This window comes from Streptomyces sp. NPDC006476 (genome assembly GCF_040612015.1).
Lineage (GTDB): Bacteria > Actinomycetota > Actinomycetes > Streptomycetales > Streptomycetaceae > Streptomyces > Streptomyces griseorubiginosus_B.
In genome coordinates this window covers 227,247-283,620 of the sequence record NZ_JBEXPK010000004.1, presented here as the reverse complement: position 1 = coordinate 283,620, position 56,374 = coordinate 227,247, and the positions used below count along the sequence as shown (strand labels likewise).

At 71.2% G+C, this 56,374-nt stretch carries 52 protein-coding genes (1 of these 52 running past the window's edge); 25 read left to right on the top strand and 27 right to left on the bottom strand.

Annotated elements, in window-relative coordinates; all coding sequences use genetic code 11:
* From ABZZ74_RS07055 to ABZZ74_RS07045, 3 genes are all read right to left on the bottom strand, one after another.
* Positions 1-787, bottom strand: partial view of a purine-nucleoside phosphorylase gene (locus ABZZ74_RS07055; RefSeq protein ID WP_133049985.1) — the 5' portion only. 38 nt of this gene lie to the left of the window's left edge; the window shows 787 of its 825 coding nt (coding positions 1-787); the start codon lies at positions 785-787; the stop codon falls past the left edge of the window.
* A 159-nt stretch (positions 788-946) separates the two neighbouring features.
* Positions 947-1,093 carry a hypothetical protein gene (locus tag ABZZ74_RS07050; protein ID WP_356762280.1) on the bottom strand — a complete coding sequence of 49 codons (147 nt, stop codon included), beginning with the start codon at positions 1,091-1,093 and terminating at the stop codon, positions 947-949.
* 49 nt (positions 1,094-1,142) lie between these two features.
* Positions 1,143-1,580: a gamma-glutamylcyclotransferase gene (locus ABZZ74_RS07045; RefSeq protein ID WP_356762279.1), complete on the bottom strand. Its 438-nt coding sequence runs from the start codon at positions 1,578-1,580 to the stop codon at positions 1,143-1,145.
* Between the two features lie 107 nt (positions 1,581-1,687).
* Between ABZZ74_RS07045 and ABZZ74_RS07040 the strand changes: the two genes are divergently transcribed.
* Positions 1,688-3,136: an NAD(P)H-quinone dehydrogenase gene (locus ABZZ74_RS07040; RefSeq protein WP_356762278.1), complete on the top strand. Its 1,449-nt coding sequence runs from the start codon at positions 1,688-1,690 to the stop codon at positions 3,134-3,136.
* Positions 3,137-3,326: 190 nt separating this feature from the next.
* A complete protein-coding gene (locus tag ABZZ74_RS07035; protein ID WP_356762313.1) occupies positions 3,327-4,247 on the top strand; it encodes a DeoR/GlpR family DNA-binding transcription regulator in 921 nt (306 codons plus the stop codon).
* Between the two features lie 26 nt (positions 4,248-4,273).
* Here the strand turns inward: ABZZ74_RS07035 and ABZZ74_RS07030 are convergent, their stop codons facing one another.
* Both ABZZ74_RS07030 and ABZZ74_RS07025 read right to left on the bottom strand, forming a co-directional pair.
* Positions 4,274-4,822, bottom strand: coding sequence for a TetR/AcrR family transcriptional regulator (locus tag ABZZ74_RS07030; protein WP_133049992.1), 549 nt, complete (start codon positions 4,820-4,822; stop codon positions 4,274-4,276).
* A gap of 740 nt (positions 4,823-5,562) precedes the next feature.
* Positions 5,563-7,335, bottom strand: coding sequence for a biotin carboxylase N-terminal domain-containing protein (locus tag ABZZ74_RS07025; protein ID WP_356762276.1), 1,773 nt, complete (start codon positions 7,333-7,335; stop codon positions 5,563-5,565).
* Positions 7,336-7,643: 308 nt separating this feature from the next.
* Here ABZZ74_RS07025 and ABZZ74_RS07020 point away from each other — a divergent pair, with 308 nt between their 5' ends.
* The gene (locus tag ABZZ74_RS07020) at positions 7,644-8,195 is read left to right on the top strand and encodes a hypothetical protein (protein WP_356762275.1); all 552 of its coding nucleotides are present in this window, start codon (positions 7,644-7,646) and stop codon (positions 8,193-8,195) included.
* On the opposite strand, the gene ABZZ74_RS07015 is transcribed toward ABZZ74_RS07020, so the two are convergent.
* The 4 genes from ABZZ74_RS07015 to ABZZ74_RS07000 form a co-directional block, all read right to left on the bottom strand.
* A complete protein-coding gene (locus tag ABZZ74_RS07015) occupies positions 8,164-8,784 on the bottom strand; it encodes a nucleoside triphosphate pyrophosphatase (RefSeq protein ID WP_356762274.1) in 621 nt (206 codons plus the stop codon). The two genes, ABZZ74_RS07020 and ABZZ74_RS07015, sit on opposite strands and share 32 nt — an antisense overlap.
* 54 nt (positions 8,785-8,838) lie before the next feature.
* Positions 8,839-8,967, bottom strand: a complete 129-nt coding sequence (locus ABZZ74_RS07010; protein ID WP_133048920.1) for a hypothetical protein — start codon at positions 8,965-8,967, stop codon at positions 8,839-8,841.
* Positions 8,968-9,101: 134 nt separating this feature from the next.
* Positions 9,102-9,311 carry an acyl-CoA carboxylase subunit epsilon gene (locus tag ABZZ74_RS07005; RefSeq protein WP_356762273.1) on the bottom strand — a complete coding sequence of 70 codons (210 nt, stop codon included), beginning with the start codon at positions 9,309-9,311 and terminating at the stop codon, positions 9,102-9,104.
* 9 nt (positions 9,312-9,320) lie between these two features.
* Complete coding sequence (locus tag ABZZ74_RS07000) at positions 9,321-10,913, bottom strand: acyl-CoA carboxylase subunit beta (protein WP_356762272.1); 1,593 nt, start codon at positions 10,911-10,913, stop codon at positions 9,321-9,323.
* A gap of 111 nt (positions 10,914-11,024) precedes the next feature.
* Here ABZZ74_RS07000 and ABZZ74_RS06995 point away from each other — a divergent pair, with 111 nt between their 5' ends.
* Positions 11,025-11,885: a biotin--[acetyl-CoA-carboxylase] ligase gene (locus ABZZ74_RS06995; protein ID WP_356762271.1), complete on the top strand. Its 861-nt coding sequence runs from the start codon at positions 11,025-11,027 to the stop codon at positions 11,883-11,885.
* 168 nt (positions 11,886-12,053) lie between these two features.
* Positions 12,054-13,178, top strand: a complete 1,125-nt coding sequence (locus ABZZ74_RS06990; RefSeq protein ID WP_356762270.1) for an adenylate/guanylate cyclase domain-containing protein — start codon at positions 12,054-12,056, stop codon at positions 13,176-13,178.
* A 47-nt stretch (positions 13,179-13,225) separates the two neighbouring features.
* Here ABZZ74_RS06990 and ABZZ74_RS06985 read toward each other — a convergent pair whose 3' ends face one another.
* On the bottom strand, positions 13,226-13,741 hold the full coding sequence (locus tag ABZZ74_RS06985) for a hypothetical protein (RefSeq protein WP_356762269.1): 516 nt from the start codon (positions 13,739-13,741) through the stop codon (positions 13,226-13,228).
* Between the two features lie 278 nt (positions 13,742-14,019).
* On the opposite strand from ABZZ74_RS06985, the gene ABZZ74_RS06980 reads away from it, so the two are divergent.
* From ABZZ74_RS06980 to hutH, 4 genes are all read left to right on the top strand, one after another.
* On the top strand, positions 14,020-14,520 hold the full coding sequence (locus ABZZ74_RS06980; RefSeq protein WP_356762268.1) for a hypothetical protein: 501 nt from the start codon (positions 14,020-14,022) through the stop codon (positions 14,518-14,520).
* A gap of 488 nt (positions 14,521-15,008) precedes the next feature.
* Positions 15,009-15,812, top strand: a complete 804-nt coding sequence (locus ABZZ74_RS06975) for an enoyl-CoA hydratase-related protein (protein WP_356762267.1) — start codon at positions 15,009-15,011, stop codon at positions 15,810-15,812.
* Between the two features lie 121 nt (positions 15,813-15,933).
* Positions 15,934-17,085, top strand: a complete 1,152-nt coding sequence (locus ABZZ74_RS06970; protein WP_356762266.1) for a GGDEF domain-containing protein — start codon at positions 15,934-15,936, stop codon at positions 17,083-17,085.
* Positions 17,086-17,149: 64 nt separating this feature from the next.
* A complete protein-coding gene (gene hutH, locus ABZZ74_RS06965; RefSeq protein WP_356762312.1) occupies positions 17,150-18,688 on the top strand; it encodes a histidine ammonia-lyase in 1,539 nt (512 codons plus the stop codon).
* 72 nt (positions 18,689-18,760) lie between these two features.
* On the opposite strand, the gene ABZZ74_RS06960 is transcribed toward hutH, so the two are convergent.
* A complete protein-coding gene (locus ABZZ74_RS06960) occupies positions 18,761-19,093 on the bottom strand; it encodes an LPXTG cell wall anchor domain-containing protein (RefSeq protein WP_356762265.1) in 333 nt (110 codons plus the stop codon).
* Positions 19,094-19,202: 109 nt separating this feature from the next.
* On the opposite strand from ABZZ74_RS06960, the gene ABZZ74_RS06955 reads away from it, so the two are divergent.
* From ABZZ74_RS06955 to ABZZ74_RS06930, 6 genes are all read left to right on the top strand, one after another.
* Complete coding sequence (locus ABZZ74_RS06955; RefSeq protein ID WP_356762264.1) at positions 19,203-19,547, top strand: hypothetical protein; 345 nt, start codon at positions 19,203-19,205, stop codon at positions 19,545-19,547.
* A 265-nt stretch (positions 19,548-19,812) separates the two neighbouring features.
* Entirely contained in the window at positions 19,813-21,084 is a 1,272-nt protein-coding gene (locus tag ABZZ74_RS06950) for an Ig-like domain-containing protein (protein ID WP_356762263.1), read from the top strand.
* A 147-nt stretch (positions 21,085-21,231) separates the two neighbouring features.
* Entirely contained in the window at positions 21,232-22,686 is a 1,455-nt protein-coding gene (locus ABZZ74_RS06945; protein WP_356762262.1) for an ABC transporter permease, read from the top strand.
* A 48-nt stretch (positions 22,687-22,734) separates the two neighbouring features.
* A complete protein-coding gene (locus tag ABZZ74_RS06940; RefSeq protein WP_133048930.1) occupies positions 22,735-23,418 on the top strand; it encodes an ABC transporter ATP-binding protein in 684 nt (227 codons plus the stop codon).
* A 208-nt stretch (positions 23,419-23,626) separates the two neighbouring features.
* Entirely contained in the window at positions 23,627-26,923 is a 3,297-nt protein-coding gene (locus ABZZ74_RS06935; protein ID WP_356762261.1) for a S8 family peptidase, read from the top strand.
* 104 nt (positions 26,924-27,027) lie between these two features.
* Positions 27,028-27,798, top strand: a complete 771-nt coding sequence (locus ABZZ74_RS06930) for an antibiotic biosynthesis monooxygenase (protein ID WP_356762260.1) — start codon at positions 27,028-27,030, stop codon at positions 27,796-27,798.
* Here the strand turns inward: ABZZ74_RS06930 and ABZZ74_RS06925 are convergent.
* Positions 27,776-28,693: a helix-turn-helix transcriptional regulator gene (locus ABZZ74_RS06925; RefSeq protein WP_356762259.1), complete on the bottom strand. Its 918-nt coding sequence runs from the start codon at positions 28,691-28,693 to the stop codon at positions 27,776-27,778. The two genes, ABZZ74_RS06930 and ABZZ74_RS06925, sit on opposite strands and share 23 nt — an antisense overlap.
* 178 nt (positions 28,694-28,871) lie before the next feature.
* Here ABZZ74_RS06925 and ABZZ74_RS06920 point away from each other — a divergent pair, with 178 nt between their 5' ends.
* Complete coding sequence (locus ABZZ74_RS06920) at positions 28,872-29,912, top strand: NAD(P)-dependent alcohol dehydrogenase (protein WP_356762258.1); 1,041 nt, start codon at positions 28,872-28,874, stop codon at positions 29,910-29,912.
* 781 nt (positions 29,913-30,693) lie between these two features.
* Here the strand turns inward: ABZZ74_RS06920 and ABZZ74_RS06915 are convergent.
* Positions 30,694-31,506, bottom strand: coding sequence for a helix-turn-helix transcriptional regulator (locus tag ABZZ74_RS06915; RefSeq protein ID WP_356762257.1), 813 nt, complete (start codon positions 31,504-31,506; stop codon positions 30,694-30,696).
* A 92-nt stretch (positions 31,507-31,598) separates the two neighbouring features.
* Between ABZZ74_RS06915 and ABZZ74_RS06910 the strand changes: the two genes are divergently transcribed.
* Complete coding sequence (locus tag ABZZ74_RS06910) at positions 31,599-32,315, top strand: SDR family oxidoreductase (RefSeq protein ID WP_356762256.1); 717 nt, start codon at positions 31,599-31,601, stop codon at positions 32,313-32,315.
* 24 nt (positions 32,316-32,339) lie between these two features.
* On the opposite strand, the gene ABZZ74_RS06905 is transcribed toward ABZZ74_RS06910, so the two are convergent.
* Complete coding sequence (locus ABZZ74_RS06905; RefSeq protein ID WP_356762255.1) at positions 32,340-33,446, bottom strand: serine hydrolase domain-containing protein; 1,107 nt, start codon at positions 33,444-33,446, stop codon at positions 32,340-32,342.
* Positions 33,447-33,625: 179 nt separating this feature from the next.
* Between ABZZ74_RS06905 and ABZZ74_RS06900 the strand changes: the two genes are divergently transcribed.
* Positions 33,626-35,143 carry a lysyl oxidase family protein gene (locus tag ABZZ74_RS06900; RefSeq protein ID WP_356762254.1) on the top strand — a complete coding sequence of 506 codons (1,518 nt, stop codon included), beginning with the start codon at positions 33,626-33,628 and terminating at the stop codon, positions 35,141-35,143.
* A gap of 84 nt (positions 35,144-35,227) precedes the next feature.
* Here ABZZ74_RS06900 and ABZZ74_RS06895 read toward each other — a convergent pair whose 3' ends face one another.
* The 3 genes from ABZZ74_RS06895 to ABZZ74_RS06885 all read right to left on the bottom strand — a co-directional run bounded on the left by ABZZ74_RS06895 (position 35,228) and on the right by ABZZ74_RS06885 (position 37,750).
* Positions 35,228-35,839, bottom strand: a complete 612-nt coding sequence (locus ABZZ74_RS06895) for a hypothetical protein (protein ID WP_356762253.1) — start codon at positions 35,837-35,839, stop codon at positions 35,228-35,230.
* Positions 35,840-35,924: 85 nt separating this feature from the next.
* Positions 35,925-36,518 (bottom strand): DUF4291 domain-containing protein, encoded by a 594-nt coding sequence (locus tag ABZZ74_RS06890; RefSeq protein WP_356762311.1) that lies wholly within the window; start codon positions 36,516-36,518, stop codon positions 35,925-35,927.
* Positions 36,519-36,631: 113 nt separating this feature from the next.
* Positions 36,632-37,750: a hypothetical protein gene (locus ABZZ74_RS06885; RefSeq protein ID WP_208782444.1), complete on the bottom strand. Its 1,119-nt coding sequence runs from the start codon at positions 37,748-37,750 to the stop codon at positions 36,632-36,634.
* Positions 37,751-37,924: 174 nt separating this feature from the next.
* On the opposite strand from ABZZ74_RS06885, the gene ABZZ74_RS06880 reads away from it, so the two are divergent.
* Positions 37,925-39,079, top strand: coding sequence for a cystathionine gamma-synthase (locus ABZZ74_RS06880; protein ID WP_356762252.1), 1,155 nt, complete (start codon positions 37,925-37,927; stop codon positions 39,077-39,079).
* 13 nt (positions 39,080-39,092) lie between these two features.
* On the opposite strand, the gene ABZZ74_RS06875 is transcribed toward ABZZ74_RS06880, so the two are convergent.
* From ABZZ74_RS06875 to ABZZ74_RS06865, 3 genes are all read right to left on the bottom strand, one after another.
* Entirely contained in the window at positions 39,093-39,341 is a 249-nt protein-coding gene (locus ABZZ74_RS06875) for a hypothetical protein (RefSeq protein ID WP_356762251.1), read from the bottom strand.
* A gap of 103 nt (positions 39,342-39,444) precedes the next feature.
* Positions 39,445-39,948: a sigma factor-like helix-turn-helix DNA-binding protein gene (locus ABZZ74_RS06870; RefSeq protein ID WP_356762250.1), complete on the bottom strand. Its 504-nt coding sequence runs from the start codon at positions 39,946-39,948 to the stop codon at positions 39,445-39,447.
* Positions 39,949-40,707: 759 nt separating this feature from the next.
* The gene (locus tag ABZZ74_RS06865; protein ID WP_356762310.1) at positions 40,708-41,214 is read right to left on the bottom strand and encodes a MarR family transcriptional regulator; all 507 of its coding nucleotides are present in this window, start codon (positions 41,212-41,214) and stop codon (positions 40,708-40,710) included.
* 163 nt (positions 41,215-41,377) lie between these two features.
* On the opposite strand from ABZZ74_RS06865, the gene ilvA reads away from it, so the two are divergent.
* The 3 genes from ilvA (at position 41,378) to ABZZ74_RS06850 (ending at position 44,724) form a co-directional block, all read left to right on the top strand.
* The gene (gene ilvA, locus ABZZ74_RS06860) at positions 41,378-42,607 is read left to right on the top strand and encodes a threonine ammonia-lyase (protein ID WP_356762249.1); all 1,230 of its coding nucleotides are present in this window, start codon (positions 41,378-41,380) and stop codon (positions 42,605-42,607) included.
* A gap of 252 nt (positions 42,608-42,859) precedes the next feature.
* Positions 42,860-43,870, top strand: coding sequence for an ATP-binding cassette domain-containing protein (locus ABZZ74_RS06855; RefSeq protein ID WP_133048945.1), 1,011 nt, complete (start codon positions 42,860-42,862; stop codon positions 43,868-43,870).
* Positions 43,867-44,724, top strand: a complete 858-nt coding sequence (locus tag ABZZ74_RS06850; protein ID WP_356762248.1) for an ABC transporter permease — start codon at positions 43,867-43,869, stop codon at positions 44,722-44,724. Before ABZZ74_RS06855 ends, ABZZ74_RS06850 begins: the two co-directional genes overlap by 4 nt.
* 98 nt (positions 44,725-44,822) lie before the next feature.
* Here ABZZ74_RS06850 and greA read toward each other — a convergent pair whose 3' ends face one another.
* Together greA and ABZZ74_RS06840 are read right to left on the bottom strand one after the other, a co-directional pair.
* Positions 44,823-45,323, bottom strand: a complete 501-nt coding sequence (gene greA, locus ABZZ74_RS06845; protein ID WP_240862790.1) for a transcription elongation factor GreA — start codon at positions 45,321-45,323, stop codon at positions 44,823-44,825.
* Positions 45,324-45,490: 167 nt separating this feature from the next.
* A complete protein-coding gene (locus ABZZ74_RS06840) occupies positions 45,491-45,889 on the bottom strand; it encodes a DUF4307 domain-containing protein (RefSeq protein WP_356762247.1) in 399 nt (132 codons plus the stop codon).
* Positions 45,890-46,016: 127 nt separating this feature from the next.
* Between ABZZ74_RS06840 and mca the strand changes: the two genes are divergently transcribed.
* Positions 46,017-46,898, top strand: coding sequence for a mycothiol conjugate amidase Mca (mca, locus tag ABZZ74_RS06835; RefSeq protein ID WP_356762246.1), 882 nt, complete (start codon positions 46,017-46,019; stop codon positions 46,896-46,898).
* Positions 46,891-47,139 carry a hypothetical protein gene (locus ABZZ74_RS06830; protein ID WP_356762245.1) on the top strand — a complete coding sequence of 83 codons (249 nt, stop codon included), beginning with the start codon at positions 46,891-46,893 and terminating at the stop codon, positions 47,137-47,139. Before mca ends, ABZZ74_RS06830 begins: the two co-directional genes overlap by 8 nt.
* 21 nt (positions 47,140-47,160) lie before the next feature.
* Here ABZZ74_RS06830 and ABZZ74_RS06825 read toward each other — a convergent pair whose 3' ends face one another.
* Complete coding sequence (locus ABZZ74_RS06825) at positions 47,161-50,361, bottom strand: tetratricopeptide repeat protein (RefSeq protein ID WP_356762244.1); 3,201 nt, start codon at positions 50,359-50,361, stop codon at positions 47,161-47,163.
* A gap of 170 nt (positions 50,362-50,531) precedes the next feature.
* On the opposite strand from ABZZ74_RS06825, the gene ABZZ74_RS06820 reads away from it, so the two are divergent.
* On the top strand, positions 50,532-52,568 hold the full coding sequence (locus ABZZ74_RS06820; protein WP_356762243.1) for a thioredoxin domain-containing protein: 2,037 nt from the start codon (positions 50,532-50,534) through the stop codon (positions 52,566-52,568).
* Here ABZZ74_RS06820 and ABZZ74_RS06815 read toward each other — a convergent pair.
* The 4 genes from ABZZ74_RS06815 to ABZZ74_RS06800 form a co-directional block, all read right to left on the bottom strand.
* Complete coding sequence (locus ABZZ74_RS06815) at positions 52,565-53,281, bottom strand: Mut7-C RNAse domain-containing protein (RefSeq protein ID WP_356762242.1); 717 nt, start codon at positions 53,279-53,281, stop codon at positions 52,565-52,567. The genes ABZZ74_RS06820 and ABZZ74_RS06815 overlap by 4 nt on opposite strands.
* A 26-nt stretch (positions 53,282-53,307) precedes the next feature.
* The gene (locus tag ABZZ74_RS06810) at positions 53,308-53,949 is read right to left on the bottom strand and encodes a TetR family transcriptional regulator (protein WP_356762241.1); all 642 of its coding nucleotides are present in this window, start codon (positions 53,947-53,949) and stop codon (positions 53,308-53,310) included.
* Complete coding sequence (locus tag ABZZ74_RS06805) at positions 53,946-55,499, bottom strand: DHA2 family efflux MFS transporter permease subunit (RefSeq protein WP_356762240.1); 1,554 nt, start codon at positions 55,497-55,499, stop codon at positions 53,946-53,948. The genes ABZZ74_RS06810 and ABZZ74_RS06805 overlap by 4 nt, the downstream gene beginning before the upstream one ends.
* Before the next feature lie 112 nt (positions 55,500-55,611).
* Complete coding sequence (locus ABZZ74_RS06800; RefSeq protein ID WP_356762239.1) at positions 55,612-56,358, bottom strand: hemolysin III family protein; 747 nt, start codon at positions 56,356-56,358, stop codon at positions 55,612-55,614.
* Positions 56,359-56,374 lie beyond the last annotated feature (16 nt).

The following is a 56,374-nucleotide window of genomic DNA, read 5'->3' as shown; positions in this document are numbered from 1 at the left end:
TGCGGGTCGCCGAGTCGCGGCCCGCCTGGAGGACCTCCTCGTGGTTCAGGGGCTCGCCCGTCATGCCCGCCGCCAGGTTCGTGACCAGGGAGATGCCCAGGACCTCGGCGCCTGCCTCACGCGCTGCGATCGCCTCCAGGACCGTCGACATGCCCACCAGGTCCGCGCCGATGACGCGGGCCATGCGGATCTCGGCCGGGGTCTCGTAGTGCGGGCCGGGGAACTGGGCGTAGACGCCCTCCTCCAGGGTGGGGTCGATCTCCTTGCACAGGGCGCGCAAGCGGGGGGAGTAGAGGTCGGTGAGGTCGACGAAGTTCGCGCCGATGATGGGGGAGGTGGCCGTGAGGTTGATGTGGTCGCTGATCAGGACCGGCTGGCCGGGGCGCATGCCCTCGCGGAGGCCGCCGCAGCCGTTCGTGAGGACCACCGTCTTGCAGCCGGCGGCGACCGCGGTGCGGACGCCGTGGGCCACCGCCGCCACGCCGCGGCCCTCGTAGTAGTGGGTGCGGCCCAGGAAGACCAGGGCGCGCTTGTCGCCGATGGCGTATGAGCGGATCTTGCCGCCGTGACCCTCCACCGCCGGGGGCGGGAAGCCGGGCAGCTCGGTGACCTGGAGCTCCGCGTCGGGAGTGCCGAGGGCGTCCACGGCCGGTGCCCAGCCGGAGCCCATCACGAGGGCGACGTCGTGGGTCTCGGCGCCGGTCAGTTCGCGCAGGCGCGCGGCGGCGGCGTCGGCGGCGGCGTGCGGGTCGCCCTGGATGTCGTCCGGAAGAAGAGATGCGTTCACGCGACTGAGGGTAGCCGGTCTGGTCCTACGCGCGTAGATGACGGAGCTCACGGGATGGCGATCGTTGTCTTGTCGTTTCCAACGACTGTCATGCATCGGTGATGAGGACGTCGTTGTCGTTGAAGACCTCGACGATGAAGATCAGCAGTCGGCCGCGACTCACCGGGTACTCCACGAGGACGTTCTGCGTGAGTCGGATCGTAGCGCGATGCCCTTGTCGAACGCGGTGCGCTGTCGGTCGTCGAGCCGGTCCCGGGCTTCGGCGGCCTGCACCGTGTAGTGGACGTCGTAGGTGGTCGGGGCCATGGGGTCTCCCGTTGAGGCGTGGATACTCCGAGTCCAGGAGCGGGGCCTCTCAGCACGGCCGCTTGCGCAGCTCCATCACGTAGTCGTGTGGCGCCCCGGCCGATTCCGCCGCGTCCGCGATCTCGCCCAGGTAGCGGGCCGAGGGGAGGCCGCCCTCGTAGCCGTTGAGGACGTAGAGCCAGGCCGACTCCTCGCCCTCCAGGGTGTGGACACGGACGCGCAGGCGGCGGTAGATGCCGAGGCCCACGCCCTCCCAGCGGTCCAGCGAGTCCTCGTCGGGCGGCGCGATGTCGTACAGGGCGACGAAGACCTGGGAGAAGGGGTCCTCGGCGATGGTCGCCAGGGCGCCCTCCCAGCCCATGTGCTCGCCCCCGAACGTCAGCCGCCAGCCGTTCAGCCAGCCCGTGGCGCGCATCGGCGAGTGCGGGGCGCGGCGGGTCATCAGCCGCGCGTCGAGGTTGCCGGCGTACGCGGCGTAGAGCGACATGGGGAGAGGGTACGGCAGGGAGAACAAGGGGCTCACAGGGAACAGGCGCCCCTTGCCCAACCCGTTGCCGCGGCCCCGGGCAGTAGCACCTTGAGCGGTGCGGGACAATGGGGTACGTGACTCGGATCGTGATCATCGGTGGCGGACCCGGCGGATACGAGGCGGCCCTGGTGGCCGCCCAGCTCGGCGCGGAGGTGACCGTCGTCGACTGCGACGGTCTGGGCGGGGCGTCGGTGCTGACCGACTGCGTGCCGTCGAAGACTCTCATTGCTACGGCCGAGGTGATGACCACCTTCGACTCGTCGTATGAAGAGCTGGGGATCATCGTCGCCGACGACACCCCGCCGCTGGAGCAGGCCGCCCGGGTGGTGGGTGTTGATCTGGGGAAGGTCAACCGGCGTGTGAAGCGGCTCGCTCTGGCGCAGTCGCACGACATCACCGCCTCCGTCACGCGGGCCGGGGCGCGGGTCATGCGCGGGCGCGGGCGGCTGGAGGGCATGCAGGCCCTCGACGGGTCCCGGAAGGTCGTCGTCTCCGCTGTCGACGGGAGCGAGGAGACGCTGACCGCGGACGCCGTGCTCATCGCGACCGGTGGGCATCCCCGTGAGCTGCCCGACGCCCAGCCCGACGGCGAGCGCATCCTGAACTGGACCCAGGTCTACGACCTCGACGAGCTGCCGGAAGAGCTCATCGTGGTCGGGTCGGGTGTCACCGGTGCCGAGTTCGCCGGCGCCTACCAGGCGCTCGGGTCCAAGGTGACCCTGGTGTCGTCGCGGGACCGGGTGCTGCCGGGTGAGGACCCGGACGCGGCCGCGGTGCTGGAGGACGTCTTCCGTCGGCGCGGCATGAACGTCATGGCCCGCTCCCGGGCCGCCGCCGCCAAGCGGGTCGGCGACCGGGTGGAGGTGACGCTGTCCGACGGGCGGGTCATCAGTGGGTCGCACTGCCTGATGGCTGTCGGTGCCATTCCCAACAGCGCCGGGCTGGGTCTCGAGGAGGCCGGGGTCAAGCTGCGGGAGTCCGGGCACATCTGGACCGACAAGGTGTCCAGGACCACGGCTCCCGGTGTGTACGCCGCGGGTGACGTGACCGGTGTGTTCGCCCTCGCGTCGGTCGCCGCCATGCAGGGACGTATCGCGATGTACCACTTCCTGGGGGACGCCGTCGCTCCGCTGAACCTGAAGACCGTGTCGTCGAACGTCTTCACCGACCCCGAGATCGCCACGGTGGGGTACACCCAGGCGGACGTGGACGGCGGGAAGATCGACGCCCGCGTGGTGAAGCTGCCGTTGCTGCGCAACCCGCGCGCCAAGATGCAGGGCATCCGGGACGGCTTCGTGAAGCTCTTCTGCCGGCCCGGCACGGGCATCGTGGTCGGCGGTGTGGTCGTCTCGCCGCGCGCCTCGGAACTGATCCATCCGATCTCGATCGCCGTCGACAACAATCTGACGGTCGAACAGATCGCGAACGCCTTTACCGTGTACCCCTCCCTTTCGGGGTCGATCGCGGAGGTCGCCCGTCAGCTCCACACGCGCAAGACCGGTGGCGAGGTCTGACGGCCGAAAGCGATTCCCCGCTGGTCACGGGGAGTTGTCGAGCGTGCGTGCGGCATAGGCGGGATGGATAGGCCCTATACCACTCGGCGCGCTTGCGTGCGAACAACTTCTGCTATTCGGCGCAAACAGCTGAAAGCAGACGGTCGTTGGCATTACTGTCAGTTTCGTGTTCGCTGCAGAACGTCGCCAATTGATCCTCGAAATGGTGCGAGCGAACGGGGCCGTGTCGCTCCGTGAGCTCGCCCGCGTCGTCCAGACCTCTGAAGTGACCGTACGGCGGGACGTGCGCGCACTGGAGGCAGAAGGACTCCTCGACCGCCGGCACGGCGGTGCGGTACTGCCGGGCGGTTTCACGCGGGAGTCCGGCTTTCCGCAGAAATCCCATCTCGCGACCGCCGAGAAGACGGCCATCGCCGATCTCGCCGCGGGCTTCGTCGAAGAAGGCGAGGCCATCGTGGTGGGGGCCGGTACGACCACGCAGGAGCTGGCCCGCCGGCTCGCCCGGGTGCCCGGCCTGACCGTCGTCACCAACTCCCTGCTCGTCGCCCAGGCGTTGGCCCATGCCAACCGGGTGGAGGTCGTGATGACCGGCGGGACGTTGCGTGGGTCCAACTACGCGCTGGTGGGCAGTGGGGCCGAGCAGTCCCTGCAGGGGCTGCGCGTTTCACGGGCCTTTCTGTCCGGGAGCGGGCTCACCGCGGAGCGCGGGCTGTCCACGTCCAACATGCTGTCGGCCTCCGTCGACCGGGCGCTCGTCCAGGCGGCCGCGGAGGTCGTCGTACTCGCTGATCACACCAAGCTCGGGACGGACACGATGTTCCAGACCGTGCCCACGGATGTGATCACGCGGCTGGTGACGGACGAGCCGCCGGCCCACGACGACCGGGCGGCCACGGAGTTGCAGGCCCTGGCGGACCAGGGCGTGCAGATCGCCGTGGCGGGGGCGTCGGGGGGCTCCGGGGACCCGGGGGGCGATGCGGTCCCCCCGCGTCAGGCGCGGGCCCTGCCGGGACAGCGGCGGCAGGTTCCGGGGGCCGGCCTCAGGGCGGCGACCGTGCTGGGGGACGCCGGGGTTGAGCGGGCCCGCGTCGCGGACATGCGGCGGCGGTAAGGCCCCCGCCGTCAGCGGCGTTGTCCTCAGGCGTCCTTCAAGCCTCTCAGGGTCAGATCGAGCAATCTGTCCGGCAGTTGTGGATCTGCCGGTGACTCCTCCGCCGCCAGTGCGATCGCGTGGGTCAGTTGGAGCAGGTCGCCCATCTCGACGTCCGCGCGGATTCTGCCGGCCTGCTGGGCTCGGGTCAGCAAGGCCGTTCCCGCCTCGCGCATGGGGGTGCTGCAACGGGCGAGGGCCGAGGCCCGGTCCGATGAGACGGACATCAACGCCCTGGCCAGTCCCCGGTATTCGCCGGCGTGCGCCACGACCTCGCGCAGCCAGGTCACCAGTGCCGTGCACGGTTCCGGGGCCGTCTGGAGTTCCCTCGCCCGGGAGAGCAGGTCGTTGACGGCGTCCTCGAAGACCGCGCTCAGCAGGGCGTGGCGGTTGGGGAAGTGGCGGTAGAGGGTGCCGATGCCCACGCCGGCCCGGCGGGCCACGTCCTCCAGGGACGCGTCCGTGCCGTGGGTGGCGAAGGCCGCACGGGCCTCGGTGAGCAGGCGGTCGTAGTTGCGGCGGGCGTCGGCGCGCATGGGGCGCGGGGCGGTGGGCGGCATCCCGGTGCCGCCGGTGTCCGCGGTCTGCGCCGACGTCGTGGTCACCATGCCCTCCATATGCTCCCCGCGATGCTTCCTCGTGCGTCCAGCATGCCATCGAGGTGCGTCGGTCGGGATGGAGAGATGGGGGCGGCCGGGATGGAGAGATGGGGGCGGCCGGGGCCGGGGGATGACGGGCGGCCGGGATCCGGAAAAGGCGGGCGGTCGGGATCGGGAGAGGGCGGGCGGTCGGGATCGGGAGAGGGCGTGCGGCCGGGGCCGGGGGATGGCGGGTGGCCGGGATCCGGAGAAGGCGTGCGGCCGGGATCGCGAGATGGGCGGGAGGCCTGGAGCCGGACAGGGCGGGCGGCCTGGATCGGGAGAGGGCGTGCGGCCGGGGCCGGGGGATGACGGGCGGCCTGGATTTGGAGAAGGCGTGCGGCCTGGATCCGAAGATGGGCGTGCGGCCGGGATCGCGAGATGGGCGGGAGGCCTGGAGCCGGACAGGGCGGGCGGCCGGGATCCGGAGAAGGCGTGCGGCCGGGATCGCGAGATGGGCGGGAGGCCTGGATCCGGAGAAGGCGGGCGGTCTGGATCGGGAGATGGGGGGCCGCCGGGATCTGGAAAAGGCGGGTCGCCGGGATTCGGAGAAGGCGTGCGGCCGGGCTTTGGGAAAAGCGAGGCGCCCGGTGGTCTTGTCGTTTCAGGCCACCGGGCGCCTCGTGGGGCCGCGGGTGTCAGTCCTTGATCTCGCAGATGGCGGCGCCGGAGCTGATGGACGCGCCGATCTCGGCGGACAGGCCCTTGATGGTGCCGGAGCGGTGGGCGTTGAGGGGCTGTTCCATCTTCATCGCCTCCAGGACGACGACCAGGTCGCCCTCCTTGACCTCCTGGCCCTCCTCCACGGCGACCTTGACGATCGTGCCCTGCATCGGGGAGGCGAGGGTGTCACCGGAGGCGACCGGGCCGGACTTCTTGGCCGCGCGCCGCTTGGGGCGGGCGCCGGCGGCCAGGCCGGTGCGGGCCAGGGTCATGCCCAGCGACGCCGGGAGGGAGACCTCCAGGCGCTTGCCGCCGACCTCGACGACGACCGTCTCCCGGCCGGACTCCTCCTCCGCCTCGGCATCCGCCGGGGCGGCGAAGGGCTTGATGTCGTTGACGAACTCGGTCTCGATCCAGCGGGTGTGGACCGTGAACGGCTCATCCGAGCCGGTCAGCTCCGGGGCGAAGGCCGCATCGGTGACCACCTTGCGGTGGAAGGGGATCGCGGTGGCCATGCCCTCGATGTGGAACTCCTGCAGCGCCCGGGCGGCCCGCTCCAGCGCCTCCTTGCGGGTGCGGCCGGTGACGACCAGCTTCGCCAACAGGGAGTCCCAGGCCGGGCCGATGACCGAGCCGGACTCCACGCCCGCGTCCAGACGCACGCCCGGACCGGCCGGAGCCTCGAACGTGGTGACCGTGCCCGGGGCGGGCAGGAAGTTACGGCCCGGGTCCTCGCCGTTGATGCGGAACTCGAAGGAGTGACCGCGCAGCTCCGGGTCGCCGTAGCCGAGTTCCTCGCCGTCGGCGATGCGGAACATCTCCCGCACCAGGTCGATCCCGGCGACCTCCTCGGTGACCGGGTGCTCGACCTGCAGACGGGTGTTGACCTCCAGGAAGGAGATCGTGCCGTCCTGGCCGACCAGGAACTCACACGTGCCGGCGCCCTCGTAGGAGGCCTCCTTCAGGATGGCCTTGGAGGCCCGGTACAGCTCGGCGACCTGATCGTCGGTCAGGAACGGGGCGGGCGCCTCCTCGACCAGCTTCTGGTGGCGGCGCTGCAGCGAGCAGTCCCGGGTGGAGACCACGACCACGTTGCCGTGCTTGTCGGCCAGGCACTGGGTCTCCACGTGCCGGGGACGATCCAGGTAGCGCTCCACGAAGCACTCGCCGCGGCCGAACGCGGCCACCGCCTCACGCACCGCGGAGTCGTACAGCTCGGGCACCTCCTCGAGGGTGCGGGCGACCTTCAGGCCGCGGCCGCCGCCGCCGAAGGCGGCCTTGATGGCGATGGGCAGGCCGTGCTCGCGGGCGAAGGCCACGACCTCCTCGGCGCCGGAGACCGGGTCGGGGGTGCCGGCCACCAGCGGCGCCCCGGCGCGCTGGGCGATGTGCCGCGCTGCCACCTTGTCGCCCAGGTCGCGGATGGCCTGCGGCGGCGGCCCGATCCAGATCAGGCCCGCGTCCAGCACCGCCTGCGCGAAGTCGGCGTTCTCCGACAAAAAGCCGTAGCCCGGATGGACCGCGTCCGCGCCCGACTCACGGGCGGCGTTAAGGATCTTGTCGATGACCAGGTAGCTGGTGGCCGGAGTGTCACCGCCCAGGGCGAACGCCTCATCCGCGGCGCGGACATGCAGAGCGTCCCGGTCCGGGTCGGCGTAGACGGCCACGCTCGCGATGCCGGCGTCCCGACACGCCCGGGCCACGCGGACAGCGATTTCGCCACGGTTGGCGATGAGCACCTTGCGCACGATTGAGGCTCCCTCCTTGAAACAAGCCGAGTTTAGGGACTGCCGACGAGGCACTTCGACCCGTCCCCAATGGTGAGCTTGCCCACACGGAGCGTGATTCGAGGCTCGCTCGACCCGCGAAATCCCTTGTCGTACCCAGGTACGCAGGACTCCTCCCGGCAACCCTAGCTCTCCCATGTGGTCAAGGTCTCTGTGAGAGCGTGCTGCGGGCCACTCTGTTTCTTTGTGGAGTCCCTACGAATGGCCCAATGATTCTTTGCGGTCGGCACAACCCTTGTCCCGGGGTTTACCCGTTAGTAGCGTTCGCGATGGATCGAAACGTACTTGGAGTAACCCGAACTTGGCTCGAGAGTGGGTGGGGACCGGTGGTGCGCAGGCCGGTGGCATGGGTCGTGGCGGTCGTCCTCTTCGTCGAGGCGTTCGGGGTCGCCGCGCTGAACTGGTTCCTCGGGATCGTCGTCGACCGCCAGGACATGTCCCTGGCCGGCCTCGACCCGGACACGATGTCGCTGTCCTCGAAGATCGGCGGGATCGTCTTCGGCCTCTACTACGCCCTGTGCGGTCTGGTCGCGCTCCTGGTGGCGATACGCAACCGTCCCGCGGCCGGCTTCGGCCGCGTCCTGCTGGTCAGCGCGGCGGTCGTGCACGGCCTCCTGGCGGCCCTCCTGTGGGGGCTGGTGGGCTGGCCCGCGTTCGTGTTCATGGTCGTGGTGCTGGCCCTCATCGTGCTGCTGCTGATGACCTACGAGGCACCGGTGCAGCCCGCCGAGCCCGTCGACACGCCGCCCGCGGACGTGCCGGGGCCCGAGGGCGACGAGGGCTCGCCGGTCACTTCTCCGCCGGCGCCCACAACTCCGTGATGCCGACGCCCAGTTGGGCGAGGAGCTTGCGCAGCAGGGGGAGGCTGAGGCCGATCACGTTGCCGTGGTCGCCGTCGATGCCCTCGATGAACGGCGCGCTGCGGCCGTCCAGGGTGAACGCCCCGGCCACGTGGAGCGGTTCGCCGGTGGCGACGTAGGCGGCGATCTCCTCGTCGCTGGGGTCACCGAAACGGACGAGCGTGGAGGCCGTGCCCGACACGTACCGCTTGCTGGTGGTGTCCCAGACGCAGTGGCCGGTCTGGAGCGTCCCGGCCCGGCCGCGCATCGCCTTCCAGCGGGCGGTGGCCTCCTCGGGGTCCGCCGGCTTGCCCAGCGCCTGGCCGTCCAGTTCCAGCACGGAGTCGCAGCCGATCACCAGGGCACCCTGCACTTCCGGCCGGGCGGCGACGACGGAGGCCTTTGCCTCGGCGAGGGCGAGCGCCAGCTCGGCGGGGGTGGGCGCGGTCACGGCATCCTCGTCCACGCCGCTCACGATGACCTCGGGGTCCAGGCCCGCCTGGCGGAGCAAATTCAGTCGGGCGGGGGACTGGGAGGCGAGGATGAGACGCCTGCGGCGCTGTGCAGTCATGCGGTCAGGTTAGTCAGGTGCCGCCGCCGGACTCACCTCAGGCGGCCGCCTCACTCACCGCAGGCCGATCACGATCATCGCCAGGACCATGGCCAGCGCCATGAGAACGCCGAGCCGCCGCAACATGTCCTGCGTTTCGCGCAGTTCCTCGGGCGGCTCGTTCTCGGGGTCGGACCACAGCATGCCACCAGCGTGGGGCTTGGCCGGGCTACGGCGCCTGAGTACACGTACTCAAGTTGAGCCCGGCGCTGTCCTACCGTGCGCCCACGCGGCGGAGCCGCATGTCGCTACAGCCCCGCGCTCCTAAAGCATCACACTTACCCCGGCCAGTAAGTCCGCGCCCATGCCGACGGCCCCGGCTGCGGGAGGCGCTGGGCCGCGATGCGGGACGGGTCGGACCAGGTGTCCCTGTCCTTGGCCGGGGTCTCCGGCGCGGCGGAGGCCGCCGCCGCTCGGACCCTGACCACCGTCAGGGCTGCCGCCAGTTCCTCCGGGGTGGGGTTGCCCCGTACGACCTTGATGTTCACAGCGTCTCCTTAGAGGGGGATGTTGCCGTGCTTCTTCGGGGGCAGGGACTCGCGCTTGGTGCGCAGCTGGCGCAGGCCGCGGACGACGTGGCGGCGGGTGTCGGACGGCATGATCACCGAGTCGACGTAGCCGCGCTCGGCCGCGACGTAGGGGTTGAGGAGGGCGTCCTCGTACTCCTGGATCAGCCGGGCGCGGGTGGCGTCGAGGTCGCCGTTGGCCTCGGCCTCGGCGATGGTGCGGCGGTGCAGGATGTTGACCGCGCCCTGGGCGCCCATGACGGCGATCTGGGCGGTCGGCCAGGCGAGGTTGAGGTCGGCGCCGAGGTGCTTGGAGCCCATCACGTCGTAGGCGCCGCCGAAGGCCTTGCGGGTGATGACGGTGATCAGCGGGACCGTGGCCTCGGCATAGGCGTAGATCAGCTTGGCGCCGCGGCGGATGATGCCGTCGTGCTCCTGGTCGACGCCGGGCAGGAAGCCGGGGACGTCCACGAAGGTGAGGACGGGGATGTTGAAGGCGTCGCAGGTGCGCACGAAGCGGGCCGCCTTCTCGCTCGCCTTGATGTCGAGGCAGCCGGCGAACTGCATCGGCTGGTTGGCGACGATCCCGACGGGGTGGCCCTCGACGCGGCCGTAGCCGGTGAGGATGTTCGGCGCGTACAGCGGCTGGGTCTCGAAGAACTCGGCGTCGTCGAGGACGTGTTCGATCACCGTGTGCATGTCGTACGGCTGGTTGGCGCTGTCCGGCACCAGGGTGTCCAGCTCGAGGTCCTCGGCGGTGACCGCGAGGTCCGCCTCCTCCGGGTAGACCGGCGCCTCGGAGAGGTTGTTGGACGGCAGGTACGACAGCAGCTGCTTGATGTACTCGACGGCGTCCTTCTCGTCGCCGGCCATGTGGTGGGCCACACCGGAGACGGAGTTGTGGGTGCGGGCGCCGCCCAGCTCCTCGAAGCCGACGTCCTCGCCGGTGACCGTCTTGATGACGTCCGGGCCGGTGATGAACATGTGCGAGGTCTGGTCGACCATGACGGTGAAGTCGGTGATCGCGGGGGAGTACACCGCACCGCCCGCGCAGGGGCCGACGACCAGGGAGATCTGCGGGATGACGCCGGAGGCGTGGGTGTTGCGGCGGAAGATCTCGCCGTACGCGCCCAGGGACGCCACGCCCTCCTGGATACGGGCGCCGCCGGAGTCGTTGATGCCGATGACCGGGCAGCCGGTCTTCAGCGCGAAGTCCATCACCTTGACGATCTTCTGCCCGTACACCTCGCCCAGCGCGCCGCCGAAGACGGTGAAGTCCTGGGAGAACACGGCGACGGGGCGGCCGTCGACCGTGCCGTAGCCGGTGACGACGCCGTCGCCGTAGGGGCGGTTGGTCTCCAGGCCGAAGTTGGTGGAGCGGTGGCGGGCGAACTCGTCCAGTTCGACGAAGGAGCCCTCGTCGAGCAGCAGCTCAATGCGCTCACGGGCCGTCAACTTGCCCTTGGCGTGCTGCTTTTCGACGGCGCGCGCGGAGCCGGCATGCGTCGCCTCGTCAATACGACGCTGGAGATCCGCGAGCTTGCCCGCAGTGGTGTGAATGTCGATCGCTTCCGGCTCGGACATCGGGATCGCGGCTCCCTGCCTGCTCAAAAGGGGGGACGGTTACTCATCCGTAGAGTAGTGGTGGCCCTACGAATCAGCAGTGCGGCGTTTCACACACCTAGGGTGGCTTGCATGACGCCGCGCGATGCATCAGACGACAGCCGCTGGTCCGACCTGGAACGGCCTCCCCTCAACGCCGTGGCGCTGCGCCGCGGGCTCGTGCGGGAGGGCGGGCTGTGGCGGGAACTGGAGGTGGTGCGCGCCACCGGCTCCACCAACTCCGACCTGGTAGCCCTGGCGGCGGCCGGCAAGGCGGCCGAGGGCTCGGTCCTGGTCGCCGAGGAGCAGACCGCCGGGCGGGGCCGCCTGGACCGCCAGTGGACGGCACCGGCCCGCTCGGGCCTGTTCTTCTCCGTGCTGCTGAATCCGGCCGAGGTGCCGGTTGCCCGCTGGGGCTGGCTCCCGCTGCTGACCGGCGTGGCGGTGGCGACCGGGCTGGCGCGGGCCGCGGGCGTCGACACCGCACTCAAGTGGCCCAACGACCTGCTCGTCTCCATCGCCGGTGAGGAACGCAAGGCCGGCGGCATCCTGGCCGAGCGCGCCGGGGACGACGGCGTGGTCATCGGCGTCGGCGTCAACGTCACCCTGCGGGAGAGCGAGCTGCCCGTCCCCGCGGCGGGGTCGCTGGCGCTGGCCGGAGCGGTGAGCACCGACCGGGATCCGCTGCTGCGGGCCGCGCTGCGCGCCCTGGAGGAGTGGTACGGGCGCTGGCGGGAGGCCGGCGGCGACCCCGCTGAGAGCGGTCTGCAGGAGACGTACGCGGCGGGCTGCGCGACGCTCGGCCGGACGGTACGGGCCGAACTGCCCGGGGACCGGTCGGTCACCGGGGAGGCGGTCGCCGTCGACGGCGACGGACGGCTCGTGATCGCCACGGCGGACGGTGTCCAGGAGCCGGTGGGAGCGGGAGACATCGTCCATCTGCGCCCGGCGTGAGAAAAGTCGGCGCGTCCGGCGTTGTGAGGACGAGGCCCGCACCGGCGCGGGTCACCCTGGCGGTACGGGTGACGTAGCGTCGGCTCCACGGGAGTGAGGTAGCGCACAGCTGCCGTAGAGTGAAGGCCGGTCGATACCTGACCGCGGCAGATCGGAAGGGCAGCAGGCGTGACCGTCGACGACACGGGCTCCGGTTCGGACGCGGACGGCCGGGTGGACCCCCACGCCGCCGACCCCGGCGAGGACCCGCTCGCCCTGCGTCTCGAACACCTGATCCTGGGCGCCGAGCGGCGCTACACGCCCTTCCAGGCGGCCCGTAGCGCCGGCGTCTCGGTCGAGCTGGCGACCCGCTTCTGGCGGGCGATGGGCTTCGCCGACATCGGCCAGGCCAAGGCGCTGACGGAGGCCGACGTCCTGGCGCTGCGCCGGCTGTCCGGTCTCGTCGAGGCGGGGCTGCTGAGCGAGGCCATGGCGGTCCAGGTGGCCCGCTCCACCGGCCAGACCACGGCCCGTCTCGCCGAGTGGCAGATCGACTCCTTCCTGGAAGGCCTGACGGAGCCCCCGGAGCCGGGGATGACCCGGACCGAGGTGACGTACCCGATCGTCGAGCTGCTCCTGCCCGAGCTGGAGGAGTTCCTGGTCTACGTCTGGCGCCGCCAGCTCGCGGCCTCCGCCGGGCGGGTCGTGCAGGCCGCGGACGACGAGGAGATGGTCGACCGGCGCCTCGCCGTCGGCTTCGCCGATCTGGTGGGCTTCACGCGGCTGACCCGCCGGATGGAGGAGGAGGAGCTCGGCGAGCTGGTCGAGGCCTTCGAGACGACGGCCGCGGACCTGGTCGCCGCGCACGGCGGTCGGCTGATCAAGACGCTGGGCGACGAGGTCCTGTACGCCGCCGACGACGCGGGCGTGGCCGCCGAGATCGCGCTGCGCCTCATCGAGACCATGGCGAACGACGAGACGATGCCGGAGCTGCGGGTGGGCATCGCCTTCGGCACGGTGACCACCCGAATGGGCGATGTCTTCGGTACGACCGTGAACCTCGCCTCCCGGCTCACCTCGATAGCCCCCCGGGACGCCGTCCTCGTCGACAGCGCCTTCGCGGAGGAACTGATCCGCACCGGGGAGGCGCCCGCCTCCGAGGCGGAGGCGGCCGAGGCCGCGGCGACGGCGGAGAAGGAGGGGGAGGAGCCCCCGGTCTACCGCTTCGCCCTCCAGCCGATGTGGCAGCGGCCGGTGCGTGGCCTGGGCGTGGTGGAGCCGTGGCTGCTCAACCGCAGGGGCGGCGCGGTATAGCCGACGGCGCTCGGGGGCACCCGCAGCCGACTGTTTTTTCAGGGCCGTCAGCCGTGCTGCCCCGACCCGCCGACGCACAGCCCGACGATCGGCACGCACAGGCCCGGCCTCGGGGTGGCCGACGGGGCCGTGCTGCGGCCGGGGGTGGGTGTCGGCTGCGGGGCGGGGGCGGCCGGTGTCGTCTCGGGGCCGCGGGGTGCCTGGGGCGCGGTGGTTTCCGGTGCCGGGGTGTTCGGTGCCTCGGGGATCGTGGTGCGGTCGGGGGCTGCGGCTAGGTCGGCTGCCGTCGGTCGCGCTGAGGGACCGATCGTCACGGGCACGGACGTCGAGGTGGCCGACGGTGTGGCACTCACCCCGCCCATCACGGAGGTGGCCGAGGGAGCGGCGGTGGGTGCGGCGGCGACGGTGGCGACGGCGTTGGATGCCTGCTCCGCCCCACTGCCCGGGTCCAGCCGAGGCTCGGCCTCCGCGGTCCCGCTCCCACCGACCCCGGCCTCGGGAGTGAGCCGCACCAGACTCAACGCCCCGGCCGCCAGGGCGAGCCCCCCGACGGCGAACAGCACCTTCCGCGGCCGCGGCCGCCTGTGCCGCCCCCGGATCCGGGATCCGAAGAGAGGGAGGCGGGCGGCGGGCGGTTCGATGTCCGGGGTGGCCGCTCGGGCGAGTCCCCCTGGCCCGGCGGGCCCTCGCAGTCCGCCGGACTCAGCACTCTCGGCGGAGAGCGCCTCTATGCGCGGGGAGATGCGTGTGGCGGCTTGCGCGGCGCGAGCCGCTTGCGCGGGCCGGGGGCCTTGAGCCGGGCGAGCGGACGGCGCGGCCCGAACGGCGTGCGGGGTGCCCTGTGAGGCGTGAACGGAGGACGGCTCGACCCTCGGGACGGCATGCCCCGCTGAAGCGCCAGGCCCGGCGGGCCCGGCATGCCCAGCTGGCCCGGCGGCCCCGGCAGGCCCGGGTGGCCCGGCAGGCCCGGCGGCCCCGGCAGGTCCGGCAGGTCCGGCAGGTCCGGCAGGTCCGGCTGGCACGGCAGGCCCGGCGGGCCCGGCATGCCCCGCTGAAACGGCAGGCCCGGCCGGTCCGGCTGGTCCGGCAGGCTTCGCTGGTCCGGCCGGTCCGGCTGGTCCGGCAGGCTTCGCTGGTCCGGCCGGTCCGGCTGGTCCGGCAGGCTTCGCTGGTCCGGCTGGTCCGGCTGGTCCGGCAGGCACGGCTGGCACGGCAGGCCCGGGTGGCCCGGGTGGCCCGGGAGGCTTGGCTGGTCCGGCTGGTCCGGCTGGTCCGGCAGGCACGGCTGGCACGGCAGGCCCGGGTGGCCCGGGAGGCTTGGCTGGCGCGGCAGGGCGGATAGGCCCGGCAGGGCGTGGCGTCTGGGCGGGGGGCGTTGTGCGAGGTTCCCTTGCCGCCGACGTCCCGGTCGGCTCGCCGCTCCGCGGCCTTTCACGCCGCGCCGCCGCCCGTGCCGTCCCGCCGGTCTGGGCCGCCTTCGCCCGACCCGCTCCTGTCGTTTCCTCGGTCGGTCCCGGCGTCTTCCCGGTCGGTGTCGGCCCCGGTGGTTCGTTGCGGAGTGCCGTGCCCGTCCGTCCTGGCCGTTCCCCGTGTCGTACTGGATCCGTCGTTTCCGGCTCCCTCATCGCGTCCTCCCCGATGCGTTCGCGCCCCCGGTGCGCCGTGGCGGACGCACGTTATGCGCTGCTGTGGGGGGTGGGTGGGGAGTTGGGCGGGATGTCACTCGAACGGGTTGTCGGCCCCGGCCCCGGGAACCGGCCTTCCCTCACCGCGCGCCCGGCTGCGATGATCGGGCGAGATGTTGTTAACCCGCGTTAACCGGAGGGTGTCATGAGCGAGGAGCGGTTCGGGGAGTTCGTGCTGGTACGGCGGCACGGCGACGGCGGGCATGTCGCGGAGCTCGCCCTCGACCGGCCCAAGGCCATGAACGCCGTCTCCACCGCGATGGCCCGGTCCATCGCCGAGGCCTGCGCCGCGCTGGGCACCGACCGGGACGTACGGGTCGTGGTGGTGGCCTCCACGCACGAGCGTGCCTTCTGCGTCGGCGCCGACCTCAAGGAGCGGAACTCCTTCAGCGACGCCGATCTGGTCCGGCAGCGGCCCGTCGCCCGCGGCGCCTACACCGGCGTACTGGAACTGCCCGTGCCGACCGTCGCCGCCGTGCACGGCTTCGCGCTGGGCGGCGGGTTCGAGCTCGCTCTGTCCTGCGACCTGATCGTGGCCGACCGTACGGCCGTGGTGGGGCTGCCGGAGGTCTCCGTCGGGGTCATCCCGGGCGGCGGCGGTACGCAGCTGCTGCCGAGGCGGGTCGGGGCCGCGCGGGCCGCCGAGCTGATCTTCACGGCGCGGCGCCTGGAGGCGGTGGAGGCTCGGGAGCTGGGGCTCGTGGACCAGCTGGTGGAGGAAGGGCGGGACACGGAGGAGGCGCTGGCCCTCGCGTCCCGCATCGCCGCGAACTCGCCCGTGGGGCTCAGGGCGGCCAAGCGCGCCCTGCGGCTCGGGCACGGGCTGGATCTGCGGGCCGGGCTGGAGGTCGAGGACGCGGCATGGCGGGCGGTGGCGTTCTCCGGCGACCGGGCGGAGGGAGTGGCGGCGTTCAACGAGAAGCGGAAGCCCCAGTGGCCGGGTGAGTGACCGGATCCCAGGGACCGGATCCCGTAGGGTCGCTCGGCGACCTCACTCCGGCCCGGCCACCCGGTCACCCCGCCGCCGCATCAATCGAACGAAACCCCACAAACCTCCCTAACCTGGTGTGATGGGTGAGGACAAGCGGCTCGCGGCCGTTGTCGCGTTGGCTCAGGGGATGGCGGCGGCCCATGGCTCGCGCGAGGCGTGGCGGGCCGCGGCCGTCGGCGCGTGCCGCGCGCTGGGCGGGAGTTTCGCCGCGCTGTCGGTGTGGGAGCGGGAGCTGGGGCGGCTGCGGGTCCTCGTCAACGTGGGGGAGCGGGCCGCGGGGGAGGACGAGTTCCCGGACGACGAGTCCTATCCCGTCCACCAGTTTCCCGAGATCACCGAGTTCCTGCACGAGCGGTGGGCGGGCGGCGGGGAGCCCAACGCCTGGGTGGAGACGGCCGAGGGTCCTGCCGCGGGGCGTCGGCCCGGTTACGTCCATCAGCGCGTCGCCGCGCTGCGCCGTCGCGGCCGGGGCTGCTGTGTGGTCGCGCCGATCGTGCTGAACGGACGGGCGTGGGGCGAGCTGTATGTCGCCCGGCGTCTCGGCGTGCCCCTCTTCGAGCGGGCCGACGCCGACTTCGCCACCGTGCTGGCCGCCGTCGTCGCCGCCGGGATCGCGCAGGCGGAGCGGCTGGAGGAGGCGAGACGGCTGGCCTACACCGACGCGCTCACCGGCCTCGCCAACCGCCGCGCCGTCGACGTGCGGCTGGAGGAGGCCGTCGAGCGGCATCGCGTGGACGGCACGGTGGTCAGCCTCGTGGTCTGCGACCTCAACGGCCTCAAGCGGGTGAACGACACCCGCGGACACGCCGTCGGGGACCGGCTCCTCGAACGTTTCGGCTCCGTGCTCTCGCTGTGCGGCGCGATGCTGCCGGGGGCGCTCGCCGCCCGGCTCGGCGGGGACGAGTTCTGTCTGCTCGCGGTCGGGCCGTCCGCCGACGAGGTGGTGAAGGCGGCCGACGAGCTGTGCCGCCGGGCGGCGGAGCTGGAGCTCGGTGAGGGAGTGGCCTGCGGGGTGGCGTCCACGGAGGACCCCATCGGTCCGGTCCGCTCGGCCCGCCGTCTCTTCCGGCTCGCGGACGCGGCCCAGTACAAGGCCAAGGCCGAGCGGGCGTCGAAGCCCGTGATCGCCGGCCGGGAGGGCCCCGACGACCCCGTCGTACGGCTGGCCGACGCGGCGCCGACGGGGGAGGGGGCCGTGGAGCGGCGGCGTTTCCGGGGGCGCCCGGTGTAAGGGTCGCAACCTCTCCCCGCTAGTGACATCTCCATCTTCACTGCGTACGCTCCTGAATATGGATATGCACACTGTGGTGGTGGGGACGTCCGGGGTGACCGCGTCCGACGTTCTCGCCGTGGCGCGCGGCGGCGCTCGTGTCGAGCTTTCCGGGGAGGCGGTCGCGGCGCTCGCCGCGGCCCGCGAGATCGTGGACGCGCTGGCGGCCAAGCCCGAGCCGGTCTACGGCGTCAGCACCGGCTTCGGCGCCCTCGCGACCCGGCACATCAGCCAGGAGCTCCGGGCCCAGCTGCAGCGCAACATCGTCCGCTCGCACGCCGCCGGACTGGGCCCGAGGGTGGAGCGGGAGGTCGTACGGGCCCTGATGTTCCTGCGGCTGAAGACCGTCTGCTCGGGACACACGGGCGTCCGGCCCGAGGTCGCGCAGACCATGGCCGACGTGCTCAACGCGGGCATCACCCCCGTCGTCCATGAGTACGGCTCCCTCGGCTGCTCCGGCGACCTGGCGCCGCTGTCCCACTGCGCCCTCACGCTCATGGGCGAGGGAGAGGCAGAGGGCCCGGACGGCACCGTACGGCCCGCCGGCGAACTGCTCGCCGAGCACGGGATCGCGCCCGTCGAGCTGCGCGAGAAGGAGGGCCTCGCGCTGCTCAACGGCACCGACGGCATGCTCGGCATGCTGGTCATGGCCCTCGCCGACCTCGACACCCTGTACAAGTCGGCCGACGTCACCGCCGCGCTGAGCCTGGAGGCGCTGCTCGGCACCGACAAGGTGCTCGCGCCCGAGCTGCACGCCATCCGCCCGCACCCGGGGCAGGGCGCCTCCGCTGCCAACATGCTCGCGGTGCTGAAGGGCTCCGAGCTCACCGGGCACCACCAGGACGATGCCCCGCGCGTCCAGGACGCCTACTCGGTGCGCTGCGCCCCGCAGGTCGCCGGCGCCGGCCGGGACACCATCGCGCACGCCCGTCTGGTGGCCGAGCGCGAGCTGGCGTCGGCCGTGGACAACCCGGTCGTACTGCCCGACGGACGCGTGGAGTCCAACGGCAACTTCCACGGCGCGCCCGTGGCCTACGTCCTCGACTTCCTCGCCATCGCCGCCGCCGACCTGGCGTCCATCGCCGAGCGCCGCACCGACCGGCTGCTCGACAAGAACCGCAGCCACGGGCTGCCGCCCTTCCTCGCCGACGACGCGGGGGTGGACTCCGGGCTCATGATCGCCCAGTACACGCAGGCCGCGCTGGTGAGCGAGATGAAGCGGCTGGCCGTACCGGCGTCGGCGGACTCCATCCCCTCCTCCGCCATGCAGGAGGACCACGTCTCCATGGGCTGGTCGGCCGCGCGCAAGCTGCGCACCGCCGTCGACAACCTCGCGCGCGTGGTCGCCATCGAGCTGTACGCCGCCACGCGCGCCGTCGAGCTGCGCGAGGGCGTGACCCCCGCGCCCGCCTCGCGGGCCGTCATCGAGGCCGTACGGGCCGCCGGTGTCGCCGGTCCGGGGCCGGACCGGTTCCTGGCGCCCGACCTGGCCGCCGCCGACGCGTTCGTGCGGGAGGGGAAGCTGGTGGCCGCCGTCGAGACGGTCACCGGGCCACTGCGGTAGGCGTGCCGAAGGGGCCCCGCGCGGACGCGGGGCCCTTGTCGGATGTCGGACGACGTCAGTTGTCAGACGAGGTCAGAAGCCGAGGCGTTCACGGCGTACCGAGTAGACGACGAAGCCCGCACCGAGCGTGAGGAAAAGCGTTCCGCCGACGACGTACGGGGTCGTGTCGATGCTTCCGGTGTCGGCGAGCTCGGTGTTCTCCTCCGTCGACCCGGAGTTCGCGGAGTCCGCGGACGTCTCGGAGGTCTGCGCCGAAGTGACCCTGGCCTGCGTCGTCGCGGTCGCCGAGGGCTGCGTTCTCGCCGGGGTGTCCTGTGTCGCGTTGGCGGACGGGACGAACCACAGGGCACCCAGGAGGGTCCCCGCGGCGGTGGCGGTCAGCAACGATCGGCGAGCGGATGACACGGAATATCGATCCCCTTGTGGCGCTGGCTAATTGGCCGTGTGGGGCGATGTTAGTGAAAGGCGCGGGTCACGGGAAAGTCACGGGAGCCAGCCTTCGTACGCTCCCGCCATGAGCACTGAAGAGACATCACGTTTTGTCCGCCTTCGGGTGGAGCTCGTCCTCGAGGTGGAGGACGCCGACGCCGTGACCAAGGCGGCTCTGCGCCGGATCGCCGACGAGCAGGACATGCCCGACGACGAGCGGGCGCACGCCGAGGGCGCTGTGACGGAAGACACTGCCGAGGCCCTCGCGTACCTCGTCGACCCGTTCGACCTGGTGAGGGAGGTGCCCGGGGTGGAACTCGCGCAGGCCTCCTGGTCGAGCGAGCCCATCGACTACGACCCGGATTCGCCGGACTGGGACCTGGACGACGATGATGTCCGGGAGGACGACGAGGGGGACGGCGTCGGCTGAGCGGCCCGGGGACATCGGTGACCCCGGCCGGCAACCGCCGTCCGGGGTTTCGTCGTCTCAGGGGACGCGCAGGCCGTCATCCGCACCCTCCGCCCCGGCGGACGTGGTGTGCCCCACACATCAGAGGAATGTGGAACGGGAGAAACCGGTCGTAGCGTTGAAGCTCGTTGACGGCTGAAGTTCGTCACGGGCTGAGGTTCGTGAACGCCGAGGTTCGTAAAAGTAAAACGGGGACCCTCGGTGTTTTTAGGGGATACGGCGACTGATGGAGAAGCGTGTGATGACGAACAGTAGGCGGCGCAGGGGCCTGACGGTCGCGTCCGCCCTGCTCGGTGGGGTTCTGGTGCTCTCGGCCTGTTCCGGCGGCGGTGGTGGCGACAAGGCCTCCGGCAGCGGGAACGACGACACCTCGCAGGCGAAGGCCGACGAGGCGGCGGCCAAGAAGGCGTCGGAGGCCGACATCAAGATCACGCCCAAGGACGGCACGGACAACGCCTCCATCAACAACTCCGCGGCCGTCACCGTCAGCAAGGGCACGCTCACCAACGTGACCATGACGACCGAGAACGGCACGGCCGTCGCCGGCACGCTCTCCGCGGACAAGACGAGCTGGAAGCCGAACGCCCAGCTGGAGCGCTCGACCACCTACAAGGTCGCCGCGGCCGCCAAGGACTCCGACGGGCGGGTCGCGCACGAGAACGCCTCGTTCACCACGGTCTCCCCGGCCAACAGCTTCATAGGCACCTTCACGCCGGACAACGGGACCACCGTCGGCGTGGGCATGCCGGTGTCGATCAACTTCGACAAGTCGATCACCAACAAGGCCGCGGTCCAGAAGGGCATCACGGTCACCTCCAGCAGCGGCCAGGAGGTCGTCGGGCACTGGTTCGGCGCCAACCGCATCGACTTCCGCCCTGAGCAGTACTGGAAGGAGAACTCGACCGTCACGCTGAAGCTCGCGCTGGACGGCGTCGAGGGAGCCAACGGCGTCTACGGCGTGCAGCAGAAGACGGTCACCTTCCACATCGGCCGCAACCAGATCTCCTACGTCGACGCGAAGACCAAGCAGATGAAGGTCACGCAGGACGGCAAGGTCGTCAAGACCATCCCGATCTCGGCCGGTTCGCCGCAGCACACCACGTACAACGGCATCATGGTGATGTCCGAGAAGTACAAGCAGACCCGGATGAACGGCACGACCGTCGGCTTCACCGACAACGACGGCAAGGCCGAGTACGACATCAAGGACGTGCCGCACGCCATCCGGCTCACCAACTCCGGCACGTTCCTGCACGGCAACTACTGGGGCGCGAAGTCCATCTTCGGCAGTGTCAACACCAGCCACGGCTGCGTGGGCCTGTCCGACACCAAGGGCGCCAACGACACCAGCACGCCGGCCTACTGGATGTACACGCACTCGATCGTTGGTGACGTCGTGGTCGTCTCCAACACCGGCGACAAGATCGTCCAGCCGGACAACGGCCTCAACGGCTGGAACCTGAGCTGGGCCCAGTGGAAGGCCGGCTCGGCCGTCTGACGCACCGTCGGTCCACAGCGTTCCGATGCCGCCCCCCAGGGGCGGCATCGGTGTTTCCGAGGCCGTTCCGGGGCGGGCCACAGGCTTCTCATGCAGCTCTTATGTCGGCCTTATCGAGTCATCACGCGCCGTCCCTACGGTGCGGCCATGTTCTTCACCTACCTGAGGCGCGAACTGCGCCGCCGCAGAAAGGCGGCCCTCGTCGTCGCCTCCGGTCTCGCGCTGGGCATCGCGCTGGTCATCGTGGTCAACTCCGTGTCCTCCGGCATGGGGAAGGCCCAGGACAAGGTCCTCCAGTCGCTCTACGGCCTGGGTACGGACATGACGGTCACCAAGGCGGCGACGCCGACCACGAGCACCTCGCAGCGGCCGCGCTTCCAGTTCGACGCTCAGGGCAACGACGACAAGTCCACGCAGAGCAGCGACCGGATCCTGCCGCAGGGCTTCACGACCCTCGCCTCCTCCACCGTCACCAAGGTCGCGAGCCAGAAGGGCGTGTCGACGGCCGTCGGCGGACTCAGCCTCAACGTGGTGAAGATCGACGGCCAGTTCACCCGCGGCCAGTTCCAGCAGAACGGCGGCAGCGGGGGCTTCCAGCGCGGCGGCGGCAACGGCCAGCCGCAGGGCGAGGTGCGCGGCGGCGGCGCCGACTTCGACGTCAACAGCTACACGGTCTACGGCACCGACGTCACCCGGACCGGGCTCGGCCCGCTGACCTCGTCGAAGATCACCAGCGGGCGTACCTTCAAGACGACGGAGAGCTCCGCCAAGGTGTTGGTGGCCGACTCGGCGTACGCCAAGGAGAAGAAGTACAAGGTCGGTTCGACCGTCACGATCAAGAGCGTCAAGTTCACGGTCATCGGTATCGCCACGGCCGACAGCGGTGACTCGGCGGCCAACCTCTACATGCCGCTGAAGGAGGCCCAGACGCTGGCGGGCCAGAAGGACAAGGTCACCACCATCTACGTCAAGGCGACCGACTCCAAGGAGATCTCCGCCGTCAAGTCGACCATCCAGAAGAACGTCTCCGGTACGACGGTCACCACCTCCTCCGACCTCGCCAGCACGGTGTCCGGCTCGCTGTCCACGGCGTCGAGCCTCGCCAGCAACGTCGGCAAGTGGCTGTCCATCGCGGTGCTGGTGGCCGCCTTCCTCGTCGCCGGGCTGCTCACCTCCTCCGCCGTCTCCCGGCGGGTCCGTGAGTTCGGCACGCTGAAGGCGCTGGGCTGGAAGTCGGGCCGGGTGACCCGGCAGGTCGTCGGCGAGGCCATGGTCAACGGGCTGCTGGGCGGTGCGCTCGGTATCGCCCTCGGACTCGCCGGCGCGTACGTCGTGACGGCCATCAGCCCCACGCTGCAGGCCCAGTTGGGCGGTGGCGGGGGCGGCGGCTTCGGCGGCGGCCCCGGTGGCGGTGGCGGCTTCGGCGGTCCGGGGCGTGCGGCGGCCAAGACCCTGGACGTCGCCCTGACGGCACCGGTGAGTGTCACGACGGTGGCCATCGCGGTGGCCCTGGCGGTGGCGGGCGGTCTGATCGCGGGCGCGTTCGGCGGCTGGCGGGCGTCCCGGCTGCGGCCGGCGGACGCGCTGCGCCGCGTCGAATAGCCGGCCCCGGACCCGTACCACCACCAACCCCACCCAGGAGCCAACCCCATGTACGAACTCAGAAGCGTCACCAAGCGCTACACCCGGGGCAAGGAGACCATCCACGCCCTCGACGGCGTCGACCTCACCATCGGCGACGGCGACCGTCTCGTCATCCAGGGACCCACCGGCGGCGGCAAGTCCACGCTGCTGCAGATGCTCGGCGGCCTCGACCGGCCCACCGAGGGCGAAGTCGTCCTGGACGGGACCGACTTGGCCAAGCTCTCCGAGGCGCGGCTGACCAAGGTCCGCAGCGAGAACATCGGCTTCGTCTTCCAGAGCTTCAACCTCATCCCGACGCTCACCGCCCAGGAGAACGTGGAAACCGCTCTCGTCCCCCTCGGCGTCAAGGTGAAGGACCGGCGCGAGCGGGCCGCCGAGGCGCTGAGTTCGGTCGGTCTCGGTGAGCGTCTCGCTCATCTGCCCTCGGAGATGTCCGGCGGCCAGCAGCAGCGCGTCGCCATCGCCCGCGCGCTCGTCAAGCAGCCGAAGGTACTGCTCGCGGACGAACCCACCGGAAACCTCGACGAGTCGATGCGCGACGAGATCATGGACGTGCTCGAACGGATGTGGAAGGAGCTGGGGTTGACGTTCATCATGGTCACCCACGACTCAGCGATCGCGAGGAAGGCCCCGCGGCTGGCGACGATCCGCAAGGGAAAGATCACGGTCAAGGAGAACGCGGGTGCCTAATCCGACGGAACGGTAACGGCTTTCCCGCAGGCGTGTAACAGTCGGCGGGCGCTTCTCTCCCCCTTCTCTCACCTCTTGAGGTAGCTGATCACCCCCCGGCATACTGCGTATCCCGGGGGGTCCGTGCATGTGTGCGGTAGTTCCCCCGGCCGGGTGAACGGGGAATTCGCCCGGTACTTCATCTCCAGGGGGAGACTTGCGCAGACAAGTGAAGAGAGCATGCGCGGCCACCGTGGCGACGGCGGCCGCAGTGGCCCTCGCGGCGGGTATGACCAGCCCGGCGCAGGCCAAGGCCGAGCATCCGAGCGCGGCCTCGAAGTCCTCACTCGCGTCCCAGCACCGCATCACCCTGATCACCGGCGACCGGGTCGTCGTCGACGCCAAGGGTCGCGTCGTCGGCCTGGAGCGGGCCAAGGGGCGCGAACACATACCCGTCCAGTTCCGCAAGGCCGACGGGCACACGCTCGTCGTCCCGGCGGACGCTGCCCGGCTGGTCGCCGGCGGCAAGCTGGACCAGCGGCTGTTCGACATCACCGAGCTCAACAAGTCCGCCACCCGCAAGTCCCAGGCCAAGGGCCTGAAGGTCATCGTCGGCTACCAGGGCGCGGCGACGACCGCCAAGGCCGACGTCCGTGACGCGGGCACCCTGCGCCGGACCCTGAAGGCCCTCAACGCCGACGCCGTCCAGACCCCGGTCAAGGAGACGCCCGAGCTGTGGGACGCCGTCACCAACGGCGACCGTACGGCCTCCGGCATCGCGCACGTCTGGCTCGACGGCACCCGCAAGGCCAGCCTCGACAAGTCCGTTCCGCAGATCGGCGCACCCACCGCCTGGGCCAAGGGCTACACCGGCAAGGGCGTCAAGATCGCGGTCCTGGACACCGGTGTCGACGCGAACCACCCGGACCTCAAGACCCAGGTGATCGCCGCCAAGAACTTCTCCACCGCGGCCGACGCCAACGACCACTTCGGCCACGGCACGCACGTCGCGTCCATCGCCGCGGGCACCGGCGCCAAGTCCCACGGCAAGTACAAGGGCGTGGCGCCCGGCGCCAAGATCCTCAACGGCAAGGTCCTGGACGACACCGGCTCCGGTGACGATTCCAACATCCTCGCCGGCATGGAGTGGGCGGCCGAGCAGGGCGCCGACATCGTCAACCTCAGCCTGGGCGGCCAGGACACCCCCGGTATCGACCCGCTCGAGGCCGAGGTCAACAAGCTGTCCGAGGAGAAGGGCATCCTCTTCGCGATCGCCGCGGGCAACGAGGGCCCGGAGTCGATCGGTTCGCCCGGCAGCGCCGAGGACGCCCTCACCGTCGGCGCGGTCGACGACAAGGACAGGCTCGCCGACTTCTCCTCCACCGGCCCGACCGTCGACGGCACCATCAAGCCCGACGTCACCGCCCCCGGCGTGGACATCACGGCCGCCGCGGCCCCGGGCAGCGTCATCGACCAGGAGGTCGGCGAGAACCCGCCCGGCTACCTGACCATCTCTGGTACGTCGATGGCGACCCCGCATGTCGCGGGCGCGGCGGCGATCCTGAAGCAGGAGCACCCCGACTGGAAGTTCTCCGAGCTCAAGGGCGCCCTGACGGGCTCCGCGAAGGGCGGCAAGTACACGCCGTTCCAGCAGGGTTCGGGCCGTATCGCGGTCGACAAGGCCATCCAGCAGACCGTGATCGCCGACCCGGTGTCGGTGAGCTTCGGTGTGCAGCAGTGGCCGCACACCGACGACAAGCCGGTCACCAAGCAGGTGACGTACCGCAACCTCGGCACCAAGGACGTCACGCTGAACCTGGCGGCCGCCGCGACCAACCCCAAGGGCCAGGCCGCTCCGGCCGGCTTCTTCAAGCTGGCCGCGACCAAGGTGACCGTCCCGGCGGGCGGCAAGGCCTCGGTCGACCTGACCGTCAACACCAAGCTCGGCGGCACGCTCGACGGCGCGTACTCCGCGTACGTGACGGCCACGGGCGGCGGCCAGACGGTCCGTACGGCCGCTGCCGTGCAGCGTGAGGTCGAGTCGTACGACGTCACGATCAAGCACATCGACCGGGACGGCAAGCCGACCGGCAACTACAACACCGCCCTGCTCGGCTACTCGGGCCTGGCGGAGGGCCGTGGCTACCAGGTGACCCTCTCGGACACCGGCACCACGACCATGCGCCTGCCCAAGGGCAACTACCTCCTGGACGCCTGGATCGCCAAGGACCTGGTGAACTTCCAGGGCGGCCTCGACTGGCTGGTCCAGCCGAAGCTGTCCGTCACCAAGAACACCACGGTGACCATCGACGCCCGCACCACCAAGGCGGCCGACATCACCGTGCCGGACGCCCAGGCCAAGCCGCAGCTCGCCATGATCGGGTACAGCTACGACCCGGCGGGCATCGGCATCGGTCTCGGTCTGCAGTCCTTCGCCGACGTGCGCATGGCGCCGCTGGGCGGCGACGTCACGGGCCTGCACCAGACCTGGAACGGCCAGTGGACCAAGGGCGCGGACGCCGAGTACGACGTGGCGACCACCGCGAACGTCAAGAAGATCCAGGGCGACAAGGTCCGCCACTTCACGGCGAGCGAGCTCGCCACAGTCCGCAACAACCTCGGCTCGGGCGCCGTCGGCAAGACCGGTGCGCTGATGGCGCTGGGCGAGTTCCCCGACGACATCGTCTTCTTCAACGGCATCGAGCAGAAGCTGCCCGGCGCCCGCACGCTGTACCTGTCGACGTCCGACAAGATCCAGTGGTCGTGGGACTTCACGCAGTACAAGGGCCACGACCGGGACGGCTTCCCGATCCCGGAGGCGTACTACACGCTGGGTGACGCGCAGTCCTTCAAGGCGGGCCAGAAGTACACGAAGACCTTCAACACGGCGGTCTTCGGCCCGCACCTGAACACGTACTACGGCGTCTTCCGCGACGGCAACAGCATCTACGGCTACATCCCGCTGTTCTCCGACGGCGCGGGCCACGCGGGCTCCTCGGACTTCACCGGGGTCACCACGACCCTCTACCGCAACGGCACCAAGGTCGGCTCCAACGACGACCCGCTGTTCGGCGAGAAGGAGTTCAAGGTCCCCTCCGGTGACGCCGAGTACCGGCTGACGACCTCGGTCAAGCGCAGCGTCCACGTCGCCGCGGCCTCCACCCGCATCGACGCCAGCTGGACGTTCCACTCCAAGAAGCCGGCCGCCGGCACGGCAGCCACGCTGCCGGCGTCCACGGTCCGCTTCAACGCCACGACCGGCCTCGACAACCGGGTGCCGGCCGGCAGGACGGTCTCCATCCCGGTCACCGTCGAGGGCGCGGCCAAGGGCGGCAACCTCAAGTCGCTGACGGTGTACGTGTCGTACGACTACGGCCAGACCTGGAAGCAGGTCAAGGTGGTCCACGGCAAGATCACCGTGAAGAACCCGGCGAAGGGACAGGCCATCTCGTTCCACGCCAAGATCACCGACAAGAAGAACAACAAGTCGACGATCTCGATCTACAACGCGTACTACGGCAAGTGAGCCGTTCGCGAGGCGAGTAAGTCGTTCGACGGGCGAGTGAGCCGTCAGCGAAAGCCCCGCCGGAGGTGCAGCCTCCGGCGGGGCTTCCGTGTTTCCGTGAACCCATGACAACCGAGACCGTCGAATACATCCGGTACCGCATCCCGGAGGACCGCTCGGCCGAGTTCCTGGCCGCCTACACCCGCGCCGCCGGCCGGCTGGCCGAGGCACCGCAGTGCGTCGACTACGAACTTGCGCGCTGCGAGGAGGACTTCGAGCACTACGTCCTGCGCATCACCTGGACCTCGACACAGGACCACATGGAGGGCTTCCGCGACTCGGAGCTGTTCCCGCAGTTCCTGGCGGAGATCCAGCCCTACGTCGGCCACATCGAGGAGATGCGCCACTACAAGCCGACCACGGTCCGGGGGAGGGGCGCGTCGGTACCGTCGTTGTACGACTGGGCGGGCGGCGCGGAGGCCTTCTCCCGCCTCACGACGGCGTTCTACGACCGGGTCCTCAAGGACGACCTGCTGGCCCCGCTCTTCGCCGACCTCGCCCCCGACCACGCCGAGCACGTCGCCCTGTGGCTCGCCGAGGTCTTCGGCGGCCCGCCCGCCTACTCCCTCACCCAGGGCGGCCACGGCCACATGGTCGCCAAGCACTTCGCCAAGAACATCACCGAGCCGCAGCGCCGCCGCTGGGTCAACCTCATCCAGGACGCGGCGGACGACGTGGGTCTGCCCACCGACGCGGAGTTCCGCTCGGCGTTCCTCGCCTACATCGAGTGGGGGACGAGGCTGGCGCTGTACTTCTCCGGCCCGGACGCCAAACCTCCGGCGGAGCAGCCGGTGCCCAGGTGGGGGTGGGGGGTCATGCCGCCGTATCGGGGCTGACCCGCCCCGCGCGGGTCGCGTCCGCGCCCCAGCTGGCCAGCAGCCGCAGGGCCTCCGCGGAGGGAGAGCCCGGTTCCGCGTGGTACGTCGTCATCGCCTGTCCGTCGTCGTCGGCCAGGCGGAAGGACTGGTAGTTGAGCGTCAGATCGCCCACCAGCGGATGCCGCAGCCGCTTGACGCCGTAGCTCTTCTCCCGGACGTCGTGCGTGGCCCACAGCCGCCGGAACTCCTCGCTCTTGACGGAGAGTTCGCCCACCAGCGCGGACAGCCGCGGGTCGTCGGGGTAGCAGCCCGCCTCCATGCGCAGGAAGCTGACGATGTCGCTCGCCTTCTGCTCCCACTCCACGAACAGATCGCGGTACTCGGGCGTCAGGAACACCAGCCGCGCCCAGTTCCGCTGCTGGGCCGGCAGCTCCCCCCAGTCGCCGAAGACGGCCGCGGCCATCCGGTTCCAGGCGAGGATGTCCCCGCGCCGCCCCGAGATGTACGCCGGCACCCCGTCCATCGTGTCCAGCAGCTGCCGTAGCGCGCCCCGCACCTGTTCGGTCCGGGCCGCGGGCTTCTTCTTGTGCTGCTTCGGCTTCGCCAGGTGCGTGAGGTGGTTGTGCTCGGCGTCGCTCAGCCGCAGCGCCCGCGCGATCGAGTCCAGCACCTCCGCCGACACGTTCCGCCCGTTGCCCTGCTCGAGCCGGGTGTAGTACGCCACGGAGACCCCGGCGAGCTGCGCCAGCTCCTCGCGCCTGAGCCCGGGCACCCGCCGGTGCCGGCCGAAGTCCGGCAGCCCCACGTCCTCCGGCTTCAGCCGGGCCCGCCGGGTGCGCAGGAATTCACTGAGCTCGGCACGCCGGTCCAGGGCGCCGCCGGCCCCCTGTACGGCCTCGGGCTGTTCGTCCATACGGCAAGTATTCACGGTCGTACGCCCAGCAGCCTGACCCCGCCAGTGGTAGGAACACCGGACGTACGCAGAAGCGTGGCCTGGGTGGATCGGCCGGGGCAGGGCATGCTGATCACCGTGCCCGGACGGAACGACAGAAGGCAGCCGGGCGCGAACCCCCGCTTAGGAGAATCCCGGCATGACCACCGTTGCCGCATACGCCGCCCCCGCGGCGAAGGCTCCCCTGGAGCGCACCACCATCGAGCGCCGCGAGGTCGGTGAGTTCGATGTGCTGATCGACATCAAGTTCGCCGGTATCTGCCACTCCGACATCCACCAGGCCCGTGAGGGCTGGGGCGAGGCCATCTTCCCGATGGTCCCCGGTCACGAGATCGCGGGCGTCGTCTCCGCGGTGGGCTCCGGCGTCACCCGGCACCAGGTCGGCGACCGCGTGGGCGTCGGCTGCCTGGTCGACTCCTGCCGCGAGTGCGAGAACTGCCAGGCCGGCCTGGAGCAGTACTGCCTCAAGGGCGGCGTCGGCACGTACAACGCGATCGGCAAGGACGGCGAGCCCACGTACGGCGGCTACTCCGAGAAGATCGTCGTCGACGAGAACTACGTCGTCCGCATCCCCGACGGCCTCTCCCTCGATGTCGCCGCCCCGCTGCTGTGCGCCGGCATCACCACCTACTCGCCCCTGCGCCACTGGAACGCCGGCCCCGGCAAGAAGGTCGCGATCCTCGGCATGGGCGGCCTCGGCCACATGGGCGTCAAGATCGCGCACGCGCTGGGCGCCGAGGTCACGGTGCTCTCGCAGTCCCTGCGCAAGAAGGACGACGGGCTGAAGCTGGGCGCCGACCACTACTACGCGACCAGCGACGAGCAGACCTTCAAGGACCTCAAGGGCACCTTCGACCTGATCCTCTCCACGGTCTCGGCCCCGCTGAACCTGGACGCCTTCCTGTCCCTGCTCAAGACGGACGGCGCCTTCGTGAACGTCGGCGCGCCCGAGGAGCCCGTCAAGCTCAACCTGTTCTCGGTGATCGGCGGCCGCAAGACCCTCGCCGGCTCCGGCATCGGCGGCATCCAGGAGACCCAGGAGATGCTGGACTTCTGCGCCGAGCACGGCTTCGGCGCCGAGATCGAGCTGATCCGCGCGGACGAGATCAACGAGGCGTACGAGCGGGTGCTCTCCAGCGACGTCCGCTACCGCTTCGTGATCGACACCTCGACGATCTGACCCGGGTCCGGCCCCCGTGCCCGTCCCCTATCGGCCGGGGGAGCCCCCCAGTAACGGCAGTTGAGAGGCGCGGGTAAGGCGGCGGGCCGGCCAGGACGACGTCGACGAGGCGAAGCCGGCCGGTCGCCGTCGCCCCGTCGCCGCGGCGGCGGGCACGACCCCGATGGCTGTGCGCCCGAACCGTCCCTGGCCGGCCCGGGAGCGGCCCCGGCCTGTGAACCGGGCACTATCCGCCCCCCGTACCGTCTCCTAGCGGCCCGGGGGAGTGGCCCAGTAACGGCAGTTGAGAGGCGCGGGTAAGGCGGCGGGCCGGCCAGGACGACGTCGACGAGGCGAAGCCGGCCGGTCGCCGTCGCCCCGTCGCCGCGGCGGCGGGCACGACCCCGATGGCTGTGCGCCCGAACCGTCCCTGGCCGGCCCGGGAGCGGCCCCGGCCTGTGAACCGGGCACTATCCGCCCCCCGTACCGTCTCCTAGCGGCCGGGGGAGCGGCCCCCGGCCGGCAAACCGGGCACGATCGGCCTCCATTCCCGTCTCCTGTCGGCGGGGAGCAGCCAGCAACGGCAGTTGACAGGCGGGGCTGCCGGCGAGCACGACCCCGACGGTCGCGCCCGAACCACCACCCCCGGTCCGTCCGGGAGCGGCCCCCGGCCAGGACCCCGGGCACGATCCGCGGCGCCAGCGACTCCGTGCCCTCCGGGCTGCCCCGGGCTGCTCCTGTGTGGGCGTCCGAGGTGCCCTCACCCGGCACGCCGCAGGCACGACGGCTTCCGCCGCTCCGGTCACTGGGGCACGTGCGCGAGGTGGCGCAGAGCGCCGGCCGACGGGGTGCCCGGGTCCGCGGTGATCAGGACGACCTCCTGGTCGTCCTCGGGGACGAGCAGGACGTCGCAGTTGAGGTGGAGGCGGCCCACGGTCGGGTGGTCGACGGTCTTGGTGCGGTGGCCGGGCGCGTGGACCGGCCGGTCCTCCCACAGCTCCCGGAACTCCGCGCTGCCGGCCCGCAGTCGGGCCAGCTGGGCGGCGAGCCCGGGGTCATGCGGATACCGGTCCGCGGCCCTGCGCAGCCGTGCCACCACGATGGGCCCGAAATCCTCGGCGCTGGAACTGTCGTACATCCGCCCCTCGCCCAGGAAGCGCCGCCGGGCCAGGTTGGTCGTCCCGCGACCGAGGTCACCGCCGAACACCGCCTGCGCCAGCGGATTCCATGCGACGAGCCCGTACGCCGCGTCCGTCACGATCGCCGCCGTCTCCGGCAGCCGCTCCAGCATCCGCGCCACATGCGGCCGTACGCTCCGCACCGGACCGGCACCCGGTGGCGCCGCCGACCCGGCGAGGCGGAAGAGATGGTCGCGCTCGGCGCGGCTGAGCCGCAGCGCCCCCGCGAGCCCGTCCAGGATCCGCGCCGACGGCCGGGGCCCACGGGCCTGTTCGAGCCGTACGTAGTAGTCGACCGACATATGGGCCAGCTCCGCCAGCTCCTCGCGCCGCAGCCCCGGTGTGCGGCGCGGTACGCCGTCCGGCAGCCCCACGTCCCGCGGCCGCAGCCCCGCGCGCCGCTCCCGCAGGAACCGTGCCAACTCCTGCCTCGGCACCCGCCCACCTCCTTCGGCGAACCCCGGCTCGCCCACTGCCTGGTACAGGTCGTCCCTGGCAGACCCGGACCGGCCGGAGGACCGTGGCCCACATGAACGATCGCACCGCACTCGTCACGGGTGCCAACAAGGGAATCGGCCGCCATATTGCCGCGCGGCTCGCGGCCGAGGGTTTCACCGTGTACGTGGGCGCGCGGGACGCCGGTCGCGGCCGGCGGGCCGTCGAGGAGATCGGCGGCCGGGCCCGTCCGCTGGTCCTCGACGTCACCGACCCCGACTCCGTCGCCAAGGCCGCCGCACAGGTGGAGCACCTGGACGTCCTGGTCAACAACGCGGGCATCAACCCTTCCCTCGACCCGCCGACCGAGTCGAGCGCGGAGGAGTTCCGCCGTGCCTACGAGACGAACGTCATCGGCGTCCTGGAGGTGACCAACGCCTTCCTGCCGGTCCTGCGCCGCTCGGCACACCCACGCATCGTCAACATCTCCAGCGGCACGTCCTCACTGACCTGGAGCACCCACCCCAACCCCCAGTTCACCCCGGGCCGTCCGGGCTCCGCCGCCTACCGCGCCTCCAAGTCCGCCCTCAACCTCCTCACCCTGCTCCACGCCCAGGAACTCGCCGAGGACGGCTTCAAGGTCAACGCCCTCGCTCCCGGACTGCGCGCCACCGACCTGGTGCCGGGCGCGAAGGCCGTGGGCGGCGACCCGGCGGAGGGCGCCGAGGGTGCCGTACGCCTGGCACTGCTGCCCGACGACGGGCCGACGGGGCAGTTCTTCTCCTGGGACGGGACGCCGGTGCCGTGGTGAGGCCGTCGGCCTGCCCCGTCCGGCTCAGGCCCGCAGCCCCTGCACCCCGTCGTACGCGGACATGACGATCTCCAGCCCCCGGTTGTCGTCACCGGGTTCACGCATCTGGTTGGTCACGTAGGCGACCACCATCCGCGCCTCGGGGTCGATCATGACGAGGGAGCCGCCCCAGCCGCCCCATCCGTAGGTGCCGCCGAACAGCCCGTACCCGAGGCCCCACCGCATCGGCATGCCCAGGCGCAGGTCGTCGCCGCTGAACTGCTCCCGCACCGCGCTCTCGCACCACGCGGGCGACAGCACCCGCACCCCGTCCACGGTCCCCGCGCAGGCCAGTACCGACTGGACGAGGGCGACCGAACGGGCGTTGCCGAAGCCGCTCGCCGCGGGGATCTGCGCCCGCCGCCAGGCCAGGCTGTTGCCGTCCCGGAGCCTGATCGCGGTCGCGGCGGTGGGCACCTCGGGCCCGCCCGGCGCACTCGCCGCGTAGTCCTCGTCCCGCGACGGCGGCGGAACGGCCGGGCCCACGCGGTGATCGTGCTCGGGGCCGAGCCCGATGTGGAAGTCCGCGCCGAGCGGTCCGGCGATCTCGTCGGCGAAGAACTCGCCCACGCTCCGGCCGCTGACCCGCCGGATCACCTCCCCCACCAGGAACCCCTGGGTGAGCGAGTGGTACCCGGCCGCGCTGCCCGGCTCCCACAGCGGAGCCTGCGCGGCGAGACGGGCGGTGGCGGCCCGCCAGTCGTAGATCTCCTCGACCGGCCCCTCCCAGTCGGGCAGCCCGGCGGTGTGCGACAGCAGATGCCGTACCAGCACGCCGTCCTTGCCGGCCGCGGCGAACTCCGGCCAGTACCGGGCCACCGGGGCGTCCACATCCAGCTCGCCGCGGTCGGCGAGGACCAGCGCGCACAGCGCCGTCATCGTCTTGGTCACCGAGAAGACGCCGACGAGGGTGTCCCGCCCCCACGGCACGGTGCGCTCCTTGTCGGCGAACCCGCCCCACACGTCCACCACGGGCTCACCGTCCACGAAGACGGCCACCGAGCCGCCCGTGTCTCCGGCGTCCAGCAGCGCGCCCAGCGCGTTGGGGACCGCGGTGAACAGATCGTCGTACGAGCCCTCGATGTCGGCCATGGGTGGCATTAGCCCGCATGCGCGGGTGCCGCGGCAACCGAATTTGTGGGGACATGATTTCCGGTCCTCAGGCAACCTCGACGGGCTTCTCACCCTTTTCACAGATGGCACACAAGCAACTCCTACCGTGCCTGCACCACGTGCACGACTCGTCCCGACCAGACGCAGAGAGAGCACTCATGACCAGACACCACCCCACGGCCTTACGGCGTTCGGCGCTCATCGCCGCCGCCGCCCTCACCGTCGGCGCCGCCGGGACCCTCGCGGCGCCCGGCGCGGGAGCGGCGACACAGGCGGGTACACCGAAGCTCGACCTCATCGCCGCTGCCACCTCGGTGACCCTGGACCGGTACCAGGGAGAGGCCGGCGTCTACCTGGATCTCGGCACCTATGTGACGGTCGACGGGGGACCGCTCGAGATGCGGGTGACGCGAAAGTCCTACAACGACCCGATCGTCGCCTCGCAGGTGATCCACTCCGGTGGCCGGACCGTGACCAAGACCCTGCCGAAGGACCTGGTGAAGGACTTCTCGGGCCTGCCGGACTTCCTCAAGGTCAGCATCAGCGACGCGTCGGGTGCGAAGGTGGCCGACACCACGCAGTCGTTCTGCCCGAACAACCGGGCCGGCCGCATCAGGCCGGACGCCCCGGCCACCTCGAACTACCCCGAGAGCTGCTCCGACAACCCGTTCACGCTCGGCGGGGTGTGGGGTGTCGAGAAGGGCTGGGCCGCGGCCACGTCCCAGGGCTTCCGCGAGCGTGACACGGTCGACCTGCCGGCCGGCGTCTACACCGCGAAGGTGTCGGTGGCGAAGAAGTACCGCGACCTGTTCGGGATGCCGGACAAGACCCAGACCATCAAGGTGACGGTCCGTCAGGACTCCGGAGAGGGCCACGGGTTGGTGGGTGCCGGGCGCGGGCGGAAGAACGCCTCGAAGAGCCCTCAGCCGGCCGCGCACCGCCCGGTCGGCAGGGCGGCCGTCCCCGCCGACGTGCCCAAGCCGGACCTGCGCGCCCTCCCGGCGTACGGCATCGCGATCACCAACGGGGACGAGGGCGGAGCGGGCGCCGCTCCCGGCAAGGACTACCTCGCCTTCAGCGCGACCGTCTGGAACGGCGGCCCCTCCCCGCTGGTCGTGGACGGGTTCCGCAAGCCCGGCGCCGAGAAGATGGACGCCTACCAGTACTTCTACGACGCCAAGGGCAAGCAGGTCGGCTACACGCCGACCGGCACCATGGAGTGGGACCCGCGGGACGGTCACCAGCACTGGCACTTCAGCGACTTCGCCAGCTACCGGCTGCTCGGCGCGGACAAGAAGGAGATCGTCCGCAGCGGCAAGGAGGCCTTCTGCCTGGCCAACACCGACTCCATCGACTACACGGTGAAGAACGCCAACTGGCACCCGTACAACACCGACCTCGCCACCGCCTGCGGCGAGGAGACCGCGGTGTCCGTGCGTGAGGTGCTCGACGTCGGCAACGGCGACACCTACAGCCAGTACCGGCCCGGTCAGTCCTTCGACGTCTCCGACCTGCCGAACGGCACCTACTACATCCAGGTCATCGCCAACCCGGACAACCGGCTCAAGGAGCAGAGCACGGCCAACAACATCACCTACCGCAAGGTCGTCCTCGGCGGCACGCCGGGGTCCCGCACGGTGACGGTCCCGAAGTACGGCCTCATCGACGCTCCCTGACACCCCTGGCGGGCGGAGGCCAACGCCTCCGCCCGCCGGGCGCGAGCGAAGATGATCCGCAGACCGACGACCTCGACCCCCGGGTCACAGCTGATCGTCGGTCGCCACTACGGCGGCTCGGTGGTCGGCGGCGCGAGTCCAGAGGGACAGATCGCTGCTCGTCGCTACGGCAATGGTCTGCCCGGAGGGCGAGAATCCAGCCGCACGGAGCTCGGAGTAGTGGGAGTGGAAGATGTGCCACCAACCCTCCCCGTGGGGACCGGAGTGCGGCAGGCCGCCGTCGCGTGAGAGCAGGACACGCTCGTTCGGCCAGGCCGGGGCAACGACCTCCAGCTTCCAACCGTCTCCGCCGGCGGTGTGCAGTCCTCCGCCGTAAAGCCCTGCTGTGCGGACCCTGCTTCTGGTGACCGGCCTCAACCCAGGACACCACGCGGCGGGATCCGCGTCACGCTTGTCGTCTTCGGCGTCCGGTTCACGGTCCCGCGCGATCTTCTCCCCCGTGACGGCGTCGAAGAGCCTCGTGACGGCGTCGAAGAGCCCGTGGCCGTCGTGCGAGATGACCATCACCAAGTCCCGGCCGGTGTCGGGATGCGAGGCGAAGCCGATCCCGAGAAGGCCACCGACCTGAGCGAACGCGACGCGCAGCCAGGGCGCGGGTGCCTCTGCCACCGGGGCGGCGAGGAGCCTTCGTCTCATCCCCCCTGGAACGGGGAAAGCCCCGGCTGAGGAACTGGCCGGCCGACGGGCGCCCCGCCCTTCAAGTCGCAGTACGTGTCCCGGGTCATCCCAACAAGTGGGTGAGGGACAGGTCTTCGACCGGATAGGCACGTTCCCGGGGCAGGCGTCGGGCCGCCGAGTCCAGATCCCCGTCCCGGACGAGGGCCTGGATCTCGTGCGCGAGTGGGGTCACGTCGCGGATGGCGACCGTCCATTCGTCCGCGTAGCGTCGCGCGGCCTCACCGGTGAGGCCGAGTTGCAGCGATCGGTACGGCAACGGCTGCAGGCACAGGTCCCGCTCGGGGTCCCACTGCACGCGAGCGGGCGCACGCTTCAACTGACGCTGCCAGTCGGCTCGGTCGGGATGCAGCCCGCGGACGTAGCTCGACAGGCACGCGTTGCGAAGTGCCCAGTCAAAGCCATCACGGCTGATCTCGACAGCCAGGACGGTCGTCTGCCCCTCCTTGGCGGCCCAGCCGCAGCGGTACATCATCCACAGGAAAGACGGCTTGATCCATGTCATCCTGTCCCGTTTCCACGCCGCGGGAAATCGGCCTTCCTCGACGGCGGGCAGGCCGATTTCCGGAGCGTATGCCTGGTACACCGTGATCGTGGTCGCGGTGTGCAGCGCGCGGATCCTGTGTTGCGGCTCATCCATGGCGGACAGCGTGCCGCCCGTCGATCCCTGCCGGCCATTCATTTCCGGATCCGACCGCGGGCCGTCTCGACCGGATCACCAAGCTTGGGGCGGAATTCCGAAGGCCGGACGGGTCACTGCGGCAGCGTCGCCGGGCTGCCGCCGTTCGCCTCGTAGCCCGCCACCGCCAGTGCCCGGTACACCGCGAACTCCGCCGCCGGGTCGGCGGACAGGGTCCAGGGGAGGGCTCCGATGTGGCCGTCGATGTGTATGAGCTGGTTCATCGCCTCGGACCAGCGCTCGGCGCGGACCAGGAAGAAGACCAGCAGATGGCGTACGTGCGCGAGCATCGGGTCGTCCGGGCGGGCCGAGTGGACGGCGTGCAGCGCTCCGTGGATCGCCTTTGTGACGACCTCGCTCTGGTAGAAGCCGCTGACCAGGTTCACCTCGGGCAGGTGCTCGAAGACCGCGAACAGCGGCATGGCGGCCAGCAGCGAGCCCTGCGGCGCTCTCGCCGCCGCGGACTCGGCGAAGGAGTACGCCAGCTGCCGCGAGCCGTGCCACTTCTCGCACCAGTAGTGCAGCGCGGCCAGATGTGCGCCCATGTGCGCGGGGGCGCGGTCCAGGATCTTCAGCCACAGCTGCTCGAACTCCGGACGCGGATAGGCCAGTCCGCGCGCCACCGACAGCTCGACGATGTACGGGACCGGGTCGCCGGGGGCGAGCAGCGCCGCGTCGCCGCAGGCCGCCCTCGCCTCCTCCATGATGATCCGGAACTCGTCCGTGCCCCGCGTCGCCGTCCGCCACGCCTGCTGCGCCAGGAACTCCGCGTGCACGGCCGCCCCGCCCGCGTCCTTGGGCTGCTCGGCCCGCCACACCCGCAGCCACTGCCCGCCCGGCGTCTCGCTGACCCCGCCCGGCCGCTGCTGCAGCTCAAGCGACGCGGCGCCGGCGAAGGCCTGCACGCGCTGCCAGCGCAGCTCGCCCTCCGCCTCCGTGCCGGCGAGCAGCTGGGAGGCGGCGCGGTAGTCCTGTGTGCGCTGCACGAGGTCCAGGACGTCCAGCAGGTCCTGGTCGGGGCCGGGCATGCGGACGTCCAGCTCCTCCTCGCGTACGAAGCCGTAGTTCGCGGGGTCCGCGGCGTCCGGGTGGCCCGGTGGGACCTGCTCGATCATGCCCCGGCGACGCCGCATGACCGGGAGCAGCACGAAGCCGAGCATGACCAGCGCGATCAGGACCCAGAGAATTTCCATGCCTCAAGCGTTCCAGACGCCTCGGACAATTGGCCAACCCGGTCGGCGCACCTGTGGATAACTCCCGCGGCCCGGTGTCCGGCCGGCTCCGGAACCGAGGGTAATCCCGACCGTGGAACCGCTCCGGCCTCGGCGTCCGTCACTCGCCCCCCAAGCGCACTACCCTCGGTGCCCATGAGCGACAGGCACATCAGTCAGCACTTCGAGACCCTCGCGATCCACGCGGGCAACACCGCCGATCCCCTCACCGGCGCCGTCGTCCCGCCGATCTACCAGGTCTCGACCTACAAGCAGGACGGCGTGGGCGGTCTGCGCGGCGGCTACGAGTACAGCCGTAGCGCCAACCCGACCAGGACCGCCCTGGAGGAGAACCTCGCCGCCCTCGAGGGCGGGCGCCGAGGCCTCGCGTTCGCGTCCGGACTGGCGGCCGAGGACTGCCTGTTGCGTACGCTGCTCAGCCCCGGCGACCACGTGGTCATCCCCAACGACGCGTACGGCGGCACGTTCCGGCTGTTCGCGAAGGTCGTCGCCCGGTGGGGGGTGGAGTGGTCGGTCGCCGACACCAGCGATCCGTCCGCCGTACGGGCCGCCATCACCCCGAAGACCAAGGCCGTGTGGGTGGAGACCCCCTCCAACCCGCTGCTCGGCATCACCGACATCGCCGCCCTCGCCCACGCCGCCCGTGACGCGGGCGCCAGGCTGGTCGTGGACAACACCTTCGCCACGCCGTACCTGCAGCAGCCGCTGGCGCTCGGCGCCGACGTCGTCGTGCACTCCCTGACCAAGTACATGGGCGGCCACTCGGACGTCGTCGGTGGTGCCCTGGTCGTCGCCGACGAGACGCTCGGCGAGGAGCTGGCGTACCACCAGAACGCGATGGGCGCGGTCGCCGGGCCCTTCGACTCCTGGCTGGTGCTGCGCGGAGCCAAGACGCTGTCCGTGCGGATGGACCGGCACAGCGAGAACGCCGGCAAGGTCGCCGACATGCTGACCCGGCACGCACGCGTGACGCACGTTCTCTACCCGGGTCTGCCCGAGCACCCCGGCCACGAGGTCGCCGCCAAGCAGATGCGGGCCTTCGGCGGCATGGTGTCGTTCCGGGTGGCCGGCGGCGAGGAGGCGGCCGTCGAGGTCTGCAACCGCGCCAAGGTGTTCACGCTCGGCGAGTCCCTGGGCGGCGTCGAGTCCCTGATCGAGCACCCCGGACGGATGACGCACGCGTCCGTGGCCGGTTCGGCCCTCGAGGTGCCCGCCGACCTCGTCCGCCTCTCGGTGGGCATCGAGAACGTGGACGACCTCCTGGAGGACCTGCAGCAGGCGCTCGGCTAGCCGCCCGCGCGGCTCACCAGCCCGTGTACGGGGGAGTCGTCTGCGAGGGCGGCTCCACCCACGGGCGGGCCATCATGGCCCACACGAGGAACGCCACGGCCACGGCGCACAGCAGCAGCCACAGCGTCCGGCGGACCAGCCTCCTGCGGCGCACCATACGGGCGCCCCGCCGCATGACCTCCGCGTACAGGTCCGGCGGGACGGGCGGCGGCGCCTGCTCCATGATCCGCCGTACGGTGGCTTCCCGCTCGGTCCGGTTCACCCGTGCCACCCCCGTCCGCTTGCATCTGGTCCGCGCCGCGCGCGTACGACCGCCACGCCGGCGTGACCCGCGCGGGTGCTCCTCATCCCGCCGTCGCGGAGCCTCATGACGGTGCCACCTTCGCCCCCACCACGGCCGGAGCGGGACTGCGCGGAGGTTGCAGCAGCGTGGTCGTCGCGCGGTCGCAGATCGTGCGGACCCGTTCCACCGGCAGGCCCAGGAGGGCCGCCGTCTGCTCCTCGGCTACGCCCTCGTAGAGGCGCAGGACCAGGATCAGGCGTTCCTGCGGTGCGAGCGCGGCCAGGGCGGCGCCGGGGTGGGTCCGGGCGCGGCCGAGACCGCCGTACTGGTGCCAGGCAGCGCGGGCGAAGCGGGTGGCCAGGTACTGGCGGGCGCGGTCGTACGGGTCCTCGCCGCGCAGCCGGTTCCAGGAGATGTACGTGTGGGCGAGGGCCAGCGTCAGCAGGCGCCGCGCGCGCGGGTTGTCGTCCGGGGCCTCCGCGGTGAGCAGCGTGGCGGCATGCAGCAGCCGCCCTGCCGCGCCCGCGACGAACGCCTCGAAGTCCCGGGCCCGGCGGGCGCCCTGCAACGCCTGCCGTTGTCGCACCGCGCCTCCCGCCCTGACGCGACCCTGCCGAACCGGGGCCCGGCCGCGTACGGCATCCGGAACCGTGTACGACGGGCCCGGTCTCATATGAGGCCAGATGTGGCCCCACGGTCAAGAGCCGCGCTACAACCGCAACACACCCGGATCCCCCGACCCAACGCACGCGCGGGCCCCCGGGACGCACCCACCAACGCACGCGCAGCGGTCGCCGACGCACCCACGCAGGCCCGGAGCCCCCGGCGTACCCACAGATGCGCAGAACCCCCTGGCGTACTCATGCACACACGCGCGCAGCAGCCGCCAAAGCAGTCGTCATCGCGTGGGCGGAGCAGCGCGACGCACTTATGCACGCGCGCAGCAACTGCCGACGCGCTCGGAGCCCGCGAAGCCCCCGCGCGCAGCGAAGCAGCCACCGGCACAGCCACGCCCGCTCCGGAGCCCGGCGACGCACCCTCGCACCCTCGGAGCCCCCGGTGCACCAAGATCCGTGGAGCAGCCCCCCGACGCACCCACGCACGTGTGCAGCTCCCCGACGTCGTACGCGCGCGGAGCCCCCGACGCTTCAACACGCCCGGCCCCCCGACGTACACGCACGCGCGCGTGCAGCCCCCGACGCACACCCGTGAGGCGCGGCGCACGTACGTACCCGCGCGTGAAGCCGGCACGCCCCTACCCCCGCACGCGTGAAGCGCCCCCTGCCGAGTTGATCGCCACGCCCCCACCCCCGCACGCGTCCCCCGTCGTACGCGTGCCGAGTGTCTACGACGGGGACGACGCCTCCGGGCCCGGAACGCCCTGGGCCGTCATTCGGGCGGACAGGGCGGTGTTGAAGCGGGTCAGGAGCGCGCAGAACGCCTCGCGCTCCTCCTGCTCCCAGTCCTGGGTCAACTCCGCCATCAACTGTCGCCTGGAGGAGCGCACTTCCTCCAGCCGGGAGAGCCCGCGCGGGGAGAGCTGGAGCACCACCGCGCGCCCGTCCTCGGGGTGCGAGGTGCGCTTGACGAGCCCGGTGTCCACGAGCGGCGCCACCTGCCGGGTGACCGTCGAGGAGTCGATGCCCATGCTGGCGGCGAGCGCCTTGACGCCCATTGGACCTTCCTTGTCCAGGCGGTTGAGCAGCAGGTATGCGGCCCGGTCCATGGAGTTGCGCACCTGCCCGACCCCCCCGAGCCGGGTCTGTTCGGCACGCCGGGCGAAGACCGCCACCTCGTGCTGCAGCGCGTCGAGGAGACCGCTGTCACCGACGGTCGTCATGTCCATCGACATTTCAGGTGTTGTGGGCATGGCCGGAGGCTCGCTTCATGAAAGTGGTCTGTGAATGGGGGACAGAGTACGCGGCCGGAAGGCGGGCCGTACCGGCGCTGCGCAAACCAGTCTCGGAGGTTGGTCACACCGGTCGCGGGACCCTGTGAACTGCGATGCTTGAGTCATGAGCTACAGCACGGCTGACTCCTTGCGGCACGTGACCCTCGACGACGTTCGGGGCGCCCAGAAGATGCTCTCGGGCGTGGCACGGGTGACGGCGATGGAGGGCAGCAGGCATCTGTCCCAGCTGGTCGGCGCGCCGGTGCACTTCAAGTGCGAGAACCTCCAGCGGACGGGCTCCTTCAAGCTGCGCGGCGCGTACGTCCGGATCGCCGGGCTGCTGCCGGAGGAGCGGGCCGCCGGGGTGGTCGCGGCGAGCGCCGGCAACCACGCGCAGGGCGTCGCCCTCGCGTCCTCCCTGCTCGGCGTGCGGGCGACGGTGTTCATGCCGCGGGGCGCGCCGCTGCCGAAGATCAGCGCCACGCGCGAGTACGGCGCCGAGGTACGCCTGCACGGGCAGGTGGTCGACGAGACGCTGGCCGCCGCGCAGGCGTACGCGGCCGAGACGGGCGCGGTGTTCATCCACCCCTTCGACCACCCCGACATCATCGCCGGGCAGGGCACGGTCGGCCTGGAGATCCTGGAACAGTGCCCGGAGGTGCGGACCGTCGTCATCGGCATCGGCGGCGGAGGCCTCGCGGCCGGTATCGCGGTCGCGGTGAAAGCCCTGCGGCCGGACGTGCGGATCGTGGGCGTACAGGCGCAGGGCGCGGCGGCCTATCCGCCCTCGCTGACGGCCGGGCACCCGGTGTCGGTCGAGAGCCCGGTGACGATGGCCGACGGCATCAAGGTCGGGCGGCCCGGAGACGTGCCGTTCGGGATCGTCCAGGAGCTGGTGGACGAGGTCCGCACGGTCAGCGAGGACCAGCTCGCCGCCGCGCTGCTGCTGTGCCTGGAGCGGGCCAAGCTGGTCGTCGAGCCGGCCGGCGCGAGCCCGGTCGCCGCCCTGCTGAGCGAGCCCGGATCCTTCGCGGGCCCGGTCGTCGCGGTGCTGTCCGGTGGGAACGTGGACCCGGTGCTGATGCAGCGCGTGCTGCGGCACGGCATGTCGGCGCAGGGCCGCTACCTGGCCGTACGGCTGCGGCTGACGGACCGGCCGGGGGCGCTCGCGACGCTTCTCGGGGTGTTGTCAGTGGTGGACGCTAACGTCCTTGATGTGAGTCACGTACGGACCGATCCACGGCTCGGGCTCACGGAGGCGGAGGTCGAGCTGCACCTGGAGACGAAGGGGCCGGAGCACTGCGCCGAGGTCGGCCGGGCGCTGCGCGAGGCCGGTTACACGGTCATCGGCTGAGGGCGGGTCACGCCGTCTTCGGCTGAGGTTCTCGACTGGTCGCGGGCCGCCCGCATCAAGCGGAACGGCCTGCTCAGGGGCTCTTCGTCGCTCGATGTCACTCGATCGGGTAAATCGATTGAGGGACGCGATACATCGCGTTATGGTGTGTCTCGTGGCCGCCGCCGCGTCATCCCTCAGGCGGAACAAATCGCACAAACCTAGGCTTGCCTAGGCCCTTTTCGAAGAATCCCCGACGACGTGGAGACTCACATGCCAGGCGCCATCTATGCCGAAGGTCTGGTGAAGACCTTCGGGGACGTAAGGGCTCTGGACGGCGTCGACCTCGATGTCCCCGAGGGCACCGTGCTGGGCCTGCTCGGGCCGAACGGCGCGGGCAAGACGACCACTGTCCGCTGTCTGACGACCCTCCTGCAACCGGATAGCGGAAAGGCCGTCGTCGCCGGCCTCGACGTGCTCAAGCAGCCGAACGAGGTGCGCCGCTCGATCGGCCTGTCCGGCCAGTTCGCCGCGGTCGACGAGTACCTGACCGGCCGCGAGAACCTCCAGATGGTCGGCCAGCTCTACCAGATGAAGGCCAAGGCGGCGAAGGCCCGCGCCGCGGAGCTGCTGGACCAGTTCGACCTCACGGACGCCGCGGACCGGACCGCGAAGACCTACTCCGGCGGTATGCGCCGCCGCCTCGACCTCGCGGCCGCCCTCGTCGTCTCCCCGCCAGTGATGTTCATGGACGAGCCGACGACCGGCCTGGACCCGCGCAACCGCCAGCTGCTGTGGGAGGTCATCAAACAGCTCGTTTCCGGCGGCACGACTCTGCTGCTGACGACCCAGTACCTGGAAGAGGCCGACCACCTCGCGCACGACATCGCGGTCGTCGACCACGGCCGCGTCATCGCGCGCGGCACCTCCGACCAGCTCAAGGCCCGCACCGGCGGCGAGCGCGTCGAGGTCGTGGTGCACGAGCGCGAGCACATCACGGTCGCCGGGGAGGTCCTCGCCGGCTTCGGCAAGGGCGAGCTCACCGTCGAGGAGCACACCCGCAAGCTCACCGTGCCCGTCACCGGCGGCGCCAAGCTGCTCGCCGAGGTGATCCGCGAGCTGGACGTCCGTGGCATCGAGATAGACGACATCGGGCTGCGCCGCCCGACCCTCGACGACGTCTTCCTCTCCCTGACCGGACATGTCGCCGAGATCAAGGAAGCCGAGACCGACGAGCAGGCCGGGCCCAAGGGACGCGGTCAGAAGAAGGAGGCAGCCAAGTGAGCGCCGTCACCGACGCCGTGCGGGTCGCGCCGAGCACGAACCCGGTCAGCCAGTCCTTCCGGGACTCGATGGTCGTCGCCAAACGCAACCTGATCCGGATGTCCCGCATCCCGGAGATGATCATCTACGGGCTCATCCAGCCCATCATGTTCGTGGTGCTGTTCACCTACGTCTTCGGCGGCTCCATGCAGATCGGCGGCAGCACCAGCGCCACCGACTACAAGAACTTCCTGATGGCGGGCATCTTCGCGCAGACCGTCACCTTCGCCACCGCCAGCTCCGGCGCGGGCATCGCCGACGACATGCACAAGGGCCTCATAGACCGCTTCCGCTCGCTGCCCATGGCCCGCGGCGCGGTGCTGACCGGCCGCACCCTGGCGGACTTGGTGCAGACGGCACTGACCCTCGTCGTCCTCGCCGTGGTCGCCCTGCTGGTCGGCTGGCGCGTGGGCTCCAACGGCGACACCAACGCCGCCAAGGTCCTCGGCGCCTTCGGCCTGCTGCTCCTGCTCGGGTACGCCTTCACCTGGATCGGCGCCCTGATCGGCATGTCGGTGCGCACCCCCGAGGCGGCCACCTCCAGCGGGCTGATCTGGCTGTTCCCGGTGACGTTCATCTCGAACGCCTTCGTGGACACCAGCCACATGACCCCGTGGCTGCGGCACATCGCCGAGTGGAACCCCTTCAGCGCCACGGTGCAGGCCTGCCGCGTGCTGTTCGCGAACCCGGGCCAGTCGGCGTCCGGCGCCTGGCCCATGGTGCACCCGGTGTGGGCCTCGTTGATCTACTCGGCGCTGATCATCGTCATATTCCGGACCCTCGCGGTGCGCAAGTACCGCTCGGCGACCGCGTGACCTCGACCGCATGACCACTGCATGACCCGACCGCATGACAAGGCCCCCGGCGTCACCGGGACGCCGGGGGCCTGCCAAGGGCGTGCAGGGGGCCTGGGTCAGCCGTTGTAGGGCTCGGCCTTGAGGATCCGTACGGAGGCCTTCTTGCCGTTCGGCAGCTCGTACTCGGCGTCCTCGCCGACCTTGTGGCCGATCACGCCGGAGCCCAGCGGGGACTGCGGCGAATAGGTCTCGATGTCGGAGCTCGCGTACTCGCGCGATGCCAGCAGGAAGGTCATCGTGTCGTCCTCGTCGCCGTCGAAGGCGATCGTCACGACCATGCCGGGCGCCACGGCACCATCCGCCGACGCCGGGGCCTCGCCGACCTTGGCGTTCTCCAGGAGCTGGGTCAGCTGGCGCACACGGAGCTCCTGCTTGCCCTGCTCTTCCTTGGCCGCGTGGTACCCGCCGTTCTCACGCAGGTCGCCCTCCTCGCGCGCGGCCGCGATCTTGGCGGCGATCTCCGTGCGCGCGGGACCAGACAGGTACTCCAGCTCGGCCTTGAGCTGGTTGTACGCCTCCTGGGTCAGCCAGGTGACGTTCTCGCTGGTCTGGGTCACAGGTGCTCCTCGTAGGTACTGGGAATACAAAGCATCGCCCTACCCAGAAGAATGTTCCTTCACGGATGGGCGAAACCACGAGCCTAACAATTCAGCGGCCGAAGGGGGAGGACATAAGCCATCAGAATTACGTCGCCGCAGGTCAGCCGTCACGTATCCGGGTGACGTCAGTCGGCGTGGCAGCCCAGCAGCTCCGCCGTGGTGCCCGGGGCCGTCGTACGCAGAGTGAGGACCCGGTCGACGCGGGTGGCGCTCCCGGTGAAGCGGAAGTCGGCCCGGCCCACCTCGGTGCCGTCCGCCGCCTGGGAGCGGATCGTGCAGTAGCCGGAGGTACCCGAGTCCTTGCGGACCTCCAGATGGATCTGCACCGAGTCCTTGTGGGGCTCGAAGGTGATGACCTCGCCGCTGATCTTGTTCTGGCCGACGTAGTGGTAGGCGAAGTAACCGATCAGCGCCACCAGCAGGGCGCCGAGCACCGTCCCGGCGATCTTGAGTTTGCGGTCGGCGCGCTCGTCCGAGGAGCGACCGTAGCGGCCCTCGGGCAGCTGAGTGCTCGCCGTACTCATGATCGTCCTCTCGGTGCGGGACCCCCGGAGCCGTACCCCGGAATTATTCGCCCCCCGATTCGGTCACTATAGAAGCCGCCGATCGCACCCGAAGACACCGGGGCGCCGACTTACCAAGGATTGAGTCTTGACTGACCAGCTGCGACTGATGGCCGTGCACGCCCACCCCGACGACGAGTCGAGCAAGGGCGCGGCCACCATGGCGAAGTACGTGTCCGAGGGGGTGGACGTGCTGGTCGTGACCTGCACGGGCGGGGAGCGCGGCTCCATCCTCAATCCGAAGCTCCAGGGGGACAAGTACATCGAGGAGCACATCCACGAGGTACGCAAGAAGGAGATGGACGAGGCCCGCGAGATCCTCGGCGTCAAGCAGGAGTGGCTCGGCTTCGTCGACTCCGGCCTGCCCGAGGGCGACCCGCTGCCGCCGCTGCCCGAGGGCTGCTTCGCGCTCGAGGACGTCGACAAGGCGGCCGGCGAGCTGGTGAAGCAGATCCGCTCGTTCCGTCCGCAGGTGATCACCACCTACGACGAGAACGGCGGCTACCCGCACCCCGACCACATCATGACCCACAAGATCTCGATGGTGGCGTTCGAGGGCGCGACGGACACCGAGAAGTACCCGGAGGCCGAGTTCGGGCCGGCGTACCAGCCGCTGAAGCTGTACTACAACCAGGGCTTCAACCGCCCGCGCACCGAGGCGCTGCACAACGCGCTGCTGGAGCGCGGCATGGAGTCGCCGTACGGGGACTGGCTCAAGCGGTGGGCGGAATTCGAGCGCACCGAGCGCACCCTGACCACCCACGTCCCGTGCGCCGACTTCTTCGAGATCCGCGACAAGGCGCTGATCGCGCACGCCACGCAGATCGACCCCGACGGCGGCTGGTTCAAGGTCCCGATGGAGATCCAGAAGGAGGTCTGGCCGACCGAGGAGTACGAGCTCGCCAAGTCCCTCGTCGATACCTCCCTCCCCGAGGACGACCTCTTCGCGGGCGTCCGGGACAATGCCTGACATGAGCGCAAGCGTGAGCCTGGCAATGACGCACCTCGCCCCCCTCGCCAAGGAGGTGGACGAGAACAAGGTCACCCCCGGCGTCCTCGGCTTCATCGTCTTCGCGGCGATGGCCCTGGCGGTGTGGGCCCTGATGAAGTCCATGAACCGCCACATGGGCAAGGTCAAGTTCAAGGAGCCGACGGACCCGGACGCCGAGTCCGGGAAGACCTCCGCCGACACCGAGGCGCGCCAGAGCTGACGAGGCGGAGGGCGGTGCCGGTCACTGTCTGGCCGGCACCGCCACTCCCATGACCTCCCGCGCATGCCGGCTGGGCACCATCCCCAGCCGCCAGGCCTGCCAGCCCGCCTCCAGACTCACCCCCCGCTCCAGCAGCAGCTGGTACGCCCCCACGTAGTCGTCGAGCTTCGCGTCGCGCAGGAGGTGGTCGGTGCGGGCGAGCTCGGCCAGATCCTCCTGGGCGACCGCGGTGCCGACCTCCACACCCCCGGGGGCCGCGTAGGGGAGCAGGGTGCAGCGCAGGAAGCGGGCCCAGTCCTCGCCGCGGCGGTCGCCGTAGGAGGCGAACAGGCCCGCCGCCTCGTCGCACAGGGCGAGGGCCTGCTGGGTGCGGGCGTTGCCCGCGTCCACCACCGCCAGCTCCAGACACGTCCACGCCTCGCCGTGGGCGACGCCGATGCGCTGGAAGTCGGCGCGGGCGTCGACCAGGAGCTGGCGGGCGAAGCCGGAGTTGCGCAGCGACCCCGTCTGGGCCGCCCGCTGGTCGCGGGTGACGCGGGCCGAGTGGTGCCGGGCGCACGCGAGGCCGTAGACGTCCCGCATCCGGGAGAACATCGTCCGGGAGCGCTCCAGCTCGCGCACCGCCTGATCCAGGTCGCCGGTCTCCTCCAGGGCCTGGCCCAGGTAGTAGACCGTCCAGGCCTCGCCGCGCGCGTCCTCGTTCTCCCGGTGGCGGGCCGCCGCCTGGCGCAGGCCGTCGACCGCCGGGGAGGGATCGCCGGCCACCAGCCGGGCGCGCGCCAGCTGGGTCAGCGCCCACGCCTCGCCACGGGCGTCGCGGGTACGGCCGTACCGGTCCAGGGCCGCCCGCAGCTCCGCCTCCGCGCGCGGTACGTCACCCATCCGCAGAGCGAGCTGGCCGAGCTGGAAGTGGGCCCAGGCCTCGCCGTGCAGGGACTCACCGGCGTGGTGCAGCACCAGGGACTCGGTGAGCAGCCGCATCGCCTCCGGCAGATGGCCGCGGTCCCGCTCCACCGCCGCCAGCGCGTGCATCGTCCAGGCCCGGTCCGTCGCCAGCTCGGGAACCGACTGCAGCTCCAGCGCCTCCCGTAGCCGCGCCGTCGCCTCGGTCAGGTTGCCCTGGTGGTGCAGCGTGATGCCGAGGGAGCACAGCGCCCGGGCGGCGCCCGCGTCGTGGTGGGCCTCCATGTACAGATCCACGACCGAGGTCAGGGTCGTCCGGGCCTTGTCCAGCTCGCCCAGCTGACGGGCCGCGATACCGGTGCGCCACTGCACCGAGCGGACCAGCAGGCCCTGGTCGACGGCCTGCGCCAGCTCGCTGATCTCGCCCAGCCGGTAGAGGTCGCCGCGCAGCAGGCAGTAGTCGCACAGGGCGCCCAGCAGGTTCAGCACGGCCGCCTGGTTCACGCCCTCCGCGTGCCGCAGCGTGGAGGTGATGAAGCTCGACTCGTCGTCCAGCCAGCGCAGCGCCTCGTCCAGGGACGTGAAACCGTGCGGGCTGAAGCGGTCCGAGCGGGTCGACATGTTGCCGTCGACCAGACGCAGCACCGAGTCGGCGAGATCCGCGTAGTTCACGATCAGACGTTCCTGCGCCGCCGTACGCTCGGCCGGGTCCTCCTCGTCGAGGAGACGGGCCTGTGCGAAGGCGCGGACCAGGTCGTGCAGCCGGTAGCGGTTGCCCCGCACATGGTCGATCAGGCCCGCGCGGGACAGGGCCACCAGATGGCGGGTGGCCTCCGTCTCATCGGTGGCGAGCAGGGAGGCCGCCGCGGCGGCGCCGAGCGAGGCACGGCCGGCCAGGGCGAGCCGGCGCAGCAGCCGCCGGGCCGTCTCCGACTGGTCGGTGTAGCGCAGCCACAGCGCCCGCTCCGTCGGCTCGACCGGTCCGTACGCCCCGAGGTCCGTGGCCAGTTGGCGCGGTGAGCGCGGCCCCAGCGAGGACCCCGCGATGCTCAGCGCCAGCGGCAGCCCGCCGCACAGCTGTCTGATCCGGTCCGCGGAATCCGCGTCGTACGGCCCGGAACTGTCCTGCGCCGCCGCGTCCAGCAGCTCCTCCGCGCCCGCCGCGTCCAGCGCCTGCACCGGCAGCTGATGGACGTCCGCCGGCAGCGCGGAGGGCAGCGCGAGGGGCTCGCGGGCGGTGACCAGGACCAGGCTGTCGGAACGCTCCGGGACGAGCGTGCGGACCTGCTCCGGGTCCGAGGCGTCGTCCAGGACGATCGTCACCGCGACACCCGTCAGATGCTGGTGGTACAGCTCGCTCAGCCGCTTGACCTGCTGGTCGGGGGAGGAACGCTCACGGAACAACAGCTGCTCGCGGGGCGCGCCCAGCCGGTTGAGCAGATGCAGCAGGGCGTCACGGGTGGACAGCGGCGACTCCTCCGGGCTGCCGCCGCGCAGATCGACCACACAGGCGCCGCGGAAGTAGTCCTTCAGGTCGTGCGTGGCCCGTACGGCGAGCGTCGTACGGCCGCTGCCGGGCGCACCGTGCAGCACGACGACCGTCGGACGCGTCTCCGTCGCCGCCCGCGAGGCCTGCACCCACTGCCGGATCCGCGCCATCTCCTGCCGCCGGCCCGCGAACGCGCCGACCGGCTCCGGAAGTTGGCCGAACGACTGCGCGAGCACGCTCCGCCCGCGGGCCGCCGCGCTCTTGTCGGTGCCGCGCAGCTGCGGGCCCGTCTTCTTCGGGCCGGTCGAGGCGGCGAGGACGCGCTGCTGGTCCAGGAACGGGCGGATGCCGCGCACCTCCAGCGCCGTCAGCCACTGCAGCCGCAGCTGTTCGGGCCCGCCGGGCTGGCTCGCGGCGCCGGCGCGGTGGTGGGCGGCGGGCAGATGGGAGCCGGCCACCTTGACCACCGTCGCCGCGGCGGCCACGACGCCGACGGCCACGCCGGCGCCCAGCGCGGTGCCCGCGTCCGTGCCCAGGACCAGGTCGGAGACGGCGGCCGCGAGAGCGGCAACGGCCGCCACCAGCAGGGGAGTTCCGGCGCCCTCCTTGGCGTAGCGCTGCGCGAACGTGAGCCGCCCGGCCTCCGCCTCGTCCAGCGCGCGGGTGTAGGCCTCGTACTCCTCCGCGGACGTCTCGGCCATCGCGTCCAACGCGCCACGCGCCCGCGACAGCAGGACCGCTCCGTCGGTACGTCCGCCGGAGCGCCGTACCTCCTCCTCCACCGCCCGTGCCAACAGCCGTTCGGCATCAGCCCGATGGCCGTCCCGCATGTCCCGTCCCCCTCCGGCGGCAACTCCATTGCCTACGAGTGTCCTTCGCGCAGGGCGCGAGCGCGAGAGGGCAGCGATCACTCGTGCCGCCCAAGGCGGTCGGCCCGAGGGGGCGCGCCCGGTCGGCGGGCGTCACTCCGCGTTGCCGGAGCCCGTGGGAGAGTGGAGGAGTGAACCGACTGGCCCATGAGACGTCCCCGTACCTCCTCCAGCACGCCGACAACCCCGTCGACTGGTGGCCGTGGTCGGCCGAGGCCTTCGACGAGGCCCGTAAGACCGGCAGACCGGTGCTGCTGAGCGTCGGGTATTCGAGCTGCCACTGGTGCCATGTCATGGCTCATGAATCGTTCGAGGACCAGGACACCGCCGGCTTCATGAACGACCACTTCGTCAACATCAAGGTCGACCGTGAGGAGCGGCCCGATGTCGACGCCGTGTACATGGAGGCGGTGCAGGCGGCGACCGGGCAGGGTGGGTGGCCCATGACCGTGTTTCTCACGCCCGACGCCGAGCCCTTCTACTTCGGTACCTACTTCCCGCCCGCCCCGCGGCACGGCATGCCGTCCTTCCGGCAGGTGCTGGAGGGGGTGCGGGCCGCCTGGGCGGACCGGCGGGACGAGGTGGCGGAGGTCGCGGGGAAGATCGTGCGGGACCTGTCCCAGCGTGAGATCAACTACGGCGGTACGGAGATCCCCGGCGAGGAGGAGCTCGCGCAGGCGCTGCTCGGGCTGACCCGGGAGTACGATCCGCAGCGCGGAGGGTTCGGCGGGGCGCCCAAGTTCCCGCCGTCCATGGTGATCGAGTTCCTGCTGAGGCATCACGCCCGCACCGGTTCCGAGGGCGCGCTGCAGATGGCGTCGGACACCTGCGAGCGGATGGCCCGCGGCGGCATCTACGACCAGCTCGGGGGCGGGTTCGCGCGCTACTCCGTCGACCGTGACTGGGTGGTCCCGCACTTCGAGAAGATGCTGTACGACAACGCCCTGCTGTGCCGCGTCTACGCCCACCTCTGGCGTACCACCGGCTCGGAACTCGCCCGCCGGGTCGCTCTGGAGACCGCCGACTTCATGGTGCGTGAACTGCGCACGAACGAGGGCGGGTTCGCCTCGGCCCTGGACGCCGACAGCGACGACGGGACGGGCAGGCACGTCGAGGGGGCGTACTACGTCTGGACGCCCCACCAACTCGCCGAGGTGCTCGGGGACGAGGACGCCGAACTCGCCGCCCAGTACTTCGGGGTGACCGAGGACGGCACCTTCGAGCACGGTCAGTCCGTCCTCCAACTTCCGCAGCACGACGGTTTGTTGGATGCGGAGAAGGTGGCCTCCATCCGGGAGCGGCTGCTCGGCGCGCGGGCCGGGCGGCCCGCTCCCGGCCGTGACGACAAGGTCGTGGCCGCGTGGAACGGTCTCGCGATCGCCGCGCTGGCCGAGACCGGCGCCTACTTCGACCGCCCGGACCTGGTCGAGGCCGCGGTCGGCGCCGCCGATCTCCTCGTCCGGCTGCATCTCGACGAGCAGGTCCGCCTCGCCCGTACCAGCAAGGACGGCCAGGTCGGCGCCAACGCGGGCGTGCTGGAGGACTACGCCGACGTGGCCGAGGGCTTCCTGGCGCTCGCGTCGGTCACGGGGGAGGGGGTGTGGCTGGAGTTCGCCGGGTTCCTGCTGGACCATGTCCTCGCGCGCTTCGTCGACCAGGAGTCGGGTTCGCTGTACGACACCGGCGCCGACGCCGAGCGGCTGATCCGCCGGCCGCAGGACCCGACCGACAATGCGACGCCCTCCGGCTGGACCGCCGCCGCGGGCGCACTGCTGAGTTACGCGGCCCAGACCGGCGCGGAGCCGCATCGCACTGCCGCCGAAAGGGCGTTGGGCGTCGTGAAGGCGCTCGGTCCGCGGGTGCCCCGGTTCATCGGCTGGGGGCTGGCGGTCGCCGAGGCCGTGCTCGAGGGGCCGAAGGAGGTCGCGATCGTCGGGCCGGCGATCGACGAGGAGGGCACGAAGGCCCTGCACCGCACGGCACTTCTGGGCACCTCCCCGGGTGCGGTGGTCGCCGTCGGCACACCGGGAAGCGATGAGTTCCCGCTGCTCGCCGAGCGTCCTCTCGTCGACGGACGGCCCGCCGCCTACGTCTGCCGCCATTTCGCCTGCGACGCCCCGACCACAGACCGGGACCGGCTGCGGGCCGCGCTGGCCGGCCGGGACTAACGCGCGAACTCCTCCAGGGCGCGTTCCACGATGGCCACCAGCTGCTCGTGGTGCGCGCCCTTCCAGTAGGCGCGCCCGCAGTTCCGGCACTGGGCGAAGACGTCGTACGACCGCTGGGTCCCGCCGTGCAGCTGGTCCGCCACCTCTTCCTTGGTGGCCTCCTTCAGCAGGCCGTTGCAGGCGGTGCAGCGGGTCCAGGGCCGCAGTTCGGGGCGGAAGCGGTCAAGGACGTCCCGGAGTTGGTCCTCGGGGCGGGTGCTGTAGACGTAGGCGCCCGCCCACAGTTCGCGGCGCCTCAGCAGGCCACGGTCGCGGCTGAGCATGACCCGCTGTTCGGCGGCGGAGAGGGCGGCGAGGGCCGGGTCGCCGAGGTCCGTCGACTCGTAGGCGGTGTCCACGCCCAGCAGGCGCAGCCGGCGAGCGAGGGTGCCGAGGTGGACGTCGAGGAGGAAGCGGAGGGGTGCGCCGGGGACCTGCTGGGGGCGGGCGACGGGCCGTACCTCCACCGCGTCGCCGGCGGCGGGGACGTACGACGTCGGGACCTCGCGGCCGTGGACCCAGAGGGAGCCGACCTCGGTCAGCGGGACGCCGGCCGATTCGACGACGTGGCCGAGGGAGGAGAAGCCGTCGGTGACGAGCGTCCGGCGCGGGCCGCGCGGCACGAACGGGGTCAGGTCGGGGGCGAACTCGACGTGGATCTCGGGACCGTTCACCCGGTCAGGATGGCATGGCGCGGGGCTCAGGGGTTTCGGGCGGGCAGGCCGTGTTCCATGACGTCGAGGGCCTGGTGCATGAGGTCCTTGAGCTCGCCCTTGAAGTCGTTCTCCGCCCAGTACATGGAGACCTCCATGAGGCCGCCGATCAGGGACATCGCGTAGACCCGGACCCGGAGGTCGTCCGGCTCCAGGCCGGAGCGGTCGGCGATCGCCTCGCACAGCATGCGCCCGGTCTCCGACATGCTCTCGAACATCCGGGCGCGGACGGCGGGGACCTGGACCCCGAGATGCGCGCGCATCCTCATCATCTCGGGGTCTTCCCGGGTGGTGAGCTCGATCGCCGTCTCCATGATGTGGCGCAGCGAGTCCATCCACGGCTCACCGGGGGGCCTGGCCCGCAGCTCCTCCAGCATCAGGTGGTCGTACTCGTCCGTGAGGACGATGTCCTCCTTGGTGGGGAAGTAGCGGAAGACGGTGGACGGCGACACCTCCGCCCGGTCGGCGATCTGCTCGATCGTCGTGGCGTCGTAGCCCTGTTCCTTGATCAGCTCATAGGTGGCCGTGCGGATCGCCTCGCGGGTCTTGATCTTCTTGCGTTCACGCAGACCGAGTCCGGGGCGGTCGGCGGGGGAGAGGGGGGATCGTGCGGCCGTCATGCCGGTCATTGTCGGGCATCAGCCTGCTCGGCGGCCATCTCCGGGGGTTCCGGCAGGGACGCGGTCTCCCGCGCGGCCTGCGTGCCGGGCAGGAAGACCGCCGCCAGCAGCGCCGACACGAGCGCCGCGGCCCCGCACACCAGCAGCACCAGCCCCATGCCGTGGACGTACGCGCTGTTCGCGGAGGCGGCCAGGTGAGCGGAGTGCGCCTTCTCGGCGACGATGTGCGCCGCGACGACCGAGTCCCCGGCGGTGTCGGCAGCCCCGGCGGGCAGCCCGGTGACGTCGAGCCGGTCCTGGAAGGTGGCGGAGAGCAGGCTGCCGAGCACGGCGATCCCGACCGCGCCGCCGACCTGGCGCAGCGTCATGAGCAGCCCGGAGCCGCTCCCGGCCCGGTCGCGGGGCAGGGCGCCCAGGGCGCCGCCCATGGCCGGCATGAGCGAGAAGCCGAAGCCGAGGCCGGTGATGGAGAGCCACAACGCGGTGAAGCCGTAGCCGGAGTCGACCGTCGTACGGCTGCCGAGGAGGGCGGCGAAGGCCAGCACCGCCAGGCCGGCGCCGACCGTGGCGCGGGCGCCGAAGCGCACGGTGGCCTGCGGGGCCGTGCGGGAGGCGACCAGGAGGCCGCCCATCATCGGCAGCAGCCTCAGGCCGGTGCCGAAGGCGTCGTTGCCGAGGACCGCCTGGAGGTAGGGCGGCAGCACGAAGAGCAGGCCGGACAGGACGAACATCACCAGGGTCGCGGCGATGGTGTTGAAGAGGAAGCCGCGGTGGGCGAGGAGCGTCATGTCGAGCATGGGGCGCTCCACCCGGCGTTCGCGCAGGACCAGGGCGGTGATGAGGGCGACGGCCGCCACGAACATCGCCAGGACCAGCGGGTCGCTCCAGCCGCGGGTGGGTGCCTCGATGATCGCGTAGACCAGGGCGCCGAGTCCGGTCGCGGTGAGCGCGGTGGAGACGGTGTCGACCTGGGGAGAGGCGGGGTCGCGGGTCTCGGGGAGCAGGAAGACGCAGGCGGCGATGCCGATCGCGGCCATCGGGACGTTGACCAGGAAGACCGAACCCCACCAGAAGTGGTTCAGCAGCCAGCCGCCGATGATCGGACCGAGCGGCAGGCCGAGCGCGGAGGCGGCGGTGACGATCGCGGTCGCCTTGGGCTGCTCGTCGGCGGCGAACAGGGTGGGCAGCACGGAGAGCGCGAGCGGGGTGACCAGGGCGGCGCCGACGCCCATCAGGGCCCGGGCCGCGATGACCCAGGTCACATCACCGGCCAGCGCGCCCGCCAGCGAGCCGGTCAGGAAGATCCCGAGTCCGACGATCAGCATCAGCCGCCGTCCGAACCGGTCGCCGAGGAGTCCGGCGGGGAGCATCAGCGCGGCGAAGACGACGACGTAGGAGTCGGCCATCCACTGCTGCTGGCCGGTGGTGGCGCCGAGGTCGGCGGCCATGGTCGGCAGGGCCACGTTGAGGATCGTCGTGTCGAAGCCGAGCGTGAGCATGCTCGCGACGAGGGCGGCCAGGGCCCACCAACGCCGCGGGTTTGGGGTGACAGTAACCATGAAATGAGAGTAGCTCTCAATATCTAGTAACTGTCAATCGAAAGTTCCTACCGGCATACGAAAAATGGCCACGGCGGCAAGCCGTGGCCATGAGCGTGGAGCGGTGGAGTGGTTAGGCGTGCTGGTACGCCACCAGGGAGATCCCGACGTAGTGGACGACGAACGCGGCCAGCGTCAAGGAGTGGAAGACCTCGTGGAAGCCGAACCAGCGCGGTGACGGGTTCGGCCGCTTGATGCCGTAGATCACGCCACCCGCGCTGTAGAGCAGGCCGCCGACGATGACCAGGACCAGGACGGCGATGCCCCCGGTGCGCATGAAGTCGGGCAGGAAGAAGACGGCGGCCCAGCCCATCGCGATGTAGCAGGGGGTGTAGAGCCAGCGCGGGGCGCCGACCCAGAAGACCCGGAAGATGATCCCGGCCGCGGCCGCTCCCCAGATGCCCCACAGTAGCCACTGCCCCTTGGCGCCCGGCAGCAGGAGCATCGTGAGCGGGGTGTAGGTGCCCGCGATGATCAGGAAGATGTTGGCGTGGTCGAGGCGGCGCAGCACGCCGTCCATCCGCGGGCTCCAGTTGCCCCGGTGGTAGAGCGCGCTCACGCCGAACAGAAGGCAGGCCGTCAGTGCGTAGATCCCGCAGGCAATGCGTCCTCTGGCCGAGTCGGCGAGGGCGGTGAGGACCAGGCCCGCGACGAGTGCGGCCGGGAACATGCCCAGGTGCAGCCAGCCGCGGAGCTTCGGCTTGATCGGCTCGGCGAGCTGCTGGGCGTGCTGCTTGATCTGGTGCGGGAGGGAGGACGTTTCGGAACCGCGGCCGGCGGCCGGCGTTCCGGTGGACGCGTCGGGGACGGGCGCTGTCATGTCTCGCATCGTACCT

Bases quoted from the DNA above. Each gene is read 5' to 3' on its own strand.
- ABZZ74_RS06880 (WP_356762252.1), top strand. From the start codon at position 37,925: ATGAGCGACAGGCACATCAGTCAGCACTTCGAGACCCTCGCGATCCAC.
- ilvA (WP_356762249.1), top strand. From the start codon at position 41,378: ATGAGCTACAGCACGGCTGACTCCTTGCGGCACGTGACCCTCGACGAC.
- ABZZ74_RS07020 (WP_356762275.1), top strand. From the start codon at position 7,644: ATGGATCGAAACGTACTTGGAGTAACCCGAACTTGGCTCGAGAGTGGG.
- ABZZ74_RS06940 (WP_133048930.1), top strand. From the start codon at position 22,735: ATGTACGAACTCAGAAGCGTCACCAAGCGCTACACCCGGGGCAAGGAG.
- ABZZ74_RS07010 (WP_133048920.1), bottom strand. From the start codon at position 8,967: ATGCTGTGGTCCGACCCCGAGAACGAGCCGCCCGAGGAACTGCGCGAA.
- ABZZ74_RS06945 (WP_356762262.1), top strand. From the start codon at position 21,232: ATGTTCTTCACCTACCTGAGGCGCGAACTGCGCCGCCGCAGAAAGGCG.
- ABZZ74_RS07040 (WP_356762278.1), top strand. From the start codon at position 1,688: ATGGGGTACGTGACTCGGATCGTGATCATCGGTGGCGGACCCGGCGGA.
- ABZZ74_RS06840 (WP_356762247.1), bottom strand. From the start codon at position 45,889: ATGAGTACGGCGAGCACTCAGCTGCCCGAGGGCCGCTACGGTCGCTCC.
- ABZZ74_RS06895 (WP_356762253.1), bottom strand. From the start codon at position 35,839: ATGAGACGAAGGCTCCTCGCCGCCCCGGTGGCAGAGGCACCCGCGCCC.
- ABZZ74_RS07015 (WP_356762274.1), bottom strand. From the start codon at position 8,784: ATGACTGCACAGCGCCGCAGGCGTCTCATCCTCGCCTCCCAGTCCCCC.
- ABZZ74_RS06885 (WP_208782444.1), bottom strand. From the start codon at position 37,750: ATGGAAATTCTCTGGGTCCTGATCGCGCTGGTCATGCTCGGCTTCGTG.
- ABZZ74_RS06995 (WP_356762271.1), top strand. From the start codon at position 11,025: ATGACGCCGCGCGATGCATCAGACGACAGCCGCTGGTCCGACCTGGAA.
- ABZZ74_RS06855 (WP_133048945.1), top strand. From the start codon at position 42,860: ATGCCAGGCGCCATCTATGCCGAAGGTCTGGTGAAGACCTTCGGGGAC.
- ABZZ74_RS06970 (WP_356762266.1), top strand. From the start codon at position 15,934: ATGGGTGAGGACAAGCGGCTCGCGGCCGTTGTCGCGTTGGCTCAGGGG.
- ABZZ74_RS06950 (WP_356762263.1), top strand. From the start codon at position 19,813: ATGGAGAAGCGTGTGATGACGAACAGTAGGCGGCGCAGGGGCCTGACG.
- ABZZ74_RS06930 (WP_356762260.1), top strand. From the start codon at position 27,028: ATGACAACCGAGACCGTCGAATACATCCGGTACCGCATCCCGGAGGAC.
- ABZZ74_RS06975 (WP_356762267.1), top strand. From the start codon at position 15,009: ATGAGCGAGGAGCGGTTCGGGGAGTTCGTGCTGGTACGGCGGCACGGC.
- ABZZ74_RS07045 (WP_356762279.1), bottom strand. From the start codon at position 1,580: ATGTCGCTCTACGCCGCGTACGCCGGCAACCTCGACGCGCGGCTGATG.
- ABZZ74_RS06810 (WP_356762241.1), bottom strand. From the start codon at position 53,949: ATGACCGGCATGACGGCCGCACGATCCCCCCTCTCCCCCGCCGACCGC.
- ABZZ74_RS06955 (WP_356762264.1), top strand. From the start codon at position 19,203: ATGAGCACTGAAGAGACATCACGTTTTGTCCGCCTTCGGGTGGAGCTC.
- ABZZ74_RS07050 (WP_356762280.1), bottom strand. From the start codon at position 1,093: ATGGCCCCGACCACCTACGACGTCCACTACACGGTGCAGGCCGCCGAA.
- ABZZ74_RS06905 (WP_356762255.1), bottom strand. From the start codon at position 33,446: ATGGCCGACATCGAGGGCTCGTACGACGATCTGTTCACCGCGGTCCCC.
- ABZZ74_RS06910 (WP_356762256.1), top strand. From the start codon at position 31,599: ATGAACGATCGCACCGCACTCGTCACGGGTGCCAACAAGGGAATCGGC.
- ABZZ74_RS06890 (WP_356762311.1), bottom strand. From the start codon at position 36,518: ATGGATGAGCCGCAACACAGGATCCGCGCGCTGCACACCGCGACCACG.
- ABZZ74_RS06825 (WP_356762244.1), bottom strand. From the start codon at position 50,361: ATGCGGGACGGCCATCGGGCTGATGCCGAACGGCTGTTGGCACGGGCG.
- ABZZ74_RS06925 (WP_356762259.1), bottom strand. From the start codon at position 28,693: ATGGACGAACAGCCCGAGGCCGTACAGGGGGCCGGCGGCGCCCTGGAC.
- ABZZ74_RS07000 (WP_356762272.1), bottom strand. From the start codon at position 10,913: ATGTCCGAGCCGGAAGCGATCGACATTCACACCACTGCGGGCAAGCTC.
- ABZZ74_RS06830 (WP_356762245.1), top strand. From the start codon at position 46,891: ATGCCTGACATGAGCGCAAGCGTGAGCCTGGCAATGACGCACCTCGCC.
- ABZZ74_RS06920 (WP_356762258.1), top strand. From the start codon at position 28,872: ATGACCACCGTTGCCGCATACGCCGCCCCCGCGGCGAAGGCTCCCCTG.
- ABZZ74_RS06800 (WP_356762239.1), bottom strand. From the start codon at position 56,358: ATGACAGCGCCCGTCCCCGACGCGTCCACCGGAACGCCGGCCGCCGGC.
- ABZZ74_RS07030 (WP_133049992.1), bottom strand. From the start codon at position 4,822: ATGCGCGCCGACGCCCGCCGCAACTACGACCGCCTGCTCACCGAGGCC.
- ABZZ74_RS06865 (WP_356762310.1), bottom strand. From the start codon at position 41,214: ATGTCGATGGACATGACGACCGTCGGTGACAGCGGTCTCCTCGACGCG.
- hutH (WP_356762312.1), top strand. From the start codon at position 17,150: ATGCACACTGTGGTGGTGGGGACGTCCGGGGTGACCGCGTCCGACGTT.
- ABZZ74_RS06805 (WP_356762240.1), bottom strand. From the start codon at position 55,499: ATGGTTACTGTCACCCCAAACCCGCGGCGTTGGTGGGCCCTGGCCGCC.
- ABZZ74_RS06900 (WP_356762254.1), top strand. From the start codon at position 33,626: ATGACCAGACACCACCCCACGGCCTTACGGCGTTCGGCGCTCATCGCC.